53 protein-coding genes and 1 tRNA gene (2 of these 54 running past the window's edge) are annotated in these 57671 nt (G+C 52.6%); 18 read left to right on the top strand and 36 right to left on the bottom strand.

Going from position 1 to position 57671, the window contains the following annotated elements; genetic code table 11:
* From BR04_RS03705 to BR04_RS03690, 4 genes are all read left to right on the top strand, one after another.
* A protein-coding gene (locus tag BR04_RS03705) for a CheR family methyltransferase (protein ID WP_496354644.1) crosses the window boundary here: on the top strand, positions 1-1247 show its 3' portion. Its footprint begins 247 nt before the window's first position; 1247 of the gene's 1494 nt are visible here — the last part of the coding sequence; its start codon lies off the left edge, out of view; the stop codon is at positions 1245-1247.
* A gap of 6 nt (positions 1248-1253) precedes the next feature.
* Positions 1254-3449, top strand: coding sequence for a hybrid sensor histidine kinase/response regulator (locus BR04_RS03700; protein ID WP_496354643.1), 2196 nt, complete (start codon positions 1254-1256; stop codon positions 3447-3449).
* Positions 3450-3537: 88 nt separating this feature from the next.
* On the top strand, positions 3538-3930 hold the full coding sequence (locus tag BR04_RS03695) for a response regulator transcription factor (RefSeq protein WP_496354642.1): 393 nt from the start codon (positions 3538-3540) through the stop codon (positions 3928-3930).
* Positions 3927-5573, top strand: coding sequence for a diguanylate cyclase (locus BR04_RS03690; RefSeq protein ID WP_496354641.1), 1647 nt, complete (start codon positions 3927-3929; stop codon positions 5571-5573). The genes BR04_RS03695 and BR04_RS03690 overlap by 4 nt, the downstream gene beginning before the upstream one ends.
* An 18-nt stretch (positions 5574-5591) precedes the next feature.
* Here BR04_RS03690 and BR04_RS03685 read toward each other — a convergent pair whose 3' ends face one another.
* The 6 genes from BR04_RS03685 to BR04_RS03660 all read right to left on the bottom strand — a co-directional run bounded on the left by BR04_RS03685 (position 5592) and on the right by BR04_RS03660 (position 12395).
* Positions 5592-6980, bottom strand: coding sequence for a sigma-54-dependent transcriptional regulator (locus tag BR04_RS03685; RefSeq protein ID WP_496354640.1), 1389 nt, complete (start codon positions 6978-6980; stop codon positions 5592-5594).
* A 20-nt stretch (positions 6981-7000) separates the two neighbouring features.
* Positions 7001-8938 carry a c-type heme family protein gene (locus BR04_RS03680; RefSeq protein WP_496354639.1) on the bottom strand — a complete coding sequence of 646 codons (1938 nt, stop codon included), beginning with the start codon at positions 8936-8938 and terminating at the stop codon, positions 7001-7003.
* Complete coding sequence (gene dapB / locus BR04_RS03675; RefSeq protein ID WP_496354638.1) at positions 8920-9768, bottom strand: dihydrodipicolinate reductase; 849 nt, start codon at positions 9766-9768, stop codon at positions 8920-8922. Before dapB ends, BR04_RS03680 begins: the two co-directional genes overlap by 19 nt.
* A 128-nt stretch (positions 9769-9896) precedes the next feature.
* Positions 9897-11555, bottom strand: a complete 1659-nt coding sequence (locus tag BR04_RS03670) for a chemotaxis protein CheA (RefSeq protein WP_496354637.1) — start codon at positions 11553-11555, stop codon at positions 9897-9899.
* A gap of 297 nt (positions 11556-11852) precedes the next feature.
* The gene (locus BR04_RS03665; RefSeq protein WP_496354636.1) at positions 11853-12110 is read right to left on the bottom strand and encodes a hypothetical protein; all 258 of its coding nucleotides are present in this window, start codon (positions 12108-12110) and stop codon (positions 11853-11855) included.
* 21 nt (positions 12111-12131) lie between these two features.
* Positions 12132-12395, bottom strand: a complete 264-nt coding sequence (locus BR04_RS03660) for a hypothetical protein (RefSeq protein WP_496354635.1) — start codon at positions 12393-12395, stop codon at positions 12132-12134.
* A 238-nt stretch (positions 12396-12633) separates the two neighbouring features.
* On the opposite strand from BR04_RS03660, the gene BR04_RS03655 reads away from it, so the two are divergent.
* Positions 12634-13098, top strand: a complete 465-nt coding sequence (locus tag BR04_RS03655; protein WP_496354634.1) for a polyhydroxyalkanoate synthesis regulator DNA-binding domain-containing protein — start codon at positions 12634-12636, stop codon at positions 13096-13098.
* A 63-nt stretch (positions 13099-13161) separates the two neighbouring features.
* Here BR04_RS03655 and BR04_RS03650 read toward each other — a convergent pair whose 3' ends face one another.
* Positions 13162-14349: a multidrug effflux MFS transporter gene (locus BR04_RS03650; RefSeq protein WP_496354633.1), complete on the bottom strand. Its 1188-nt coding sequence runs from the start codon at positions 14347-14349 to the stop codon at positions 13162-13164.
* Between the two features lie 383 nt (positions 14350-14732).
* On the opposite strand from BR04_RS03650, the gene BR04_RS03645 reads away from it, so the two are divergent.
* Positions 14733-15671 carry an ABC transporter substrate-binding protein gene (locus BR04_RS03645; protein WP_496354632.1) on the top strand — a complete coding sequence of 313 codons (939 nt, stop codon included), beginning with the start codon at positions 14733-14735 and terminating at the stop codon, positions 15669-15671.
* A gap of 149 nt (positions 15672-15820) precedes the next feature.
* Here BR04_RS03645 and rbr read toward each other — a convergent pair whose 3' ends face one another.
* The 6 genes from rbr to BR04_RS03615 form a co-directional block, all read right to left on the bottom strand.
* Positions 15821-16396, bottom strand: a complete 576-nt coding sequence (rbr, locus tag BR04_RS03640; RefSeq protein WP_496354631.1) for a rubrerythrin — start codon at positions 16394-16396, stop codon at positions 15821-15823.
* A gap of 20 nt (positions 16397-16416) precedes the next feature.
* A complete protein-coding gene (locus tag BR04_RS03635; protein ID WP_496354630.1) occupies positions 16417-16842 on the bottom strand; it encodes a Fur family transcriptional regulator in 426 nt (141 codons plus the stop codon).
* 90 nt (positions 16843-16932) lie between these two features.
* Positions 16933-17562 carry a PqiC family protein gene (locus BR04_RS03630; protein WP_496354629.1) on the bottom strand — a complete coding sequence of 210 codons (630 nt, stop codon included), beginning with the start codon at positions 17560-17562 and terminating at the stop codon, positions 16933-16935.
* Positions 17563-17570: 8 nt separating this feature from the next.
* Positions 17571-19139, bottom strand: coding sequence for a PqiB family protein (locus tag BR04_RS03625; protein WP_496354628.1), 1569 nt, complete (start codon positions 19137-19139; stop codon positions 17571-17573).
* Positions 19120-20385, bottom strand: a complete 1266-nt coding sequence (locus tag BR04_RS03620) for a paraquat-inducible protein A (protein ID WP_496354627.1) — start codon at positions 20383-20385, stop codon at positions 19120-19122. The genes BR04_RS03625 and BR04_RS03620 overlap by 20 nt, the downstream gene beginning before the upstream one ends.
* Positions 20382-21476 carry a M20 family metallopeptidase gene (locus BR04_RS03615; RefSeq protein WP_496354626.1) on the bottom strand — a complete coding sequence of 365 codons (1095 nt, stop codon included), beginning with the start codon at positions 21474-21476 and terminating at the stop codon, positions 20382-20384. The genes BR04_RS03620 and BR04_RS03615 overlap by 4 nt, the downstream gene beginning before the upstream one ends.
* A gap of 282 nt (positions 21477-21758) precedes the next feature.
* On the opposite strand from BR04_RS03615, the gene BR04_RS03610 reads away from it, so the two are divergent.
* Positions 21759-23057, top strand: a complete 1299-nt coding sequence (locus tag BR04_RS03610; protein ID WP_496354625.1) for an NAD(P)/FAD-dependent oxidoreductase — start codon at positions 21759-21761, stop codon at positions 23055-23057.
* Positions 23058-23080: 23 nt separating this feature from the next.
* Here BR04_RS03610 and BR04_RS03605 read toward each other — a convergent pair whose 3' ends face one another.
* Positions 23081-23281, bottom strand: a complete 201-nt coding sequence (locus BR04_RS03605) for a hypothetical protein (protein ID WP_496354624.1) — start codon at positions 23279-23281, stop codon at positions 23081-23083.
* A 278-nt stretch (positions 23282-23559) separates the two neighbouring features.
* Between BR04_RS03605 and BR04_RS03600 the strand changes: the two genes are divergently transcribed.
* The 5 genes from BR04_RS03600 to BR04_RS03580 all read left to right on the top strand — a co-directional run bounded on the left by BR04_RS03600 (position 23560) and on the right by BR04_RS03580 (position 29530).
* On the top strand, positions 23560-24261 hold the full coding sequence (locus BR04_RS03600; protein ID WP_496354623.1) for a DUF2760 domain-containing protein: 702 nt from the start codon (positions 23560-23562) through the stop codon (positions 24259-24261).
* Between the two features lie 2 nt (positions 24262-24263).
* Positions 24264-26501 carry a sensor histidine kinase gene (locus BR04_RS03595; RefSeq protein WP_496354622.1) on the top strand — a complete coding sequence of 746 codons (2238 nt, stop codon included), beginning with the start codon at positions 24264-24266 and terminating at the stop codon, positions 26499-26501.
* A 151-nt stretch (positions 26502-26652) separates the two neighbouring features.
* The gene (locus BR04_RS03590; protein ID WP_496354621.1) at positions 26653-27090 is read left to right on the top strand and encodes a bacteriohemerythrin; all 438 of its coding nucleotides are present in this window, start codon (positions 26653-26655) and stop codon (positions 27088-27090) included.
* Positions 27091-27206: 116 nt separating this feature from the next.
* A complete protein-coding gene (locus BR04_RS03585) occupies positions 27207-28511 on the top strand; it encodes a YjgN family protein (protein WP_496354620.1) in 1305 nt (434 codons plus the stop codon).
* Positions 28511-29530, top strand: a complete 1020-nt coding sequence (locus BR04_RS03580) for a M48 family metallopeptidase (protein WP_496354619.1) — start codon at positions 28511-28513, stop codon at positions 29528-29530. The genes BR04_RS03585 and BR04_RS03580 overlap by 1 nt, the downstream gene beginning before the upstream one ends.
* Positions 29531-29533: 3 nt before the next feature.
* On the opposite strand, the gene BR04_RS03575 is transcribed toward BR04_RS03580, so the two are convergent.
* From BR04_RS03575 to BR04_RS03555, 5 genes are all read right to left on the bottom strand, one after another.
* Positions 29534-31753: a LemA family protein gene (locus BR04_RS03575; RefSeq protein WP_496354618.1), complete on the bottom strand. Its 2220-nt coding sequence runs from the start codon at positions 31751-31753 to the stop codon at positions 29534-29536.
* Positions 31754-31803: 50 nt separating this feature from the next.
* Positions 31804-32022, bottom strand: coding sequence for a hypothetical protein (locus BR04_RS03570; protein WP_496354617.1), 219 nt, complete (start codon positions 32020-32022; stop codon positions 31804-31806).
* Between the two features lie 22 nt (positions 32023-32044).
* On the bottom strand, positions 32045-33202 hold the full coding sequence (locus tag BR04_RS03565) for a radical SAM/SPASM domain-containing protein (RefSeq protein ID WP_496354616.1): 1158 nt from the start codon (positions 33200-33202) through the stop codon (positions 32045-32047).
* A 164-nt stretch (positions 33203-33366) separates the two neighbouring features.
* Positions 33367-34503, bottom strand: a complete 1137-nt coding sequence (locus BR04_RS03560; RefSeq protein ID WP_496354615.1) for a 4Fe-4S binding protein — start codon at positions 34501-34503, stop codon at positions 33367-33369.
* 3 nt (positions 34504-34506) lie between these two features.
* Positions 34507-34662 (bottom strand): hypothetical protein, encoded by a 156-nt coding sequence (locus BR04_RS03555; RefSeq protein WP_496354614.1) that lies wholly within the window; start codon positions 34660-34662, stop codon positions 34507-34509.
* A 161-nt stretch (positions 34663-34823) separates the two neighbouring features.
* On the opposite strand from BR04_RS03555, the gene BR04_RS03550 reads away from it, so the two are divergent.
* A complete protein-coding gene (locus BR04_RS03550) occupies positions 34824-35780 on the top strand; it encodes a sensor histidine kinase (protein WP_496354613.1) in 957 nt (318 codons plus the stop codon).
* On the top strand, positions 35777-36502 hold the full coding sequence (locus BR04_RS03545; protein ID WP_496354612.1) for a response regulator transcription factor: 726 nt from the start codon (positions 35777-35779) through the stop codon (positions 36500-36502). The genes BR04_RS03550 and BR04_RS03545 overlap by 4 nt, the downstream gene beginning before the upstream one ends.
* Before the next feature lie 9 nt (positions 36503-36511).
* On the opposite strand, the gene queF is transcribed toward BR04_RS03545, so the two are convergent.
* The 5 genes from queF to BR04_RS03520 all read right to left on the bottom strand — a co-directional run bounded on the left by queF (position 36512) and on the right by BR04_RS03520 (position 39486).
* Entirely contained in the window at positions 36512-37333 is an 822-nt protein-coding gene (gene queF / locus BR04_RS03540; protein WP_496354611.1) for an NADPH-dependent 7-cyano-7-deazaguanine reductase QueF, read from the bottom strand.
* The gene (queC, locus tag BR04_RS03535; RefSeq protein ID WP_496354610.1) at positions 37330-38013 is read right to left on the bottom strand and encodes a 7-cyano-7-deazaguanine synthase QueC; all 684 of its coding nucleotides are present in this window, start codon (positions 38011-38013) and stop codon (positions 37330-37332) included. The genes queF and queC overlap by 4 nt, the downstream gene beginning before the upstream one ends.
* A gap of 11 nt (positions 38014-38024) precedes the next feature.
* Positions 38025-38642, bottom strand: coding sequence for a 7-carboxy-7-deazaguanine synthase QueE (locus BR04_RS03530; protein ID WP_496354609.1), 618 nt, complete (start codon positions 38640-38642; stop codon positions 38025-38027).
* Positions 38635-39045, bottom strand: coding sequence for a 6-pyruvoyl trahydropterin synthase family protein (locus BR04_RS03525; RefSeq protein WP_496354608.1), 411 nt, complete (start codon positions 39043-39045; stop codon positions 38635-38637). The genes BR04_RS03530 and BR04_RS03525 overlap by 8 nt, the downstream gene beginning before the upstream one ends.
* A 354-nt stretch (positions 39046-39399) precedes the next feature.
* A tRNA-Leu gene (locus BR04_RS03520) sits at positions 39400-39486 on the bottom strand.
* 244 nt (positions 39487-39730) lie between these two features.
* On the opposite strand from BR04_RS03520, the gene BR04_RS03515 reads away from it, so the two are divergent.
* Complete coding sequence (locus tag BR04_RS03515) at positions 39731-40045, top strand: DUF4389 domain-containing protein (protein ID WP_496354607.1); 315 nt, start codon at positions 39731-39733, stop codon at positions 40043-40045.
* Positions 40046-40186: 141 nt separating this feature from the next.
* Positions 40187-41455 carry a valine--pyruvate transaminase gene (locus BR04_RS03510; RefSeq protein ID WP_496354606.1) on the top strand — a complete coding sequence of 423 codons (1269 nt, stop codon included), beginning with the start codon at positions 40187-40189 and terminating at the stop codon, positions 41453-41455.
* A 17-nt stretch (positions 41456-41472) separates the two neighbouring features.
* Here the strand turns inward: BR04_RS03510 and BR04_RS03505 are convergent, their stop codons facing one another.
* From BR04_RS03505 to xseA, 9 genes are all read right to left on the bottom strand, one after another.
* Complete coding sequence (locus BR04_RS03505) at positions 41473-41943, bottom strand: regulatory protein RecX (protein ID WP_496354605.1); 471 nt, start codon at positions 41941-41943, stop codon at positions 41473-41475.
* A complete protein-coding gene (locus BR04_RS03500) occupies positions 41936-42214 on the bottom strand; it encodes a hypothetical protein (RefSeq protein ID WP_496354604.1) in 279 nt (92 codons plus the stop codon). Before BR04_RS03500 ends, BR04_RS03505 begins: the two co-directional genes overlap by 8 nt.
* 75 nt (positions 42215-42289) lie before the next feature.
* Complete coding sequence (locus BR04_RS03495; RefSeq protein ID WP_496354603.1) at positions 42290-43591, bottom strand: pyridoxal phosphate-dependent aminotransferase; 1302 nt, start codon at positions 43589-43591, stop codon at positions 42290-42292.
* Positions 43592-43758: 167 nt separating this feature from the next.
* On the bottom strand, positions 43759-45825 hold the full coding sequence (gene fusA, locus BR04_RS03490; protein WP_496354602.1) for an elongation factor G: 2067 nt from the start codon (positions 45823-45825) through the stop codon (positions 43759-43761).
* Between the two features lie 33 nt (positions 45826-45858).
* Positions 45859-46725 carry a TlyA family RNA methyltransferase gene (locus BR04_RS03485; protein WP_496354601.1) on the bottom strand — a complete coding sequence of 289 codons (867 nt, stop codon included), beginning with the start codon at positions 46723-46725 and terminating at the stop codon, positions 45859-45861.
* On the bottom strand, positions 46703-48604 hold the full coding sequence (gene dxs / locus BR04_RS03480) for a 1-deoxy-D-xylulose-5-phosphate synthase (RefSeq protein ID WP_496354600.1): 1902 nt from the start codon (positions 48602-48604) through the stop codon (positions 46703-46705). The genes BR04_RS03485 and dxs overlap by 23 nt, the downstream gene beginning before the upstream one ends.
* 38 nt (positions 48605-48642) lie before the next feature.
* Positions 48643-49542, bottom strand: coding sequence for a polyprenyl synthetase family protein (locus BR04_RS03475; RefSeq protein WP_496354599.1), 900 nt, complete (start codon positions 49540-49542; stop codon positions 48643-48645).
* Entirely contained in the window at positions 49539-49778 is a 240-nt protein-coding gene (gene xseB / locus BR04_RS03470) for an exodeoxyribonuclease VII small subunit (RefSeq protein WP_496354598.1), read from the bottom strand. The genes BR04_RS03475 and xseB overlap by 4 nt, the downstream gene beginning before the upstream one ends.
* Entirely contained in the window at positions 49759-51126 is a 1368-nt protein-coding gene (gene xseA, locus BR04_RS03465) for an exodeoxyribonuclease VII large subunit (protein WP_496354597.1), read from the bottom strand. Before xseA ends, xseB begins: the two co-directional genes overlap by 20 nt.
* Positions 51127-51657: 531 nt before the next feature.
* Between xseA and BR04_RS03460 the strand changes: the two genes are divergently transcribed.
* Entirely contained in the window at positions 51658-52341 is a 684-nt protein-coding gene (locus tag BR04_RS03460) for a Bax inhibitor-1/YccA family protein (protein ID WP_496354596.1), read from the top strand.
* 96 nt (positions 52342-52437) lie between these two features.
* Here BR04_RS03460 and BR04_RS03455 read toward each other — a convergent pair whose 3' ends face one another.
* From BR04_RS03455 to BR04_RS03445, 3 genes are read right to left on the bottom strand one after another with little or no spacing between them, the layout of a single operon-like run.
* Positions 52438-53871 (bottom strand): mannose-1-phosphate guanylyltransferase/mannose-6-phosphate isomerase, encoded by a 1434-nt coding sequence (locus tag BR04_RS03455; protein ID WP_496354595.1) that lies wholly within the window; start codon positions 53869-53871, stop codon positions 52438-52440.
* 58 nt (positions 53872-53929) lie between these two features.
* Entirely contained in the window at positions 53930-55291 is a 1362-nt protein-coding gene (gene glmM / locus BR04_RS03450) for a phosphoglucosamine mutase (RefSeq protein ID WP_496354594.1), read from the bottom strand.
* A 4-nt stretch (positions 55292-55295) separates the two neighbouring features.
* Entirely contained in the window at positions 55296-56465 is a 1170-nt protein-coding gene (locus BR04_RS03445) for a protein GlmU (protein ID WP_496354593.1), read from the bottom strand.
* A gap of 134 nt (positions 56466-56599) precedes the next feature.
* Between BR04_RS03445 and BR04_RS03440 the strand changes: the two genes are divergently transcribed.
* Positions 56600-57671 carry the 5' portion of a phosphoglucose isomerase-related protein gene (locus BR04_RS03440; RefSeq protein WP_496354592.1) on the top strand. The gene runs 515 nt beyond the window's last position, so 1072 of the gene's 1587 nt are visible here — the first part of the coding sequence; the start codon lies at positions 56600-56602; its stop codon lies off the right edge, out of view.

Here is a 57671-nt window from a genome sequence, read left to right as displayed (position 1 = left end):
AATCCAGCTACCTCCATCTCATGCGGAATCTTCTGATTCCAGAGTTTATGACCCGCCAGCCCCAAAACCGGATCCGGATTCTCAGTGCGGGCTGTTCCACGGGTGAGGAACCCTACTCCATCGCCATGGTGCTGCATGAGCGTTACGGGCAGGAGGCGGCCCGGCTTTTTGAAATCACAGGTGTGGATCTGGATACCGCCGCCATCCGGAAAGCCATGGGCGGCGTATACGGCAGGCACTCTTTTCGCGGCATGGATCAGGAAAGGCTGGATCGCTATTTTGAGCCTGCACTTCAGGGGCAGTACAGAATACGCAAAGAGATCAGGAACATGGTCTCCTTTGAGACAGCCAACCTCCGCAGCAGCACTTATCCCGGTTCCATGCATGGAACAGACCTCATCTTTTACCGGAATGTCTCCATCTATTTTGCCGCTTCCGTACAGGCCGAAGTCTTCACACGGCTGGCGGAATGCCTGAATACGCGAGGCGTTCTCATCGTGAGTGCTACGGAAACCCTGCATCACAATCTCGGCGTCCTTTCCCTTGTGGAACGGGAGGGGCTTTTCATGTATCAGAAACTGCCGGAAAAGCTTCTCCCGGAACGAAAACCGATGCGACCGATTCGGAACCTTGTCAGATCGGTTTTGAAAAGGAAACCTCCTGTTTCCCTTTCCCCAGAAATCCGGGAACCTGTCCCGATCCCGGCTCCAGCCGTGGAAGGGGATGTCCGCAGTCTTTTTGATGAGGCTCTGGCCAGAGTGACGGTCCATTGTCCGGATCAGGCCCTTATCCTCCTGAAGAGACTTCTGGTCAGAGATCCCGCTTTTATTCATGGGCATACCCTCATGGCCAGCCTGTTTCTTAACAGCGGAAATCTTGAAGAGGCAAAAACCGCGGCTGACAGAGCGTTGCATATCGATTCCCTCTGTCTTCCCGCCAGCCTTATGCTGGGCCTGATTGCCTGCCAGAAGGATGAACAGGCCGAGGCCCTGAAGTGCTTCAGGGAGATTCTCTACCGGGATGCCCGATGCTGGCCGGCCCATTTCTACCTTGCCGAGCTTGCCAGCCGGATGGGAGAAAAGAGGCGGGCCCTGGCCGCCTATGGGGCAGCCCTGGAGATCCTGGGGAGCGGCAGGGTGGAAGATCTGGGAACCCTGTATTTTCCCCTGCGTTTCCATGCGGAACAGTTTCAGGCACTGTGCAGGCATAAGCTGGATCTTTTGAAGGAAGGTGAACAAGGAAGGTAAATACGGATGGCCATCGACAGATCCAAATTTTTGATCCGGTTTTCGGAAGAGGCGAAGGAGCACTGCGCAGCCCTCACCGAGGGTCTTCTTCGCCTTGAAAGCGCCCCCGAAGATACCACCGCACTGCATGGCCTTTTCCGTTCTGCCCACACCATCAAAGGCTCTGCCAGAATGATGAAACTTTCTGGAATCAGCGAACTGGCCCATGAGATGGAAGATCTTCTGGATGGGGCAAGGGCTGGCAGTCTCCTTTTGAACCGCACCTCCTTTGGTCTGCTTTTAAAAGGGGTGGATGCCCTCACGTCCATGGTTGCAGGTGTGGAAACGGGGGGAGACTGTCCTGCGGCCCCGGAAGATCTCTGTGAAGCCTTGAAAAAGGAAAGGGCTGTCCTTTCCGGAGAAAGTCCTGAAAAAGCGGAAAGCCCAGGTTCTCTGGTCACAGCGGAGTCCCCGTCAGTCCCTCCTTTCCTTCCGGAAAAAACCGATGCTTCTCCCGCAGGTGCCGGGGGCACAAATTTTTTACGGGTGCATACGAGCAAGCTGGACGATCTGGTACGCCTCATGGGCGGAGTACTTGCAGAACAGGGGCGTCTCTGCCTTCATGCGGCCTCCCTTCAGGAAAAACTGAGAACCCTTTCCGGAGCTGCGGAGGGGGTTTCGGCTTTTTACGGAAAAAGGGGGGTCGAGACCGCGTCCGCCAGACGGGTTCTGTACGATCTGGATGCGGCCCTGGCAGCTTTGGGAAGTTCGGTTCAGGTTCTGACAGACAGTCTGAAGATGCAAAGCCCTCAGATGACCTCCTTGCAGGAGGCCACACTGAAGCTGCGCATGGTTCCCCTTTCCACCGTCTTTGAACCCCTGAGGCGAACCTTTCGGGATCTGGCCGAAGATGCCGGAAAAGATGCGGATTTTGTGGTTACCGGCGGGGACACGGAGCTTGACAGAAAAATCGGGGAAAGAATCGGGGATTCCCTTCTGCACATGATCCGCAATTCCCTGGATCATGGTCTGGAAGATCCGGAAGAAAGACGGGCTGCGGGAAAACCTCCACGGGGTCTGATTTCCCTTACCGCCTTTTATGACAGAGGCGGTGTGACCCTGGTGCTGCGGGATGATGGCAGAGGGCTGGATACGGAAAAACTCCGGGCCAAAGCCCTTGCAAGAAAGCTTTTTGATGAAAAGAGTCTGGCCTCCATGTCCAGGGCGGAAATTCATAACCTCATTTTTCTGCCGGGATTCAGCACCAGCCCCATTATTACGGATCTTTCCGGAAGGGGGGTGGGCATGGACGTGGTGCGTCAGAATATCGTCCATGAACTGCGGGGCTCCATTAGCCTTGAAACGGAAAAGGGAAAGGGGCTGTCCATTTTTTTGCATCTTCCCCTCAATCTGGCGGTTTTTCCCTTGTTCAGGGTTGTGGCGGGCGGGGTATCCTTTGCCATTCCGGCTACGGTGATAGTGGAAATCCACAGGATCAGAGGGGAAGATCTCATCGAGATTGTGGGCAAAAAAGCCGTTCGTCTGAGAGAACAGATCGTGCCCGTGGAAAGCCTTGCCAGGCTGCTGAGGCTGGATGAAAAACACACCCTGCAAGGCTGTGATGTGCTGATCCTGGTTCGGGACGGAGAAAGCCAGCTGGGCCTTCTTGTGGAGGAGGTGGTGGATCAGGAAGAGCTGGTGGTCAAACCCCTGCCGGGTTTTCTGAATCGCCTGAGGATCATTACGGGAGGCACTGTTCTGGGAGACGGGGTGGTTCCTGTACTGCACATCCCGGAAATCATCCGCCTTGCCGGGGAAGTTTCCCTGGAATCCCATCCGGTTGCGGAAATGACCCAAAGCCTGATCCTTGTGGTGGATGATTCCATCAATACACGGGAGCTGGAAAAGAGTATCCTCGAGGCCTACGGCTATCGGGTGGAGACTGCGGAAGACGGGCAGGAAGCCCTTGAAAAAGCGAGGAACACTCTCTATGATCTTGTGATTACGGATATTGAAATGCCAAGGCTTGACGGCTTTTCCCTGACGGAAAAACTGAGGGCAGATCCCCGCTACATGACCGTCCCCATCATTGTGGTCACCTCCCTTGAAAAAGACAGTGACAGAAAACGCGGCATCCGCGCAGGAGCGGATGCCTATATCGTGAAGCAGGCCTTTGACCAGTCCAACCTTCTGGACACCATCCGCAGCCTCATCGGCGGCTGAGGATGGTCTGGACAGGTCACTCTGAAAAATGATCCGGAAGCCTTGCAGACATCCTTTGAGGCTTTACAGAAATACGGGGAAAAAACGTATGGCAGCTGACGACGTACGGGTACTGGTGGTGGACGATGACATGTTTTCCGCAGAGCTTGCGGCCATGGCCCTTGAAGAAGAGGGCTTTGACGTGGTGCTGGCCGAAGGGGGCATGGATGCCCTGGAAAAGGTGGCGGAAGATCCGGGGATTGCTGTGATCATTTCGGACATGCACATGCCCCTCATTACCGGTGCCGAGTTGTTTGACGAGCTGCGGGAGCAGGCTTTCATGCAGCCCTTTGTACTGCTCACAGCCGATGCGGTGGCAGCACTTCAGATGCGGTATCCCGCCATGGATGCCATTGTGGCCAAGGATGAAGCCTTTCAGGAAACCCTTCCTAAGGTGGTGGCCCTCCTGGTCTCCGCCCGTATGCAGGAGAAAAAGCCATGAAACCTTCCCCGTCCCAGCGGTTTCATAAACTGAAGGAAACCTTCATCCAGCAGCTTCCGGATCAGCTTCAGGCCATCCGCACGGCTTTCGGTGCTGTGGCCGAAAAGGAAGGGGGGAAACTGGAAGTTCTGCACCGGGAGCTGCATCGCCTCAAGGGAACGGCGGCCTCCTTTGGTCTGAACCGTCTGGCCCGTGCGGCCGATGCCGGAGAAACCCTTGCCAAAATCCTTCTGCATGAAAGCCCTGATTTTTCACGGGACTGGGAGCAGAGGATGGCGGAAAGGCTGGACGCCATGGAAAGGGAAATCCGGGAGATTCCGGAAGTGGCTCCGGAATGTTATCTGCCCATGGACATGGAAATGGCGGAGATGGAATCTTCTCCGGAGAGCCGGAAAACCGTCTACCTCTGCGAGGATGACCCCATTCAGTGTTCCGGTATGGCCGCCCAGATTGCCTGTTTTGGTTTCCGGGTGATGGCCTTTGAGGATCTGGAGGCTTTCCGTCAGGCCGTTTTTGAACACCCTCCGGATGCCATCATCATGGACATGATGCACCATGACAGGGATACGGGAGGGGCGGAGGTCATCCGCCAGATCCGGGAAAGCCGGTATGCCCCTATTCCCGTAATCTTCATTTCCATTCAGGGCGACCTCAAGGCCCGGCTGGCTGCGGTGCGTACAGGGGGCAGCGCCTACCTGGTGAAACCCGTCAATCCCCTGACCCTGTGTTCCCTCTTGCAGGATCTGACCTCCGACAGGGAACCTGAGCCTTACAGGATCATGATTGTGGAGGACGACCCCCATCTTGCGGAGCTGTACAGCACCATTCTCCGGGAGGCGGGCATGGAAACCCGCGTGCTGACCGATCCCATGCAGGCCCTTTCCCTGCTTTCCGAATTCACTCCGGATCTGATCCTTATGGACATGTACATGCCGGGATGTAGCGGTATGGAGCTGGCCGGTGCCATCCGTCAGATGGATGCCTACCTCAGCGTTCCCATCATTTTTCTTTCCACGGAAAAGGACACGCGCCTGCACTGTGATGCCCGGAAAATGGGAGGGGATGAATTTCTCACCAAGCCCATCACACCGGAATATCTGGTATCTGCCGTGTCCGTACGTGCGGAAAGGATGAAGCTCATCCGGTCTTTCATGGTGAAGGACGGCATGACCGGGCTTTATAATCACAGCGCCATCCGGGAACATCTCCTTATTCAGATGGAACATACCCGCCGCAAGGGGGAAAATCTCTGCTTTGCCATGATCGACATCGATCATTTCAAGAAGGTGAATGACAGCTACGGGCATCCCGTTGGGGATCAGGTGCTGGTGGCCCTTGCAAGGCTTCTCAAGCAGAGGCTGAGAAAAAGTGACGTGATTGGCCGTTATGGGGGAGAAGAGTTCGCCGTCATCCTCCAGGACTGTTCCCTGGAGAAGGCCATCCGGCTTCTCGAAAAGCTCCGGGAGAGTTTTGCCGCCATCTGCTTTCATGTGGGAGAAACCGCTTTTTCTTCCACCTTCAGTTGTGGGGTGGCCAGTCTTTCCTGTCACGAAGAGCTGGAAAGCCTTGTCATGGCTGCGGATGAGGCCCTTTACACGGCCAAGAAGTGCGGCAGAAACCGTCTCAGTGCCGCCCCTCGCTGAAGGGTGGGGCAAGGCCCCTCATCTGCGGTAGTGTTCTCCATCCATGTGGTATCGCCGCATGATTTTTTGAAGGGACTGACGCTGAATACCTGAAATTCTTGCAGCCTGGGAAACATTGCCGGAGGTACTGCGGAGCAGGTGATCCAGATATCTGCGGGTGAAGCGGGAGAGAACCCGTTCCTTCAGTTCCTGATAGGGGAAGGAAAGATCGGGAAGAGGCTCCTGTTCCAGGGGATTTTCCGGTTCGTCTAAGGTTCTGCACGGGTTTTGGGCCGGAATTTCCCTGCCTTCCGTGAGCACATACAGGCCCTGAAGGGTATTTTCCAGTTCCCGGACATTGCCCGGCCAGGGGGCTTCCATGAATTCCCGGAGCAGGGCGGAGGAAACCTGCTTTTTATCCATGCGGAACTGACAGGCACACTTTTCCAGAAAATGTTCTAAAAGAAGGGGAATGTCTTCCCGGATGTCCCTCAGGGCGGGCATATGCAGGTTTGCCACATTGAGGCGATAGAAGAGGTCGGGCCGAAAGGTTCCGGTCTCTATTTTTTTTGCAAGATCCTGATGTGTGGCGGCAAGGATGCGGACATTGAGATGTTTTTTCCGGTCACTTCCTAAGGGTTGAATTTCCTTTTCCTGAAGAACCCGCAGCAGTTTCGTCTGTAAGCCCATGGGCAGGTCTCCGATCTCATCAAGAAAGAGGGTACCGCCTTCGGCGGCGGCAAAATACCCCGGTCTGTCCCTGTGGGCACCGGTGAAGGCTCCCTTGGCATAGCCAAAAAGCTCGCTTTCCAGCATGGATTCCGGAATGGCAGGACAGTTGACCGTGATCAGGGGGCCGCCCCTCCGGGGGCTTTTCTCGTGCAGGGCCCGGGCTGCCAGTTCTTTTCCCGTCCCCGTTTCTCCGGAGATCAGCACCGTGATGTCCGTACGCGCCAGCATCCGTATTTTTTCATAAACCCTGCGCATGGAAGGAGAATGCCCCACAAGACCGCCGGAAGGCAGGCAGACCATGCGGCTGAGACGGATATTTTCCCTCACCAGACGATTGTGCTCCAGGCCCTTTCTGAGGGTATGGAGAAGGGTATCCGGTTTAAAGGGTTTGGTGACAAAATCATAGGCCCCTTCCCGGATGGCGGCAACGGCACCCTCAATGCTGCCATAGCCTGTCATGAGAATGACCGGCACATGGGGATCCTTTCTGTGAATTTCCCGGAGCAGGGAGAGGCCATCCATGCCGGACATACGGATATCACTCACTACCAGATCAATGGGTTCCTGGCTCAGGATGTCGAGAGCCCTTTCCGCACTGCTGGCCCTGTGGATTTCACAGGCCATTTCATTTTGGATGGTGCGGCTGAGGCCCGTCAGAAGATCCCTTTCGTCGTCCACAAGGAGAAGGCTGTCCATGTTTTTTTTCTCCATGCTTTTTATGCCCGTTGTTTCAGAGGAAGGGTCAGACTGAAGGTACTTCCCTGTCCGGGGCTGCTTTCCACGGTGATGCTGCCTCCATGTTGGGAAACAATGCCATAGACAACGGCAAGCCCCAGTCCCGTTCCTTTCTGTTCTGCGCGGGTGGTGAAAAAGGGTTCAAAGATGCGCTTGAGATTGCGTTCCGAGATGCCGTGCCCCGTATCCTGTATTCGGAAAAGGGCCTTTTGCCCATCCCGGTTCAGGGCGGAAGAAAGGCTGATGTGTCCCTTGGGTGGGGTGGCCTGAATGGCATTGAGGAGAAGATTCATCCAGACCTGCTTCATCTGCTGGGGATCCACCATGACAGAGGGGAGGGTGGGATCAAGATCCAGAAAAAGCCGGATATCCCGGTTCTGAATCTCCCTGGCAAGCACCCGGAGCATTTCTTCAATGATGTCATGCATATGGATGTCTTGTCGCAGGTTGGAACCCTTTCTGGAGAAATCCAGAAGGGAGGTGACCACATTTTTGCAGATATCCGTATGTTTCTGGATGATGCGGATATCCTCCAGGGTTTCCGTATTTTCCGTGCAGGCTTTTTCAATGAGTCCTGCATAGAGCTGGATAACGCCCAGAGGATTGTTGATTTCATGGGCAAGCCCTGCGGCCAGCTGGCCGATGGAAGCCAGCTTGTCCGTCTGGGCCAGATGGAGATCCATGCGTTTTTTTTCCGTGATATCCCGCACCGTCGCCTCAAAATCCGGAATATCCGCAGAAGAATTCCCAGTGGTCAGGGCAGAAAGAAGGGCGTCCCGCCGTTCTCCCTTACGATTGACGAGATGGATTTCAAAATCCTGAACAGACCCTTTACGCCTCAGAATTTCCCAGAGACGGGTGGCTTCCTGACCATCCCAGAAGAGCTGGTACACGGATTCAATGCCCAAAGCTTCCTCCATACCTTCAAAGGCAAAGAGTTGCAGGCCTGTCCGGTTGATGTCCGTGAGTTTTCCAGTTTTGCTCAGTAAAATGGCCTCCGGTGAGCTTTCAAAAATACTTTTGTAACGGGTTTCACTTTTTTTCAGATCACTGTGGGCCTGACGCAGTTCCTGGGCAAGGGCGTGGAGATGGTTCTGAATCTGTTCCGCTTCATCGCCCTCTTCCGGAACCGGTAGATCTGAAAGCTGGGATTCCGAATGAATATCTTTGAAATGGTTCAGAATTTCTCTCAGGTTGCGCACAACGGTTCTGTGGAAGAGCAGGTAGAAAAACAGAAGAAGGGAGGCGAGGGAGAGGACGGTGATGAAAAAAATGGCCCAGGTTTTTTCCTGAATACGGATCAGGGTCGGGTTCATGGGAAGATACAGGGTCTCAGCAGCGACAACCTCACCAAGATCATAGAAAAAACTGGCCTTGTCCCCGTAGTTTGCAAGGATGGCCTTGGGAGCCTGTTCCGGAGTACCATGGCAGGCAAGGCAATCTTTTTCCACACGCACGGGGGTCATATGGACAAAATAGGCATGACCCGATGAACGGAGTACTCCCCGCCATTCCTGCATTCCCGGATTTTCGGAAAAAAGACGGATCTGCTCCGTCTCAAAGGTGTCGGCAAGGTTGACGGGGTTTCTCGGATCTAAGGCAGCCCGTTTGTAGCTGAATTCGGGAAAATGGTTGTGCAGCCGGTTCATGATTTCCCGCGACACAAAGGAAGTGCTCATGGCTTCCAGAATCAGGTCGTCATCGGGAAGTCTTTCCTGCATTCTGGGACGGAGCACCTCCTTTACATAGTCCCGGCTGGACTGGGCCATGGCCATGAAGAGGCTGGTCTTCTGGTATAAAAGGGTAAAATATTCATGGCGGAGATAAAAGTATTCCATGAGGGCGGCTGCAAGGCAGAAGACAAAAACGATGGCAGCCGCGCCGAAATGGAATTGTTTTTTTAAGCGGATGCTGGACATGCGGGATCTTTGAGAACATCCATCATGGAAAAAATTCTGCCTTTCTCGCTCTTTTTCATGTGAGAAACGAGAAAGCGAACGGCATCCAGGGTGCCCTGGGCATAGATGTCCCGGCCATTGATGTTGTGGACAAAACGGAACATGGCATTTTTATCCGGGGAGACCAGGGTATAGGTATGCCAGGCATGGCCCTTCAGATGGGCTTCCGGGATTCCCCATATTTTTTGCTGCTGTTCCGGATTTCTTTCCATTTCGATTTCTTCCACGGAAAAGGGGATGCCCAGGGCATTGAAGGATTCCACCATGGCTCTGGCCGTTCCCGAGGTATCCGCCTTGCCTGCCTGATGGCTTTCTTCGATACGCAGGCTGTAGCCTTCAAAAAGACCGGGAAAGTTTTGGGCGGCATAGGCCATCATGGCCTGGAACCCGACAATCTGTTTGGCCATATTGGGTGCAATTACCGCTGAGGTGGAAGACTGGCGTACTGTCTGGAAAAGGGCCTCCCTGTCCCCGCCCGTTGTTCCCATGACAAAGGGGATGGCGTGGCGGGCATAAAAATCGGCATTGGCATTCACTGCACTGGGATGGGTGTAGTCAATGGCCACAAGTCCGGGATGGGCCTCCAGTACAGGACGGATCAGACTGTCCCGGCTTTCGGGGCGCATGAGATCAAAGGAGACTCCATGGCAGGAAACCCTTGTCTCCTTTGTATCCGGCCCGGTCAGGGAGACGGGCAGCAGGGTAAAATGGTTATTTTTAAGGATGTGGGGAATGAGTGTTGCGGCAACATTGCCGGGAAGACCGTTAACCATGACGGGAATGGGAGACATGAGAACTCCTTGGAAAGGTTGGGCAGGATGTGCTGGTATGGGTTCGTAAACCGGCGCAAGGGAACACGCGGGCGTTTACCTGCGGGGCCTTTTTTTAGACTCTGGGACAAGGCCAGAACATTTCTGCCTTATCCCCTCAGAGGGAAGCTGTCCAGTGCTTTTTCGCTTTCGCTTTCCCGAAAGGCCATCCGGATCAGGGCCTGGGGATCGAGAATCAGCCCCACCTCCCCGTCGGGCATGATGGTGGCTCCGGAAATTCCCCGTATTCCACTGAAAACCTCGCCCAGAGGTTTGATCACAATCTGCTGTTTTCCCAGAATCTCTTCCACGAGAATCCCTGCACGACTGCCGTCTCCCTCAATGACAAGCATGAGCTTTCCTTTTCGGGAGAGGGGTTTTCCCTGCAAAAGGGCTTCAAGAGGGGCGACGGGCAGAAGATGACCGTGAAAAGGGGTCATGCACATCCCGGATGGCAGGGTACAGAGCTGTTCCGGAAAGACTTCAAGGCTTCCCAGCACAGAGAGGGTGGGCAGGACATAGCGTTTTTTATCACAACGGCAGACAATGCCATCAATGATGGCAACGGTCATGGGGATGCGCAGATGAAAGGCTGATCCTGTGTGGCTTTCGCTTTCCAGGCGGATATCTCCGGAAAGATTCTGGATTTTTTCCCTTACCACGTCGAGTCCCACGCCCCTGCCGGAAATTTCTGTGAGGGTGACAGCCGTGGAAAAGCCTGGCTGAAAGATAATCTCCTGAATCTCTTTTGTACTCAGGGGATTATCATGGGAAATGAGGCCCTGTTCCCTTGCCTTGCGGGCAATGGAAAGATGGTCAAATCCCTGACCGTCATCGCGTATGCTGATATGAATGTCTCCTCCCCGGTGTCGCGCTTCCATAAGAATGAGACCCTTTTCCGGTTTTCCCTTTTTTTTACGGACGTCGGGACTTTCAATGCCATGATCCATGGCGTTACGGATCAGGTGGAGCAGGGGATCCCTGAGGTGTTCCACCAGGGATCTGTCCAGCTCCGTTTCGGAACCCAGAGTTTGAAAGGCAACAGATTTATTCAGTGTGACACCCAGCTCCCGCACCATACGCTCCATTTTCATGAAAAGGGGCCGGATGGGTACCATACGAAGTGTGAGACCAAGATTCTGAAGCTCCCTTGTGAGTTTACGGAGCTGGGTCAGATGGGTATGAAGGGTACCGCTTTTTATGTGCATCAGTTCCGGAGACTGGTGTACCATGGTTTCCACAATCACAAGTTCCCCGATGGTATCCATGAGACGATCCAGACGCGTGGCTTCCACCAGCACATTTTCATGGACAAGCCGACTGTTTTCCTGTTGCTGATCGCCAAGTATCCGGTTTGCAACCGAAGGCGTTTCCTCAAGATTCCGAAGTCTCTGAAGAAGCTTTTCAGGATTTTCGGGGGGAGAGACGGGTTTGCCAGCATACCAGTCAAAGGATCTGCGCAACCAGGACTGGATGTCCAGAAAAAGATCAATGGCATTTTCGGTAAAAGCATCCTTGTCCAGCACGTCTTCAGCGCTATGGCAGAGGCTTTCCACCGCATCCAGCCGGAAAAATCCGGATTCCCCTTTGAGCGTATGAAAAGCACGTCGAAGTTCCGTAAGTGCCTGTTTTTCAGTGGACGCCCGAAGGATGTATTCTTCCATGGACGTTAACACCGACGTCTGCATGGAAAGAAAGTCAATGTACAGTTCAAGATCCAGATGGGAGGGAAGTTTTCCAGGGTGACGTGCCATCCCGTTTGCGCTCATGATCCCTCCGGAACAGGTGAGATGAGAAATTTTCCCATGGGGGAAAAAACAGGGTCAGGTTCGATAGCCATATTTTAATTCCCACACAGGGAATGGGGTCAGATTGTTCAGTGTTGTACGTACGGTAGCTTTTTCTGGGGAGCTTGTAAATGCAGGAAAAGGGGGAAAGGATCAGAAAAAATAAGCCCGCATCGTCTTTTCCCCGATCTTCCATGAACGGGGGGGTCTTGGAAGAAAAGGGACGATGCGGGCCGGGTACCAGAATTTTATCAGAGAACGTTTTTAAAGACCTTCCTGTCAGGACAGGGAGCTGATTCGGGATGCCATTTTATCCAGGAGAGTCTCGCTGCTTTCCTTGAAATTATCGCTGCTTTTTTGAAAGATCTGCATCCATTTCAGGGTATGGGTTCGGGCCTGATCCCCGAGCGGGAAAGCTTCGCTGTTCATCCATGCCAGTACCAGATGCCTGTTTTGGCGCTGCGTGAATTCCAGTGCAGACCACATCCAGTCCAGATGCTGTTTTTGTAAGGTGATCGCCAGCTCTCGGGCATCCATAGGGTCTCCCTTCTTATGATTTCAGGGGGTTTCCATGATGTAGCGTTCCAGTCTTGCAAAGCTTTCATCATGGAGTTTTCTTGCCTTTTCCTGCCCTTGCTTTACATTGGCGATCCATTGATTTACAAGGCTCTTGGTCTGCTCCGGGACATGGGGCAGGGGATCCAGAAGCAGGTGGGTAATTTTTTCTCCATGATCCTGCACGAGTGTAGTGCTTGCATATACGTTGTTCGTGAGGGCCTTCTGGAAGTCAAGGATTTGTTTTGCAATGACTTTTGGTTCCATGATATGCTCTCCTATTGGTGATTGTTTGTGTTTTTTTATGTTGCACTGCAACTTCATGGTCAAATTTTAAGTATTTTGTGCAGTGTGTCAAGGGGAAAATAAATTAAAGACAGAATTCTTTTTTAGTGAGGCTTTTCGGTATTTTTATTTTTTCTTCATAAGGGCTGAAAGTCCTTGGACATTCAGATTTTCTGAGAAGAGCCTTTTTTATTGCATCGCAATATGTATGAGGGGGGTTATGGGAGAAGGTATTTTAATCAAAAAATATGCCAACCGTCGTTTGTATGATACGGAAAAAAGTAAATACGTTACCTTGGCGGAGGTTCGACTTCTGATTCGGGAGGGCAGAAATGTCCATGTTGTAGATGTCAATACGGAAGAGGATGTCACAGCCTTTATCCTGACCCAGATTGTACTGGAAGAGGCGCGTCAGAAGAATGCCCTTTTACCTGTCCCACTGCTGCACCTCATCATCCGCTACGGCGACAATGTACTCAGTGAGTTTTTTGAAAAATACCTCCAGCAGATACTGGGAAACTATCTCCAGCAGAAGTCTGCTTTCGATGAGCAGTTCCGCCGTATGCTGGATCTCGGTATGGATCTTTCAGGGATGGCGCAGAAGACGATTACAGGAATCTCTCCTTTCCGGCCTTTCATGGATTTTTTTACACCCGATAAAAACGGGGAGAAAAAAGAAGAGTAGCGTTTTTTAATTCTCACACACTTCTGGGGTACTTCTCCTTTGCGCAATGCCTTCCTGCGGTGTTCATTTTTTTGTCGTTATGGCAGGCATGCGCAGGTGGGGTTTTAAAATGTGCCATGAAATCATGCAGAAGACTCCACTGCATGCGGCCATGAGACCAATGATCTGAATCTTATCTGTCCAGTTCAGGGAAATGAAGCTCATCGACAGGGCGCCCATCACAAAATAGATGAAAATAAGAATGGAAGAGGCACTGCCCGCATCCACATCAACCTGTTCCAGGGCAATGTTGTTGGATGGTGGACGGCTAAGTCCCAGACAGAAGGTGATGAGTGCCATCGGCAGTGCCATTTTCAAAGGCCCGGTCAAGGGAAGAAGAACCAGTCCGAGTCCCCCCAGAAAGATACCGCTAAAACCAAAGCTCATGAGCCGCATTCCCCCAAAATGTGGGGCCAGTCTGGAGCAGCAGACGGAACCCAGCATGAAACACAGGGCGTTGCCACCAAAAAGAATACCGAAGGTGGTTTCTGAAAGACCCATGCCTGTGATGTAAATATCCGAGGACCCCCCAATAAAGGCAAAAAGGGGAAGGCCAACGAGTGAAACCACCAGCACAATACTGATAAAACGTCTGTTTTTAAGAACTCCCAGATAACGTCGCAGAAAGGTAGCGGGAACCACGCCCTCCTTTTTCAGAGATTCCTGCATCATGACGACGCCCCCCAGTGAAATTCCCCCCAGCAATGCCTGAGAAATAAAAATCCAGGGCCATGAAAAACGGGTCATGATGAGACCACCGATGACAGGAGCGATCATGGGGGCCAGGGCTGTGATTACAGCCACATGGGCCATGGTCTGTTCCCTTTTTTGTCCGGGGATGCGGTCTTTGATGATGGCCATGGCAATAGCGGATGCCGAAGCCGCACCTGCCGCCTGAAGGATACGGTAGACAATGAGCTGGTGGATGGAGGAGGCTGCGGCACAGAGCAGGCTTGCACTGATATAGATACAGATCCCAAAAATCAGCGGGGGTTTACGGCCAAAACGATCGGACAGGGGGCCGTATACCAGCAGGAAAAAGCAATAGGTGACAAAAAACCCGACCAGGGTAAGATTCACCATGCTGAGGGGTTGACCCCACTGGGTTTGCAGAGTGGGCAGTGCGGGCAGATACATGTCCGTTGCTAAGGGAGGGAAAGCGGACAGAAGAGCGATAAGGGCAACAAGCCGACCAGTTGGATGAGAGTTCATAATTATTATCCGAACATACATTTAGAGGGTGAACAGACAAAAGGCTGTATACCGGGAAGGGCTTGCAGGACAAGGCCCTCGGATTGCAGCATACGAAAATGAACAGGGGAGGCTTGCCAGTATGGTTTAACGATACCGCCATGCTTTCTGGAGGGTGGGGTACCCGGATCCTCTCCCCGGAAAGAAGTGTTTTCTTGACTTTTACGGGGTGCTGTGGGATTTTGGGGCATACGGATTGGAAAGATTTCTGCATTTTTCATGGTTTCCGTACTTCCCCTCCCTCTTTTGATTGCCACAGGCATCTGCTGCTGCCCTGAGTGCCTTGTTCTGCGTATCCATCTTCCCGATGTTTTTGTAAACCCCATAGAACCGGAGAGATAAAAATGGCAGAAAAACCCATCATCAAAATTGGTCATATCAAGATTACCGATCATCTCATTCTCGGTGTTTCCAAAAGCAGAGTGCTGAACAATGAGGAAACCTTGAATCATTGCACCCTGGAAACCGTCGCCAAGATGGGATGGAATGAAATTGCCGATGCCCTGGCCGAAGGCAGTATTGATGGTGCCTTTGTGCTGGCACCTACGGCCATGGATTTGTTCAAATCCGGTGTGGATATAAAACTTCTTCTGTTTACCCACAAGTCTGGAAGTATCCTTGTAAAAAATAAGGCTGCAAATATTCAGAAAATTGAGGATTTCAGTGGTAAGATTGTTCTGATTCCTTATCAGCTGTCCATCCATAACATGCTTTTCCACAAAATTTTGTCAGAAAAGGGTTTAAGCCCCGGCAGAAGCGGTGAGGCAGGGGTGGATGTATTTCTGGAGGTGATGGCGCCTGCCATGATGAATGATGCCATCAAATATGATGATGAAGGGGAAATTGCCGGTTTTATTGTGGCTGAACCCATTGGATCCCAGGCCATTGCCGGTGGATACGGTGAAGAATTTTTCCTTTCAAAGGAACTGTGGCCGGATCATCCCTGCTGTGTGTTTGTGGCCAGGAAGGATGTGCTGGCGAAATATCCGGATGCCATACAGGAAATTACCAACTCACTGGTCAGGTCAGGTACTTTTATTCATGAGAATCCTGAGGCTGCTTCTGTAATAGGCAGTAGCTTTCTGAGTCAGGATCAGGAGGTGATTGCAAAGGTCTTGAAAGATCCAAGGCAACGGATTACCACCCACGAATTGCGGCCTGTGGTCAGCGACCTTGAAGCCATTCAGCAGTATATGATTTCAAAAATGCATATCATGCGGGACAAAATCGACATGGAAAAATTTGTGGATTTCCGCTTTGCTGATGCGGCGGGAGCCCGATAGAATTTCTGCTGTACAACAGGTGCAGATGAAAGGGCCTTGTTTTTCCGTATATGGAAGAACAAGGCCCTTTTTATGTGAACTCTCCAGTCCTGCCGGATCATTCCGGGACAAAGCCCTGGGATGCGGATACCTGTGGTATCCGCGAAAGGTCAATAGTTGGTGGGCTTCAGCTCAAAGTGGGCCTGGGGGTGGGCGCAGGCGGGGCACATTTCAGGAGCATTTTCACCGGTATGCACATAACCGCAGTTACGGCAGGCCCAGGTGGTTCCGGCTTCACGCTTAAACACCTTACCTGCTTCAATGTTGGCTGCAAGGGCTCTGTAACGGTTTTCATGGTGTTCTTCAGCGATGCAGATTTTTTCGAATACAATGGCAATGGCCTCGAACCCCTCTTCACGGGCCACCTTGGCATAGCCGGGATACATGGACGTAAATTCTTCGTGCTCTCCATGGGCAGCGGCTTTGAGATTTTCAAGGGTTGTTCCGATGACGCCAGCAGGAAAATTCCAGCGGACTTCCACTTCTCCACCTTCCAGGAATTTAAAGAATCGTTTTGCATGTTCCTTTTCCTGATTGGCCGTCTCTTCAAAGATGGCGGAAATCTGTACATAGCCTTCTTTTTTAGCCTGGGCAGCGAAGTAGGTATAACGGTTTCTTGCCTGGGATTCTCCGGCAAAAGCGGTGAGAAGGTTTTTTTCGGTCTGAGTACCTTTAATGGATGCCATGCATTGCTCCTTATGCGTTGTTAAGGTGTTAACGGGCCATCATTGCTGGCGCATCCGGGGCAGATTCCCCGGACTTCCACAATGATGTCATGAATTTCATATGGGGTTTGGATGTCTTCCTTCAGCACTTTTTCCAGTGCAGTGAACTCAGGAAGATCTTCCAGGCTGTCACATCGTATGCAGCGTATATGGGCATGGGAGTGGGGGGTGCCGTCATAGCGTCTGGGGCCTTTTCCCGTATCAATCCTTAAAATATAGCCCGCCTCACTGAGGCTTTCGAGATTTCTGTAAACCGTTCCAAGGCTGATACGGGGCAGTGCCTCCTGTACATTTTTATATACCATGTCGGCTGTGGGATGGCTTTTGCTAAAGAGAACCTCATTGAGGATAATCTGCCTCTGTCTGCTGAGACGTATGGCCCCGAATTTTTCATTCTCCTGCTGCATAAGCTTGCCTCCATATTTTTGATACTGATTACTATTAGCATCAAAAAAGGTCAAGCTTAAATTAAAGCTTCAGGGCAATCCCTGCTATTTTTACCGTATAAAGGGTGTGAGTTCCGCAAGCATCATTTCCGAAAGACCATCCAGGGCAAGGCTCTGGGAGGCAACCAGAGCTTCAGGGCTGAGGGATGGGGTGACAACCCGGATATCAAAGGGGATTTCATCCATATTTTGCCGAGGGCTTTTTATGAAGAAAATACCGCTCAGGCGGATTTCTCCATGGCTGTCAGCAGAAAAATCAAGAAGCTGAATACCGATACGCAGGAGCGGTGCAGAGTACGCGGATGCGAGTTCAGAAGGAATGATCCGGAAATCATGGGAGCGTGCATCCATGCGGGCGGCAAGGCTTTCCCGGATAAGCCTGTCGATTGGGGCGGCCCAGCGGTGATGTTCATGGACAATCAGTTCGGAGGCTCCCGCGCGTGTTACCATCTGGGGTCTGTCCAGATGGCGTGGAAGGCTGGGCGATTCCAGAAGAACCACAGGAATCCTGCCGGTTTTTTGGCCTATGGGAGGATCCATAATACCCAGATGATAGATCCGGGGATGGGGCTTGGCCGTACAGCTCACAAAAAGGACAAGGATGAAGATGCAAAGAGCTGCGGGCATGAGGGGGAGGACAAGGAAACGGGAAGTCCACCCGTATTTTTTCATAATCCACATAAGGTCTCCTATTTTCCATAGAGAAGGGTGTCCGGTCTTGCTTCCAGGCTTTCCGCCAGGATACGGATGGCACGGGCAGATTCGGCCAGTTCCTGGGTAGCCCGGCTGAGTTCCATATAAAGGGGACTTCCCTGTTGCAGGTTTGCCAGTCCGGAGTTGAGCTGATCCAGCGTTGTCTGGATACCGGCAAGCACTTCCCGACTGTCCTGGAACACGGGGCGGAGATCTGTGGGGATGGTTTCCATCTGCCGCATGAGTTTTCTGGCACTTGCCATGGTATCGAGGGTATTTTCCGCAATGTCTTCCAGGGGAAGTTCCCGGATACGGTTGAGAATACGCAGGGCATTTTCCGTAAGCCGGGTAATGGGGTGGGGAAGGGCGGGGATAACGGGAAGGCCTTCCGGACTCAAAGCCAGTTCCGGCGTGGGATCATCCGAGTCCATTTCCATGGAGACAAAAAGCTGTCCTGTGAGGAGGCTTCCCAGATCCAGCCTGGCTTTCATTCCCTGATGAAGCATTTTCATGAACAGGGCATCGGGATCCGGATGTTTGGGGCCTGCAAGACGACGGGTAAGGATGGCAATTTTAACGGGAATACGCAAGGCTTCCATTTCGTTATCATAATAGAGATTTGTATCCAGCACCTCGCCAATCTGCACCCCGCGGAACTCCACCGGTGCGCCTGGGCTTAAGCCCCGGATGGAGCCGTCAAAATAGATGACAAAGGGCAAGCCCATCTGCATGGAGCGGGACTGAATTTCCCGGAAAGTGGGAAAAAGGGGGAAGTGGGTACCGTTTTTAACGCCCGGGCTTTCTGCATCCGGATTGTCAAAGGCAATACCGCCGGAAAGGAGGCTTTCCAGGGATTCCGTACGCAGCCGGATGCCTTCGGCACTTAAGGAAAAATCAACACCCGTTTCCCGCCAGAAACGGGATGCGCTGGTGATATGGCTGTCATAGGGTGAGCGGATAAAGATATCCAGAAAAATACGCTGCTGATCCGAAGAAACGGTGAGGGCTTCTACGGTTCCCACCTGGATTTTCCGGTAATAGATGGGCGTTCCCACGTCCAGACCTCCGGAATCCGTTTCAAGAACAAGACGCAGTCCCGGTGTTTCCGAAGGGGTCAGGGGCGGATTTTCCAGGCCCATAAAGGCGGTTGCAGGTTTTCCTGTCCCGGGTTCCATGGCGATATAGGCTCCGGAGAGCAGGGTATTCAGTCCGGAAATGCCCTGCTTGTCAATGCGGGGCCGCACCACCCAGAAGCGGCTGTCTTCGGTGATATGGGACTGCATGGTACGCTGAACCCGAATCAGGGCACGGATATGGGAAAGATTCGGAGCCAGGGTGATATTTTCAAGTGTTCCGATGGAAAGATCCTTGAAACGAAGCTGGGTTTTTCCTGGGACAAGTCCCTCAGCAGTCTCAAAGCGTACGGTTATCAGAATGCCCCGTTCCACATAGTGCTGCCACAAAAGCCATCCTCCTGCCAGCAGGGCGGTGAGGGGAATGAGCCAGATCCAGAAACGGGCCTTGGCTGTGGTGATTTCCGGGAGTTCAGAGGCAGACAGGTTCATGGGGGGTATTTTCCTGAGAACGGGAATCCCAGAGCAGTCTGGGGTCAAAGGTTTCTGCGGCAAAAAGTGTCACGACCACCATGGCGGCAAAGGCGGTTGCTGCAATACCCGGTGAAATGGTGGCAACACTCCCCATCTGTACCATGGCAGCAAGGGTGGCGACCACAAAGACGTCCACCATGGACCATTTTCCAATGAGTTCGGTAAGCCTGTAAACTCCGGTCTGTTCCCTGGGGCAGGCAATGCTGCGAAAACGGACACAGATCATCAGATAAAAAAGGGCAAGAAGCTTGGCCATGGGGATAAAAACACTGGCTAAAAAAACGACGGATGCGATGAGAAAGGCCTTGTCCTGCCAGAGCAGAATCACCCCACCGAGGATAGTGCTGGGAATGCTGTTGCCCATATTTTCCACAATCATGATGGGGTACAGATTGGCTGGAATATAAAGCATCAGGGCGGTGAGGGTCAGGGCCAGGGTACGGTTCAGGCTCTGGGGTTTACGGGAGTGCAGAAGGCTTCGGCAGCGTGTACAGGAAACAAGTCCCTTTTTGTGGATACGCCCACAGGTGTGACAGGAAACAAACCCTGCATACAGGGCCTCCTTTCCCGGCAGGGGCCTTGGAGGCAGGTTGATCCGGGTGAAGTTTTCCCAGATATCCCGTACAGGCATGGCGGAAAAGGCAACGCGCAGAAAAAAAACCTGGAGGCCGAAGGCCCAGAAACCGTAACAGAGCCGGATATCCGCCATATGTACTGCCTTGATCAGTACCACAAAAATACTGACAAGGTAGACATCGGTCATATCCCAGAAACGGGTCTGAGAGAAGCCTTTCAGGAGAAAACGGTAGCCGGGAGGTTTCAGGCCCAGTCTGAGAAAAAGCAGCAGATAGCTCAATAAAAGGATGGAAAAAACAGGGGCAAGTATAAGCAAAAGGCCGACAAAAAGGGCCAGCAGCACCATGTTGTGCTGGAAAAGAATGAACACCGCAGAGGGCAGGGAAATGCTCAGACTCTGCCCGCTCAGGCTGATCGCCATGAAGGGAAGAGAGATGGCAATAATCCAGGCGATAAAGGCGGAAATACAGAGAGCCAGGGGAAGATCCGGCCCATAAAAACACGAACCCCTGAGGCGTGTCCCACAACGACGGCAAAGTGCCACCTCTCCCCGTTGCAACGGCATCTGAAGGTACATGCGGTCACAGCAGGGACAGGCGATCCAGTCCGGAAAAAAAGGGTCTTTCATGGAAGAAACCCCTTTCGTTCATGGCAGAGGTCGAGGAAAACCTGCATGTGATGGAGCAGGGCAGCAAGGGAATCCAGACGAAGCCGCTCCTCATCGGAGTGCTGGCTCATTTCCCCGTCCGCCCCCCAGACAATACCGGGGATACCGTTTTTTGAAAGATAATGGGCATCACTGGCTCCATGTTCCTGTCCCAGGCGGATATCGGGAAGGGCCTGGGTGAGCAGATCCAGGTAGGGGGAGGCACCCGCGGTAAAAACCGGATCAAGACTTTCCTGCACCAGAGCGCCATGGCGGAGTACCCTTTTCATTTCTTCAAAAATTTCTGCGGGATTTTCCTTTTCCGTAAAACGGATATCGAGAAGGGCAAAGGCCTGATCCGGTACCTGGTTCACGGATCTTCCGCCTTCCATGCGGCCAATGTTCAGGGTTTTTTCCCAGTGATCCGAATTCTTTCCGTCAAAGAGAGGCCGGATACGCATCAGATCCTCCATCAGTCCTTCCAGGGCATTTTTTCCCAGCCAGGGTCGTGCACCGTGGGCACTTTTTCCCTTTACTTCCAGTCTTAAGCGCAGAATCCCCTTTTGTCGGACAACGATTTCTTCGGGTCTGCCCCCATCCAGCACAATGGCAAAATCACAGGAAAGCCGGGGTAAAATGGCCGCAGTTCCCCGTTCTCCACCGCTTTCTTCATCCGAGGTGATGAGCAGGCCAAAGGGGAGATTCTGGGGATCCAGCCCCGCCTTTCTCAGGCTCTCCCGCTTTTTGAAAAGGAGAAAAAGGGAAAGGGCAATGGCGTATTTATCATCCACAGCCCCCCGTCCCCAGAGATAACCACCTTCAATGCGGGGAACAAACAGTCTGTCAGATCCTGCGACCACGTCCATGTGGCTGATGAGAAGGATGGGGCATTTTTCAGGAACAGGTGTTACCAGAATGGAAGGGGAATCCTCAATGTGCAGCACTTCATGAGGGACATCGTTTTTTTTCAGGAGGTTCCGTATGAAATTCGTGCAGCGTTTGATTTCATCAGGCCTTTCCGCAAGGGTGGGAAAAGAAATCAGTTGCTGGATGAGAGAAAGGAGGTGTTGCATGCCGTGTTCCGCCTTGCAGAGATGGGTCGGAAAAAGTATTCTGCCAGGAATCATATCCGCAGTGTCCGGATATCAGATGTCCCCGTAAAGAAACATTCTGCAGGATCCCCTGGGGTCGCATATGGATTCACAGACCCAAGAATACACAAATTTTATGGTTTTGCAAAAACGGAGTGCTGCATGTTCTGATAAAAAAGGATACGATTTTTCCGGTGCTTCATGCGACAGATATCTTGGGTGAAAAGTCCTGTTTTTCAGGACGGAAAGGATAAAAATAACTTTATGAAACAAGTGCTCATTGTTGGCGGAGGCTTTGTGGGCCTGAATGCTGCCAAGGTTCTGGGCAGGTCTGGCAAGGTGGAAGTAACTCTCATTGATAAGAGAAATTACCACCTCTTTCAGCCCCTTCTGTACCAGGTAGCCATGGCTGGTTTAAGTCCTGCGGAAATTGCAGCACCGCTGAGGGGTCTTCTGTCCGGTTATCCGCATGTCCAGGTCTTGCAGGCCGAGGCTTTTTCCGTGGACATTGGGGCCAGAAAACTGGAGACCAGTATTGGATCCCTCGCCTATGATTATCTGATTCTCGGATGCGGGGCACAGCACAGCTATTTTGGAAAGGAAGAGTGGGAACCTCTGGCACCGGGTCTGAAGACTGTGGAGCAGGCAACAGAAATCAGGCGGAGGATTCTGTACGCTTTTGAACGTGCGGAATGCACCCGAAACCTTGAAGAAAAAATGAAACAGCTCACCTTTGTGGTGGTTGGGGGCGGAACCACAGGTGTGGAACTTGCCGGTGCCATTGGTGAAATGAGCCGTTATACCTTTTCAAAGGATTTTAAAAATATCGACCCAAAACTGACACGGGTAATTCTTGTGGAAGCCGGAGAGCGCATTCTTCCGGCCTATCACCCACAGCTCTCGGCCAGGGCCACACGGGATCTGGAAAGCCTCGGGGTGCAGGTCTGGACCTCCAAAAAGGTTTCCGGCATTGACAGGGATGGGGTGGATATTGGCAGGGAGCGTGTACAGGCGGCGACGGTGATCTGGGCAGCAGGCATTGTGGCTGCGGAGATCAACAAGAGCCTCGGTACACCTCTGGACTGGCTGGGCAGGGTTCCTGTGAAGGGAGACCTCAGCCTGGACGGACACGCCGAAATTTTTGTGGGAGGAGATCAGGCGGCCTTCATGCCCGAAGGAGCCGATGAAGCCCTGCCGGGAGTGGCTCCTGTGGCCATGCATCAGGGACGTCACATCGCTGCCAGTATCCTCCAGGATATTGCAGGAAAACCCCGTAAGGAGTTCACGTATTTTGACAAGGGACAAATGGCGACCATCGGCCGCAGCCGGGCCGTTGTGGAGGCGGGAAAGATCCGGTTTTCAGGATTTTTGGCCTGGCTGACCTGGCTGTTTATTCATATCTACTTTCTGGCAGGCTTTAAAAACAGGCTTTTTGTGGTGCTGCAATGGGCCAGTGCCTATTTTACCTTCAACCGGGGGGCAAGGCTGATAGTCAATAAAGAGTGGCGTTTTTACGGTCGGAAAGCAGAAAGTCCGGAACCTTCTTCAGATGACAAGACCTGAAAGTCCGTATCCCCTGTCCGGTATCAGTTTTCTTCGCTGCGGCTCAGGCTGATCCCTGCGGCGAGCATGGACTGGATTGTATGCAGATCCGGACAGGCCTTCATGCATGCGGGAAGTCTGTCTTTTTCTGTGCAATGGAGACAGGGGCTTTGCTTCAGATGTCCGATTTCAAAATCAAAGGTATCCCTTTTGATATAGGATCTGTTCTGATCCATGATTTTCATGATATGTGTACTTCCTTGTTTCACGCTGTTTTTTCGGGTATGAAAACAGGCTGTTTTTGTCCGGGAGATGGGATTGGGATTTCAAAATTCAGGCAGCAGCTATATCACGGCTTGGTGCTTTTGGCAAAAGGCTGCTGTTTGAAAGTCTCCAGCTTGAAAAAGACCTGTAAAGCGGACAAAAAATATGTATTCTCCGAAAGGGGAATACCCAATGGATCCTCTGAGCCTGTCATGACCTGTTTGTTCTAAAAAATATCCGATATTTTCAAGGAGAAATTGTGAACCCATCCGCTGTGCTTTCAAGACGTATCTTCTGGCTTGCCCTTGTTTTTTTCATTCCCCTTTTTACGCTTTCCGGCTGGTTTGTTTCGCTGATGTCACCGGATTTCGGGCTTCTGGACAAAAATCTGGAACCCTTTGTTCCTCTTTTTCCCCATATGGGAGCCATGACAGGTCTTCTGGCAGCCCTTCTTTTTCGGGCTGTGACGTCCTTATTCCTGAAAAAGCTGCTTCCAGAAAAGCCATTCAAGGTTCAGGAGAAGGTGATAAAGCCCGCTGTTTCCAGAGGAGAGGAAGATTCTGAGGCGAGAAAGGCACGGGATCAGCGAACTTTTTTGTATCTGCTGTCTGCATTTCAGACGGAAGCCCGGCTTCTGGATTTTTTTGCAGAGGATCTGGATCTGTATGAAGACGATCAGATTGGGGCTGCGGTGCGGCCTGTACATGAAAATGGCCGAAAAGTGCTGGCACGGTATCTTGATATGGCTCCCGTCATGGAAGAGGAGGAGGGGACACGGGTCACGATTCCCAAGGGATTTGAGCCTTCCCGCACAAAACTTGTGGGAAGGGTTGCCGGAGAACCGCCCTTTCAGGGGGTTTTGCGGCACAGGGGCTGGCGGGCCAAGGGAATCCGTATGCCCGTATTCAGTGACGCAAAGGGTGCAGATATCCTGACGCCCTCGGAAGTGGAAATTCTTTAGCCATGGTTTTTCTGCCTGATTCCATGGCAGCACTCTGGCATTTTTTGAAGAAGCCTTCATGCAGAAGGATTCTGACGGATTTTTTTTATGCTTTTTCCGGAATCATCCTGTGCAGTCTTTTTTTTTATTTCTGGAAGTTTCCGGATGTTCTCCACAGCTGGGGATTAAGGCCGGAGCATACGGGGACGAAGGCTTTTTTTGCCCTGTCTGCCTTCTTTTTTTTCCTCTATGGGCTGCGCAGGGCATGGGATCAGGTTTGTCTCGCCCGGAAGTATCAGAATACCCTTGAAGACCTGGTGTCCTATCGGGAAAAATACTATAAAATATTTGAAAATATAAGGGATATTTATTGTGAGGTTCGGTTTGACGGAACCGTTGTGGAGGTCAGCCCCGCAGTATTTGCTTTTACCGGATACAGCCGTGAAGAGTTTATCGGTCAGAAAATTCATCAGTTTTATGCGGATCCAACCCAAAAAGATGTGATTGTGCACTGTCTTCTGACCTATGGAGAGATGCGGGATTTCGAAGTGGATTTTCGTACCCGTTGCGGCAGTATCTATACGGGATCCTTGAATTGTGTTCTGGAACGGGATGCTGAGAACAGGCCTGTCCGGATTTATGGTACCCTCAGGGACGTGACGGAGTGGCGGAAAGCCACCCGGCTTCTTGAAGAAAGTGAACAGAAATACCGTGGGATTTTTTATAATATTCAGGATATTTATTATGAAAGTGACATGGACGGCAAGGTGCTGGAAGTCAGTCCGGCCATCGAAAAGCTGTACCATTATCCCAGAGAAGATTTCATTGGCAGAAATTTTTTTGACTATTGTGTTAATGCGGACAAGGCAAGGAACCTGTTGTTTCCCGCAATAAAAGAGGAAGGAAGGGTTCAGGATTTTGAGTTACAGTTCAGGGACAGGGAGGGCAGGATACGGGATTTTTCCCTCAATGCGGAACTGATCCGGGATGAAACCTCAACCCCCCTGCGGATTATTGGTTCCATGCGGGATATCAGTGATCGCAAGCGCATTGAAAGTGCTCTGAGACGATCCCGTGATGAACTGGAGCAGCGTGTTCTGGATCGTACGGAAGAGCTTTCCCGCACCAATGAAAAACTGCTTCGGGAAATTGAAGACCGTCGCCGCGTGGAAAGAAATCTGGTGCAGAGGGAAGAAACCTTCCGAGCGCTTACGGAAAATTCCACGGATATTATTATGCGGTTTTCCAGAGACCTTTCTCTGGTCTTTGTGAATACCTCCGTTGCCCGGATTTCCGGTCTCAATCCTTTAACAATAAAGAATACCGGTATCTGGGATGCGGGTTTTGAAGAAAATTTCTGTAACATTATGATACAGCAGCTCCCCCTTGTTTTTGAAGAGGGGCTGGCCCGTGATTTTACCTGTGCCTGTTCTGACGATGAAGACGGAAAAGTCTATGACTGGCGGCTTGTCCCCGAATGGTCGGGGGAAGGTCAGGTAATCAGTGTGCTGTGCACGGGAAGGGATATCACCCGTCTGAAAGCAGCGGAGCAGCGCATACAGATCCTTACCCAGGATCTGATCCGTGCCCAGGAAACCGAGAGACAGAAAATCTCCAGGGATCTGCATGACCACATAGCCCAGGATCTGGCCACCCTGAAAATCATGGCACAGAATCTTTTCGGTGCCTGGGAGGATGTTCCCCAGAGCCTGCGCCAGAAGGCTGAGGTGCTGAACCGCACCCTTGGAAACAGCATTCAGGCCGTTCGGGATCTGGCCTATGATCTGCGTCCTCCCACCCTGGATGCCCTGGGACTTGTCCGAACCCTTTTTGTCTACTGTGAAGATGTTCGCAACAAGCATGGTCTTCAGGTGGATTTTTCTTCGGCAGGACTGGATGCCCTGGATCTGGATTTTGATACGGAAATCAATCTGTACAGACTGTTACAGGAAGCCTTGAGCAATGTACGCAAACATGCTGCCGCCAAACGGGTGACGGTGCGGCTTGTGGCCTCCCATCCCCATATTATTTTGCGCATTGAGGATGACGGACAGGGTTTTCAGCCAGAGCTGCGTATGGTAGAAGCCCTTCGGGAAAAACGTATGGGGCTGCGCAGCATGGAAGAGCGTGTGGCACTTTTATCAGGAAAAATGAAAATGCAGTCTTTCCCTGGAGCGGGAACCCGTATTCACATACAGGTACCCATGCGTATGCGGAAAACAGGGGAAATGTCCTTTATTGTTCCCCCATCTTGCCCGTGATAAGGATGCAGCCCTCCTGATAGGCCTTTCAGTCAGGGGTGTATTGCAGGGAGATGACAGGGTATCAAACAGAACATGCCGGCCGACCGCCGTGCATAAATTGTAAAGAAACATCGGTTCTTGCGCCGGTGTTTTCGAATCGGGAGGTGCCATGGAACGGATGGTCTGGGAAGAGGATTTGAATATCCACGTGCAGCAGATTGATGAGCAGAAACAGAAAATTGCGGAGCACATCAATAAAATTTACCAGAAATATGAAGAGAAGGCAGAACCCAGGGTTCTTTTTGACCTGCTTAATGAGCTGGGGGAAGGCCTGCGTATTCATTTTGGCATTGAAGAAAAAATCATGCAGCAGCTGGGGTATCCGGAGCTTGCGGAACACCGCAAACTGCATAAGGTCTTTATACGGAAAACCCTGAACCTGCGGCGTATGGTTTCCGATGACCCAGAGGATCTCAAGGATGAATCCCTTGCCTATCTTGCAAAATGGCTGGTGGAACATATCCGGACAGAAGATCAGCGTTTCGGGCCTTATGGACGTACCAAACTTTTCATCGAGCAGCATAAACGCAACAAGCGTATGCGCTGATTCTGTGCATCAGTCCCCACCCTGTATTTGCAGACGGACGCTTCCGCCACAGGAATGTCCGTCTGCATCCTGCCAGACCTTACCTTCCCCATTCTCCGACGAAAGGAATGCTCCCCATGACAGAGATCCGTTTTGACGTGGTTTTTCATGGAAAACTTTTACCGGGTTTTGATGCAGAAACTGTTGTGGACAGGTTTTCCCGGATGTTTGGTCTTGAAAGATCTGTGGCGGAAAGTGTTTTATCCACCACGAGAACCGTGCTCAAAAAAGATCTGACACCGGAAGCTGCGGAAACCTATGCTGCCGCTTTGCGTCAGGCGGGTCTGGATGTTTCTCTGGAGGCCAGAATGGATGATGCGCAGGCAATGATGGGTGGGGCCGCGGATGGGGGAGGTGGAGGCCAGGGAACGGGGGAAAACATGGAAGGTTCCGGTCATGCCACGGGATCTGAGCGTCTGCGTTTTTCTTTTCAGGGCAAGGGCGGGGAATATTTTCGTATCTGGATTGTCAACCTGCTGCTTTCCATTGTCACTCTGGGGATTTATTCTGCCTGGGCCAAGGTGAGGCGAAAACGCTATTTTTATCTCAACACCCATCTCAATGGCAGAAATTTTGATTATCTGGCAGACCCCGTAAAAATTCTTTTCGGACGTATTCTGGTTGTTGGCTTTCTGGGATTTTCCTTTTTGCTGGAACAGCTTTATCCCATGGCATCTTTTGTTTTTTCCATTTTATTTCTGCTGCTTTTTCCATGGATTATTGTCCGTTCCCTTGTTTTTAACGCAAGGAATTCCAGCTACCGCAATATCCGCTTTGCCTTTCACGGTACGGTATGGGGAGCTGCCAAGGCGTATATCCTCTGGCCCCTTGCCGGAATGCTGACCCTTGGCCTTCTGTGGCCCCATGCGGTTTTCAAACAGCACCAGTACCTCGTGACTGCCAGTGCCTACGGAAAAACCGCCTTTGATTTCAACAACACTCCCAAAGCCTATTACAGGATGTTCCTCAGCCTGCTTCCTCCTTTTCTCATTGCCCTTGTAGTTATGGCCGGTACGGCCTATCTCATGCCCCTGCTGCTTTTTTTACCCATGGCGGTTCTCTATCTCTTTGTCCTGGCCTGGTATGCCGTGAACAGCACCAATATTCTGTTCAATGCGGTCCGTCTTTCATCCCACAGCTTTGAAGCCCGGCTTATGGTGTTTGAGTATATGCTGATTCTTGGGGTCAATTCTCTTCTTACCGTCCTGACGCTGGGCTTTTTTCATCCCTGGGCCAAAGTGAGAATTGCCTCTTACAGGGCAGAGAAAATGGCCCTTCTTGCAACAGGCTCTCTTGATGCCTTTGTTGCAGGAGAAGAAAAGAAGGTGGCTTCCCTCGGGGAAGAAGCAGCGGACTTCCTTGATTTTGATCTGGGGTTCTGATGGGAATTTCTGGTGTTTTTTATGATGGCAAGTCCTCCATGGAACGACCGGCTGAGCTTCTGTTTCTGACCGAAGTCGGATTGTTGCGTGTGGAGGGAGAAAAGGGGCTGCTTTTTGCCGAAGCCCTTTTGCACGTTGTCGTTATTTCGCCTCCTCTGGGACAGACCGCCCGAACCTTTCGTTTCCCCTGCGGCGGTGTTTTTGAAACACGGGATCATGAAGCTGTCCATGCCCTGCAAACCCATCAGGGAAGGGGCGTTTTCTGGCATTTCCTGCATACTCTGGAATCCCGGTGGTTTCTGGCCCTCGTCACTTTTTTTCTGGTGCTGGCAGCCCTTGTTCTGGTTTTTTACCATGGTGCGCCCATTCTTGCGAGGGAGGTCGCTTTTCGCCTGCCTGCCAGTATTCTGGATCATGCGGGTGAAAGCACACTGAAAAGTCTGGATCAGATGTTTTTTGCACCGTCCGGCCTTTCCCCTGAGGCCCAGGAGGATTTTCACAGAACCTTTGCCGCGCTCTGGGAGGCCCATCCGGAAATGCGCCTTCTGTTCCGCAAAGGGGGGCGTATCGGTGCCAATGCCCTGGCGCTTCCCGGCAATATCATTGTGGTGACGGATGAACTGCTTGCGCTGGGGGAGGGCAATCCCGATGGCCTTGAGGGGGTTCTGGCCCATGAGGCCGGACATGGACGGTATCGCCATGCGGCAAGACGGGTGATTCAGGACAGCCTTCTCACCGTTGTCATCATGGGAGTGACGGGGGATGGCAGTGGCATCGCCGAGCTTTTCATGGGGCTGCCTGTCCTGATGTCGGAGCTGGCCTATTCCAGAGCGTTTGAGAGGGAGGCGGATGCCTATGCCATGGCCTGGCTGGATGCCAGAGGAAAAAGCAGTGAGGGTTTTGCAAGGCTGCTCATCAATCTGCATGAAAAAGAGGGATTGATAAAAAACAGCTCTTCCTGGCAGCAGTATCTGTCTACCCATCCCCTGCTGGAAGAGCGCCTGGAGGCCCTTCGCTGAGGGCTATGGCTTCAGGGAGGTAAAGGGCTTTTTTGCTGTAAAGCCGAAGAGTCGGGCCAGAATCAGATCCGGAAAGGACTGGATACGGGTGTTGTAGATTGCCACACTGTCCGAATATCCCTGACGCAGAAGGGCAAGGTAGTTTTCGGTTTTCCGGATTTCTTCACTGAACTGCTGCACCAGGCTCTGGTTTTTGAGTTCCGGAAAGGTCTCCAGCCGTGCAAAAAAGGCCTGAGAAACCGCTTTTTCTTCGTTTAACATCCGGTCCGCGTTTTCCGCATCGCCTTCGTCCAGGGTCGGGCGGGAGCGCAGGGCAGCAATGGCCGTCAGGAGTTCCCTTTCATGCTGAAGGGCAGCTTGCACGATGTTTTGAAGCTGGGGCCAGAGATCTGCCCGTTTCTGGAGGATGGTATCAATATCGCTCCAGGTTTTGAGCACCCGGTTTTTAAGAAAAATCAAATCATTGTAGTGCAGGATAAGGGTATAGGTGAGAAGGGTGAGGGGTACGGCGAGGGAGAGTTTAAAGAGGGCTCCCGGAGTCAGCCAGCCGAGACCGGACCAGAGTGTGGTGCAGGCGAAGAGCACGGCACCAAGACCCAGCGAGGAGAGAAAAAAGCTTCGGGAAGACATGGAAATCAGAAGATCTTCTTCCTTTCTGTGGCTGATGAAAAAAAAATCCCCTCCGTTTTTTCCTTGCTGCAGGGTGAGCTGGTCACTGCAAAGCCCGTCCAGACCGGCAAACCCGATGCAGTAAATGGGAATGTTTACCGGCATCCAGTATTCTGTATAACGGCGGACTCCCCTGGTTTGCACGTATTTCCCTGGAAATTCCATTTCCGCGTTTTCAGGGATGATTTTTACCCTGCCTTCCGCATCTTCCAGCCAGAAATCGGTCCGTTTTCCACCACTGGCAACGGTTACCCATTTGTTTTTATTGTCCCCGCTGTCCTTCTGTTCTTCAATCTTGTAGGTGTAGGCAACGCAGTCCTTTCCCTTGAGCTGGCTCTGGATGTGGGGAAGCTCATGATCGACGCGGATGTATCCCTTCAACTCTGCAAGACCATAACTGAGTCCCTGACTTTTTGCCGTTGGAATATGTTCAATGAGGCGTTTTCTCTTGATGGATTGAAAACTTCTGAAAAAGAAAAGCCCTCCCAGAAACACCCCCAGAAGACTGAAAACAGAAACCATCCATGAAGAATCCAGATAACTGCTGCGCATGGTGGCGACCAGGGCTGCGGCCCTTTCTTTTTCTGCGGGAAGCAGCCCTTCGGGCAAGGGGAACATTTTATCCGCAAGGGCAAGGAAGAGGGGGCGATCCGGCCACTGAAGGCTGTTTTTCTCTATGAGCAGACGCATGGCATAGAGATCCGTACGGCGGGCAGAAGAAGGAGCGGCCTGAATGCTTCGGTAACGCTGCTGATAGGATGCAGCAGCCGTTTTCCAGTCTTCCTTCAGGTGAACCATCCCTATGGCAGTAAGGCCACCGACCATCCCCAGTGACATGAAAAGCACATATACCCAGAAACGGTGAACCCGTACAGCCGTGAGAAAAAGGCCAATGGCAAGGGCCACAAGCACTGAGGCCAAAGAAATATGGATGGATACGCTGAAAAGATACAGCCCCCCTTCAGACTGAAGGGATGTTGTGGTGAGCAGGGGAGGGATACCGGATTTTTCGGTGAAAAACGTAAAAATCTTCTTGTCGGCATCGTATTCGCCCAGAAGGTTCAGGAGATCACCCTCATGGATGGCCCATTCCATGTAGGTAAGATCCCCTTTTTTTCTTTTGTAGCTCATTGGAATGGAAACAGTCATGTTCCCGGGATGCTCCGTCGAAAGAGAAACCCGGCCACTGGAATCTTCCAGCAGAAACCGTCCCTGTTTTTCACCGCTTTCCAGAACCCTGACCCGGCTTGTGTCATCGGAATCCTTGTAGGTTTCTTCAAGCCGGTAGCGGATATAGAGTACATCCGTTCCGGAATAGGGCGCCTGATAGATGCGTGTTTCAGAAAGGGCTTTGCCCCGAATGGCATAGGCTCCCTCTGACAGGGCTTCAATGGGAGTCAGGGGAAAACGGTCGATCTGCCGGGCTTCCCGCATCTCGTTAAAGCCCCATCTGAAAAGGAAAAAAGCGGCCATGAGGCAGAGGACGGCAGCAAGGAGCCGGATGAGGGAACTGAAGATGGTGCGTCCTAAGGATGGTGCGCCGATTTTTTCCATGGTGTCCTGTTCTGTAAGGGAATCCGGGGCTTTGGGGTCATGGGGCCTTTTTATTCCAGGCCGGGCGGCGGACTCTGCATACATACGGAAATGTTGGCGGGAAGGGTATGTCCCGGTGGGGTGACATAGGCCTCGCACCCGCCGCCGATGAAGAACTTGTCTTCTGTTCCCGTCACAAGGATTTGCAGGCCGCCCTCCGGCGGCAGCGCGGTTCCCAGAGCCTTCAGTACCTCATCCATGGAGCAGGTGATGTTCAGATCTACTTTCATGGTGTCCTCCTTTTGGGGTGAGTTACAGACCCAGGTCACAGATGTCGCATTCCCTGAGTTTGTTTTCAAGGGTTTTGCGGATGTGCAGAACAGGTTCCGAGCTGTGCCACAGCTGATCGAAGGCATCTTCTTTCAGATTGCCCAGGGGGTTGCGGTAAAAACGTTTCATCTTGAGGCAGGGATAGAGGGAGCCGTCCTCACAAATGGCGAAAAAGGAAAATCCCGCCTTGCAGAGTTTCTGCCTTTCCCCCTTCTTTTTTTCCCGCTTTTCCATAAATTTTGCAAGATCCTGGGTTTCAATGCGCTCTGCAAGATTTTCCGTGCCGCCATCATCTTTCGGAAAAATTTCCGCGTCAAAATGAACGGGAACGCCCATGGGGTCTCCGATTTTTGTGGCGATGTCCGTGTAGCTGTCCACATTGGATTTCATGACGGAACAGTTGATACGCAGATCAAGGCCCGCTTCCCGGAGGAGATGCAGGGCGCGGAGGGTTTTGCGGAAACTTCCCGGGGATCGGGTGATGGCGTCGTGTACCCCTTCTTCTGCGCCGTAAAGGCTGACGTGGATGCGGTGGATGTTGGAAAAACCCGCAAGGGTCTGCACGGTTTTTTCATCCACAAGGGTGCCGTTGGTGTTGATGCGGATGACAAAGCGCTCCCTGTCCAGCCAGGCCAGAATATCAAGGATGTCCTTTCGCATGAAAATTTCACCACCCGTAAGCACCAGACCGAAGACCCCGCTTTTTTTCAGGCTTTCCAGAATGGCAAAGACCTCAAGGGTATTCAGGCTGTCTTTTTCATTGCGAAAGAGGCAGTAGCAGTGCCGGCAGCGCAGGTTGCAGCGTCCGGTGAGTTCAAAGTGGCCGCTGATGGGGATGCGGTTTTTGAAGGCGAAAAGGGTGAGGGCGGCCATGTCCACTTCCATGGTCTCCGGGGAGGACTGGCACCTTGGATCACTGACAGCGGGGAAAGAGGCGGGCCTTTCCACAAGGCCGAGTTCCAGAAGGGCCGGAAAAAAGGGGCTGCGAAGGTCTTTTTCGTCAGGGACGGCCTTTCCGTGCAGGCTTTCCCAGAAACCAAGGGCCTCCTTCTGCAAAAAAAAGATCCGTTTCTGCTGGAGATTCATGATGACGGCGAGGCTTTCCCCATAGATCCGGTAGAGAAGGGTTTTTGGAATCATACGGACGGTTCCTTTCCATCAAGGCTGAGGGGGTCCTCCTGTCAGAGAACCGGTACGGAGGAGACCCCTTTTGTGACGGATTGCCGGAGATCTTCCTGGGGTGTCGGGGGGGGGCAGCCCCTGAAACCGTAAGTATTCCATTTTCTGTTTTTCAGGGGGGTGGCTTAAAAAGGGAATTTGTTTTTTCCGAGAATATCCGCCTTCAGGTTTTTCATGGACAGCATACGCAGGGGCCGGTTTTTTTCTGTCTGCATCCGGTCATACATTTCCTGAGGATCTTCCGGAACATCGGGCTGAAACCTTTCCTCCCGCTGGACAAGGGAGATGGCTCCGGAGGGACAGGCACTTTTGCAGAGGCCACATCCCATGCATTTTCCCTTGCTGACATGCATCTTCCCGTCCTCTCCCGGAGAAAGGGCATTGAAAATGCACCGCTCCATGCAGGCCGCACAGGCGGTGCAGGTCTCGGGATCAATCCGGCACTGCCAGGAGGCCCGGACGATCTGGCTGTGCAGATTAAAGCGTGCCACCGTGGAAAAGATCCCGCAGGAACAGACGCAGCAGTTGCAGATATAGCAGACCTCGTCTTTGGCATTCTGGGTATGGGCCACCAGACCTTCCTTCTCACAGTCCTCCATGAGTTTCAGGGCGGCTTCCTTGGAAATGATTTCCGTGGGCATTCCCGCCTCAAGGTAAAATTCCGCAAACTCGTTGAGGCTGAGACAGGCCCTTAAGGTATGCGCACAGCCCCGGCCTTCGGCCCGGGCTTTTTTGCGGCAGAGACAGTCACTCACGGCAATGAGGCGGGCCTCTTCAATATAACGCCGTATTTTTTCATGGGGCATGATGGTCTGGGTGTCTTCAAGGGCGGCTTCCACGGGCAGGATACGGAACTGGGAGGTCTTGCCACCAAAGACCTCCATGCCCATGGCATCCATCATGTAGCGGTTGTGGGCCTTGTTGTAATCCGGAGAAAGCCGGTTGAGCTGAAACTCAAAGGTTCCCACCACATAGGGCATGAGCACATAGTGATAGACCCCATCCACACAGATGCGGAAGAGCAGTCCCCGGGTGGCCATGGCGTCCAGCATGGCCCGGACAGTCTCTCCATCCCCGCCATACTGGCGGGCAATGGTCTCGGCGGTCTGCCCTTCGGGAGTGAGCTTCAGGCAGAGGGCCGCTTCTTCGGGGGTATACATGGTTTTTAAGAGGGCAATGTCCGTGCCCTTCGGGCCTTCGGGAAAACCACAGGGAAGCTGGTGCAGGTATTGTTGAAGCTCTCGGTAGATGTCCTCGCTCATGGTTCAGCTCCTTGTCCGTCGGGATATGGAAAATTTTTGAAGCCCCTTGACCATGACCATCCCCAGCATCAGACAGAACAGGGTATCCACAAGACCTGTTGCCGGTATGGAGGTGACAGGGCAGATGGCTCCGGTGATCATGGCCTCTGGAATATGCATGGAAGTCCTCTTGGATGAAAGATTTAAGGGATGGGGCTTACGTTTTTCAGTGCGTATATCTTCGGAATATGCCAGAAACACAGAGGGCTGTCGATTAAATTATGTGTACAAAATATTTTCCTGAAGCCTTCCGCCCTTAAGGGTGGAACCTGGAGGGCTGTGTGAGGCTGCGTAGAAGTCTTCGGAATACCATGCTGGTCATGCTCGTGTCCGTAACGGCCCTGGCCATTTCCCTTTATCTCTATATTCGATGGTTTATGGCGGTACGCTCCGGTCTGATGGATCTTACCCGCAACCTGAATATGGAGGGGTATACGGTAATGGCTCCGGAAACGGTGAGTGTGGTACTCACCCTTTCCATTCTTGTGGGGCTGATCCTCGTGGGCCTGATGGTCATCTACTTTTACTATCGCAAGGCCATGTCCCTCTACCGGATGCAGCGTCGCTTTATCCGCAGTTTCACCCATGAGCTGAAAACACCGGTAGCCTCCATCCGGCTTTATCTGGATACTTTTTTAAATCATGAACTGCCCCGCGAGGAGAGTATCCGTTATCTTACATATATGAAGCTGGATACGGAACGTCTTTCCGAGCAGATTGAAAGGATTCTCAGTCTCGCCCGCATCGAAGGCGGGATGGCCCCCCTGGGACTGGAAAAACTGGATCTTCTGAAAAAAATTGCTGTCATACACCGGGAACATCCCCGTTTTGAAGGCTTGACCCTTCGCCTGGAGGCTCCGGTGGATGGATTTTTTTATCCCGTGGATCCGGGACTTTTTTCCATGATGATTGCCAATCTCATGGAAAATGCCCTGCGGTACAACACAGCAGCGGAACCCACCATGCACGTGCGGCTGGAAAAAAATAAAAAGGCTGTACTGCTGCACTTTTCCGATAACGGCATCGGACTTGAAAAAAAAGATCTGAAACGGGTATTCCGAAGATTTTACAGGGTGAAGCCCCAGGGGAAAATTCCTGGAACAGGCCTTGGACTGCACCTTGCCGACCATGTGGTACGCATGCACAAAGGGCGTATCACCGTTGCAAGTGAAGGCCCCGGAAAGGGCTGCACCTTCACCATAAAACTGCCGCTTGCGGATGAGGGTGACAAAGGATGAGCCAGACAATTCTGCTGATAGAAGATGAACTGCATCTGCGGGAAGGGATTCGCCTGAATCTTTACCTGGGGGGCTATGGGGTGCTGTGCGCGGCATCGGGTGAGGAGGGGCTGGCCCTTCTGGAAAGGGAGACCGTGGATCTGGTCATTCTGGACCGGATGCTGCCGGATATGGATGGACTCCGCATACTGGAGCAGATCCGCAGAAAAGACACCTTCCTTCCCATCCTCATCCTTTCGGCCAAAGGAGAGGTGGAGGATCGCAAGGCCGGACTCAGACGGGGCTGTGACGATTACATGGCCAAGCCCTTTGATGTGCAGGAGCTGGAGCTGCGCGTGGCAAGACTCCTTCAGCGAAAAGGAGAAATGACAACGCAGGGGGACAGTCTGGATTTTTTCTTTGGGGCCAACCGCATCGACTGGGAACGGAGGGTGGCGGAAGTGGACGGAGAAGAGGTGGCCCTTACGGATCAGGAGATTCGTATTTTACGCTACTTTTCTGAAAATCCGGGCAAGCCCGTGAGCCGGGAAGCCATCCTGACCCGTGCCTTAGGCTATGCCAGTCCCGTTGCCACCCGGACGGTGGATAATTTTCTGGTGCGTTTCCGGCGTTATTTCGAAGAGAATCCGAGAAAACCCCGGTTCTTTAAAAGCATCCGTTCCGTTGGTTACCTCTTTGATCCCACAGGACAGTGTCCGAAAGGGGAGGACAGGGAAACATAGGCAGGGGACTTACTGGCGGAAATCCCGGAAATTGGGCATTTCTTCCCTATGGGTACTCCGCCATGGATTGATATCAATGCCTCCTCTTCGGGTAAACCGGGCGGAGACCAGAAGCTTTTCGGGATGGCAGCTTTTCAGGATCCGGGAAAAAAGGGTTTCGACACAGGATTCATGAAAACCGGAATGCTCCCTCAGGCCGACAATATAGCGCAGAAGGCTTTCGGGGCAGATGGCTCTTCCCGTATAGCGGATCTGCACCGTGGCCCAGTCCGGCTGATCCGTTACCGGACAGCGGCTCCGCAGGAGGCGGGAGAAAAGGGCTTCAGATCTCCTTTCGTCCCCTTGCAGAAGGCAGGGTGCAGGAGGCATATTCCTGTCAAAGGGCAGGGTGTCCAGACAGCTTCCCAGGGGAGCCGCAGGTGCCAGAACCCCAAAGTTCTCCGGCATCCACAGACACACCTGAACCTGTGTGCCACAGACAGCAGAAACATCCTTTGCAATGCAGTCCCGCAGCGCTTCCGCAGAATCCATGGGGGTCATGTTGAAGCTGTTGAGGTAAAGCTTCAGGGATTTGGATTCCACAAGAAAGGGACTGTCTGCGGCAACACGCAGCTCTGCCACCGCAATGTGGGGTTTGCCGCTTTGATCCAGCCAGGACAGTTCCCAGCAGTTCCAGATATCTTCTCCGAAAAAGGGCAGGGCCTGGGCATTGAAACCCAGCCCCTCTCTTCCAAGACTGCGGGGAACGGGGCAAAGCTGGCCGGGATCATACTGAGGACTGAAACTCTGGATACGCCCCAGGGGAAGGTGACTCAGGTCGTGATCGTTCATGGCATTTTTTCCATGTCTTCATAAAGGGTGGGATCCAGCCCTTCTTCCCTGCGCAGGGCATGGGCCCGCTCCAGACAGGCACTGCACTGGCCGCAGTGCAAGGCTCTTCCCTTGTAACAGGTCCAGGTTCGGCCAAAGTCTACTCCCAGAGAACGTCCCAGATCGGCAATCTGGCGTTTGCTCAGGTTGGCATAGGGAAAGCAAACCCCGACCTTGCCATCCGTTCCCAGACGGACGGCCTCGGCAAAGGCAATGTTGAAGGCCTGACGGCAATCCGGGTACAGGGCATGGTCTCCGCTGTGGGAAGCCAGCAGAACCTCGGATGCACCGATGGATTCGGCATAGCCCACGGCAATGCTCATGAGAATGGGATTGCGGAAGGGGACAACGGTCTGGGCCAGACCTTCCGATGCGTAAGGCCCATCGGGAATGGGGGGGCCTGTGCACAGAAGGGCTGAGGAAAACAGCTCCGGCATGAAGGCAAGGGAAACAATCCGATGGGAAACCCCCAGTCTGCGACAGCCTGCCGCAGCCATGGGAAGTTCTCTGTGGTTGTGGCGGGAACCGTAGTCAAAACTTAAGGCAGCCACCTTTTTTCCCCTGGCCAGGAGATCATGGAGGAGAACCGTGGAATCCAGTCCTCCGGAAAAAACCAGTACACAGTCCGGTGCATTCGGCATCAGAAACCTCCCTATATGCCCTTTTTACGATCATGGACAAGAATATGCAGGCGCGGGCAGAAATGATAGCCCTTTTCCGTGCAGATTTCCCAAAGCTTCGGCATACGTTGAAGCTGCTCTTCCCGGCTGGCTCCCAGGGCCATCAGCCAGACCCTTTCCGCTGGAAAGCCGGAGGCTTCAATCTGCCTCAGGGTCGTTTCCCCATCTTCTTCCCAGAGGGGCTTCAGGGCAAAGGCCCGCTGTATCAGATCGTTTGAGGGCCACTGTCCCGCTTTGGGGGAAAGTACCACCTTTCCCCGAACCTCAGAGGGAATCCCCGCCCGTCCGCTGCTTTCATACTGCACCTCGATTCCCGCATCCAGCATACGGGATTCCAGTTCCCGTAGGCCCTGATCCCACTGTAAAAACGGCTCACCCCCGGTAATGACCAGGAGGGAAGCCCCATGGGAAAAAATAGTTTTCTCAAGGGCTTCCAGGGATTTTTTTTCTCCGGGAAGCAGGGCCTCAGGCGTATCGCAGAAGCTGCAGTAGGGCTTCAGGCAGCCGGAAAGCCTTAAAAAGACGGCGGGTCTTCCGGAAAAAGGCCCTTCCCCCTGTATGGAAGAAAAGATCTCATGCACCTCAAGCATGGGCTGTTTCCTCCCATGTGGCCCAGGCGTCCTCCGTCTCATAAATGCAGATCCGAAGCAGGCGGAAATTGGGGCCTTCAAGGTGGGGTTTCAGCCGGAAAAAGAGGGTCTGGGCCATGGTTTCCGCAGTGGGAAGTGCCGAGGCATAATCGGGCAGTTCATTGAGGCAGGCATGATCATATTCCGCCAGCACTTCTCGGAAAACAATTTTTTTTAAATCGGAAAAATTGAGAATCCAGCCATGGGCATCGGGGCTGCCGGAAAGGGTGACACGGAGTCTGTAGCTGTGTCCGTGCATGTGGGAGCAGGGGCCAAAAATCCGGTGATTTTCTTCCGGACTCAGGTGGGGAAGGGCAAGGCGATGGGCCGCCTCAAAACGAAACTCTCGGGTAATGGAAAGCACAGGTCACCTCATTGGAAGGGAGGGAGAATTTTTATAGCGGGTTGCCGCTCGTCCGCTGCTCGTTCAGAAAACTCTGAAGATCTGCCATGCACAGCACCTGCCGAAGGGACAGGACAGAAACACTGTCGTGCCCATTTCAAGGAGGCAAGACATAAACCTTTTGATATCATCCGTCAAGCTGTTCAGGATTATTGAAAAAACGGGGCACCATTTTACGCCTGTTCCTGTCTCTCAGGGAAATGGTCTTTGGATTAGGGCAAGAGCTCAGCCTGCAAGGCTGGGGCAGGAAAGGGATCAGATTGAAAAAAAGGCTCCACATCCGTTCAGGAAGGGAGCCTTTTGCACAGTTTATTCTGGTGCCTGGAGCGGGAATCGAACCCGCACAGCCTTTCGACCGAGGGATTTTAAGTCCCTTGCGTCTACCATTTCCGCCATCCAGGCATTACCAAGGCTATGGTGCAGGTTTTATAGGCTTTCGCTTTTTTTTTGTCAATCTTGGAAAAAAAGGTTTTTTTTATTTCCCCTTTCTGTGTTTTCAGCTTGTGCCTTTTCCTAAAAGATTTTAAAAGGATTTTGCCTTGTATCCGGGCATATCGAACAATCAAGGTCGCAAGACTGTATGGAAAAGTCCATTTTTGAAGATTTCCCACCCCGTTTTTATGTTTAAAAAAGGAGAACAGCCATTATGGATCAGGTAAAAACTTTTTTTGTTTCCCGTAAGGACATTGTTATCCGCCTCCTTTACACGATCTTTTTTTTCATTGTGCTGGAGTTTTTAAAAACCCTTCAGATTTTTCTTTCATGCGTACAGTATGTCTGGGTTCTGATTACCCTCAAACACCTTGAACCTCTCCGCAATTTTGCGGATCGTCTGGCTGTGATGACCTACCGGGTGCTGCGGTATATATCCCTGAATGAAAATCAGCGCCCCTTTCCCTTTTCCAGCTTTTCAGAACCTCTGGATACGGCGGATACGATCCGTTTTAATGAAAAAGAATAAAAAACGGTCTGGCCATCATTTTTTTACCCTTTCCTTGCAGAAATTCTGAAAGAAGAGCAGGAAAGTTACCCAGAAAAGAGAACGCCGGAATTTGTTTTTCCGGCGTTTTTTGTTTCATCAGAAAAATAAGGAACAAAGATCATGCGGCTTTCGGCATTTGGGGAAAAATTCAGCGCAAAAAGTGGCATTCTGCAACTCATGGAAGATCTTGGAAACGCTCTGGCGGGTTCCGGAGATATGATCATGATGGGCGGTGGCAATCCGGCCCATATTCCGGAGGTGGAAGCAGCCATGCAGAAACGTCTGCGGTGCATTGCCGATACCCCTTCCGACACCCGGCGTATGATCGGAATTTATGATCCCCCCCAGGGAGAAAAGGCCTTCATTGAGGGGCTTGCAGATTTGCTGAAGGATCGTTTCGGCTGGAAGCTGGGTCCGGAAAATATCGCCCTGACCAACGGTTCCCAGTCCGCGTTTTTTCTCCTTTTCAATATGTTCGCAGGCCCGGACAAAAACGGAAAGCAGAAAAAAATCCTTCTGCCCCTGGCACCTGAATATATCGGATATGCGGATGTTGGTATCACCCCGGATTTCTTCACAGCCATCAAACCCAGAATTGATTTTCTGGAGAGACCTTTCTTCAAATACGGAGTGGATTTCAGCAGACTCCGGGTGACAGAAGAGATTGCCGCCATCTGTGTTTCCCGGCCTACCAACCCTACGGGCAATGTCCTCACCGACGAAGAAGTCCGTACCCTGGATATCATGGCAAAGGAAGCAGGGGTTCCTCTCATTCTGGACAGCGCCTATGGCACCCCTTTCCCGGATATCATTTTTACCGAAGCCACCCCCTTCTGGAATGACAATATCATTTTGTGCATGAGTCTTTCCAAACTCGGCCTCCCCGCAGCGCGGACGGGAATTGTGATCGCCCGGGAGGAGGTTGTGCATACCCTTTCCCGCATGAATGCTGTCATGAATCTTGCCACAGGCAGTTTTGGTGCCATGATGGCCCTGGATCTTGTCAAAAGCGGAGAAATCATTTCCTTAAGCCGGGATGTGGTGAAGCCCTATTACCGTAAACGGGCGGATCAGGCCGTGGCATGGTTTCAGCAAGCCCTTGAAGGTACAGATTATTTTATTCACAAGCCTGAAGGGGCGATTTTTCTGTGGCTGTGGTTCCGCAATCTGCCCATCAGCAGTCAGGAACTGTATGAAAGACTGAAGGCCAGGGGGGTACTGGTGGTGCCGGGACATTATTTCTTCCCCGGTCTTGAGGATCAGGAATGGCCCCATCGCCAGGAATGTATCCGCGTTACCTACGGGCAGGCTCCGGAACATGTGGCAAAGGGTATCCGCATTATTGGAGAAGAGGTCAGGCGGGCCTGGAAAGAGGCCGATTTCCGATAAACTGTCTCGGTAGTAAGTCAGAGATCGCGGGGGAGGGAATACAGAAAATCCGTAATTTGCGAGGAAGAAAAACCTCTGGAAAGCAGAAAGCGGTACAGGGCAGCCCGTCGTTTTGCAGGATCCGCTTCCCGCATTCGGGCAAGTTTGCCCTCGGCTGCGGCAGCAAGCTGGCCGGAACCTTCTGCGTCCATGGCGGTATCCAGAAGAGTCTGAGCCATATCCAGGGGGATGCCGCAGCGCTGAAGATCCCGCTGGATGCGGAGAGGGCCATGACCGGAACGCAGCCCTTTCCGGATAATCTGGGAAGCCCTTTCTTTGTCATCCACATAGCCCCGCTCCATGCAGATGCCGAGAACCGCTTCCAGCAGTTCTTCCGCTGCCCCTTTTTTCAGAAGACGGTATCGCAGTTCTTCTCTGGAAAGATTCTGACGGCTCAGCAGAATCATGGCCATGTGCAGGGTCTTTTGCAAAACCTCTTCTTCATCCATCCCGATCCTCTCCGAACATTCGGATGCAGTGATCGAACTGGGCGTTGATCAGTTTTTTATAAGCGCTGCGAAAGGCATTCATGCGCAGTCCCATATCCTGCATCATGTCCCGTACTTCAACGGGAATGGCGCTGAAGTCCGCATACATCAGCGCGATTTCCTTTTCCAGTTCCGCCTGGAACATGACCAGGGAATCTATGCAGCGACCATAGGCTTTTTTCTGTTGGATCATGGAGGTACGTATACATTCGCGAAGAATGGGGGGATACATGCTGCCCTCCTTTGGAAAGACGGAACCAGGGTTCCGGGGAAAAATCCGGAACCCTGGAAAACATGGCTTTTCTGATCAGGCGGATGCCAGATAGTTTTCAATGCTGGAAGCAATGGTTTTCCAGATCCAGAGACGTTTTTCATCGTTGGTTTCAAGAAGGGTAAAACGGAAGCCCTGTTTTTTACAGCAGAACCCTGTCAGCGGCACCACGCAGATCCCCGTGGCCCCGAGAAGGTAATAAACAAAACGCTTGTCAACTTCTACGTTCTGAACCTTGGCCTCCACATAGGCCCGTACTTCAGGATTGTCTATGGCAAGGCTCTGTTTCCCGTTGAGAACGCCTTCGTCAAAGAGCACGGTCATGTAAAAGGCACCCCGTGCAGGCGTTACCGAAATTCCCTTGAGGGATCCCAGAGCCGCAGCCGCTTCATTGGCCCGCATCTCAAAGGTTTTTGCACGGGCCTCAAGATGGGCGGGATACCGGGGATCGCCCATGACCCTGGGAATGGAAAACTGGGGCAGACTGGTGGAGCAGACTTCCAGCATCTTTGCGTCCCGGATGGTCTTGATATAGGTGGCAAACATGGGGAAGCGATCCTGATTGAAGACCTCGATCCAGCCGCAGCGGCTTCCCGGCCAGGGGTATTCCTTGGAAATCCCCCGCAGTGCCATCCCCGGAACATCTCCGATAACCTCACTCAGATGGCAGGTCTCGGCACCATTGTAGACGATGTGGGAATAAATCTCATCGCAGATGACAAAAAGGTCATAGCGCCGTGCAATGGCCACAATGGCTTCCAGCATTTCCCTGGGATAGACCGCACCCGTAGGGTTGTCCGGGTTGATGAGGAGAATCCCGGCGATGGAATCGTTGTATTTGACCTTGTTTTCCAGATCCGCAAGATCGGGCATCCAGCCGTTTGCGGGATCCAGCTCATAGGTGAGGTGCTCATATCCGGAATGGGCAGCCTCCGCAGAAGAATGGGTGGAATAGGCGGGGGAAGGGCCGATGACCCGTGCCTCTCTTTTCAGGAAACCAAAAATTTTGGCTACCGCATCCCCAAGGCCATTGAAAAAGAGAATGTCGTTGGCACAGATCTTATATCCGCCACGGGCATTGACCTGTTCCGCAAGGAATTCCCGCGTTTCCTGGATACCCGGAGTCGCCACATAGCCATAAGTGACATCTTCGGTGACCAGGTCGTGGACAATATCCTTGATCCACTGGGGAACCTTTTCTCCCTTTTGAATGGGGTCACCAATATTCTCCCAGGTGATTTCCACTCCAAGTTTTTGCAATTCATGGGCAACAGCGACAATTTCCCGGATTTCATAGGTGAGTTTTCCTGAACCCACATGAACAATATCTCTGCGCATACGTCCTTCCTTGAAGAATCCCGACTTGATATGATTGAAAAAAGTGAATCGACTTTTGTTGGCTCAGGTTCGTAGCAGAGCCACAGGGTCTTGTAAAGAAAAAGGCTTGTATTGTATTTTTTTTCAGGATTTCCTTAAAAAAAAATACATACAAGCCTGATACAGGGTTATTCCGCTTCCCTTTGTGCCGCGTCAATGATTTTCTGGGCAATTTCAGAAGGGACTTCTTCATAGTGGGAAAAATCGGAGGTGAAAGTCCCCCGGCCTCCTGTCATGGACGTCAGGTCCGGAGCATACTTCTGGATTTCCGCAAGGGGAACCTGGGCATTGATGGTTCCTGTTTTTCCTTCCGTATCCATCCCCATGACCCGGCCTCGCCTTGAATTGAGATCTCCCATGATGTCCCCCATGTAGTCGCTGGGAGCATGGACATACACATTGTAGATGGGTTCCAGCAACACGGGTCTGGCTTCTTCCATCCCTTTTTTATAGGCCAGGGAGGCGGCAATTTTGAAGGCCATTTCCGAAGAGTCCACGGCATGAAAAGACCCGTCATCTGCAACCGCCATGAAATCCACACAGGGAAATCCGGCCAGAACCCCTTTGACAGAAGCCTCTATCAGCCCCTTTTCCACTGCCGGGATGTATTGTCTCGGAATGGCTCCGCCCACAATTTCATCCACAAACTGGAAGCCTTCTCCACGGCCCAGAGGTTCAAAGCGAACCCAGCAGTCTCCAAACTGGCCATGGCCTCCGGTCTGTTTTTTATGACGCCCCTGTACGCGAACCTTGCGGGTGATGGTTTCCTTGTAGGGAATTTTGGGGGTGCGGAGGGCCACATCCACCTTGAATTTACGCCGGAGTTTTTCCACAATGGTTTCGATATGTACCTGTCCCACACCATAAACAAGAATTTCACTGGTTGTGGCATTTCTTTCCAGACGGATGGCCTTGTCTTCCTCGGCAAGACGGGCAAGGGAGGCATAAATCTTATCCTCATCCCCTTTTTTGGCGGCATAGGCGGCAAACCCCATGCAGGGAGCCAGAGGATTTGCCTGAGGAAAAAATACGGGGCGGGATTCGTCACAGAGGGAGTCAAAGGTGGCGGTATTTTTCAGCTTGGCAAAGGCCACGATGTCACCGGGGCCTGCTTCGGTGATGGGCTTCTGCTGCTTGCCCGCAATCTGGTAGAGCTGGGTGTACCGTTCTTTCTCCTCCTTGGACACATTGAGAAAAGAACCGTCCTTGCCCAGAGTTCCGGAAACCACCTTGCAGATACTCAGAAGACCGGCAAAGGGATCCACCACACTTTTAAAGACAAAGCCCGCAAAGGGAGCCGCATCATCATAGGCAATGGCCAGTTCTTCTTCCCCTTTACGGGCCATCCGGGGCGGGTTGTCCATGGGAGAAGGCGTGGACTGGACAATAAAATCAAGAAAATAATCCATGGCCGCTCCGCTGAGGGCAGATCCCATGAGGACAGGCACAAAAAGCCGTTCCGTTATCGCTTTTTTCAGACCGGAGGCCAGTTCTTCGGTACTGAGTTCCTCCCCTTCAAGATAACGTTCCAGCAGGCTGTCTTCGGCTTCGGCAATGGCTTCCACCAGTGCCATCCGTTCGTTTTCCACATCACTTTCGAGATCAGAGGGGATGCTGATTTTTTTGGATTTGCCATCCTCGCCGAAGGTGTAGGCCTGAAGGGTCATAAGATCCACGAATCCTTTGCAGAATTCGCCTTCCAGGATGGGAATCTGTACCTTGACGGGGCGGATGTTCAGGATGGATTCCGCATCCATGCAAATCTGGTCAAAGATATTGCGTTCCTTATCCATTTTGTTCACGAAAATGACAACAGGCTTTTTCTGTTCTGCAGCACTGACCATGGCTTCTTCGGTCTTGACACGAATACCATCATTGGCATCAATGACAAGAATCACGGTTTCCGCCGCCTGCATGCAGAGGAGGGTATCGGAAAAGAAATTCGCATTGCCCGGAGTATCGAGCAGCATGATGTCATGCTTTTTCCAGGAGAGGGCATGGAGACCTGTGGAAACGCTGCCCCTGCGGGCAATTTCCTCAGGCTCAAAATCCATGACGGTATTGCCATCTTCGACACGGCCCATACGGGAAAGAAGCCCGTTGTCAAAGAGGAGACGTTCCGCCAGGATGGTCTTGCCTGACCCGCTATGACCGACCAATGCGATATTCCGCTTGAATTTGGCTTTTTCGCTCATCCAATCCTCCTAAAATAAAAAAGCTGTTTTCGTTTATACGTCTCCCTCGTGCGAACCGGAAGGCAGAGAAGGCGCGTCTTGGAATCCCGCAGGATCTGGACGGGACGCCGGTTCTACAAATTCCGGATGTTCCTCTGATTTTTGTCGTTCGGCAGAGGTCCAGAGGGGAAGAATAAATTCCTGATTCCCCTTGGGCCCCTGAATGGGTGAGGCAATGGCTCTGCCTGCAAAAAAACCTTCCTGAATAAAAAAAGTCTGTAAATCCGCTATCACTTTGGCTTGAAGTGCGGTATCCCGCACCACACCGCCTTTTCCCACCTCGCCCTTCCCCACTTCAAACTGGGGCTTGATCAGGGCAAGAATCCGGGCATCTTCCTTTAAAAATTTCCGGCATGCAGGTACCACCAGCCTCAGGGAAATAAAACTGGTGTCAATGGTGACAAGATCCACATCGCTATCCACAGCTTCCCGTGGCATATGGCGGATATTGGTTCTTTCAATCACGACTACCCTTGGATCCTGACGCAGGCTCCAGGCCAGTTGCCCGTATCCCACATCCACGGCAAAAACCCTGGCAGCTCCCCGCTGTAGCAGGAGATCCGTAAAGCCTCCCGTAGAAGCCCCCACATCCATACAGGTCATGCCCCTGACATCCAGAAAAAGCGCATTCAGTGCGGCTTCCAGTTTCAGAGCCCCCCGGCTGACATAGGGAAAATCCGGGACATCGGTGATAATTCCGGCCTGCTCCGACACCAGGGCTCCCGCCTTGTCCACCCGCAGACCGTCCACCTGGATTTTTCCTGCCAGAATCAGCGCCCTGGCCCTTTCCCGGCTCTGTACCAGCCCCCGTTCCACAAGCAGGGCATCCAGTCGTTTTTTAGCCGAGTTTTTTAACCGCATTCTGTGCAGACCTTTCCAGAAGTTCCAGGGCAGCGGCACGGATACCCGCCGCATCCAGACCACATGAAGCCCTCAGGGCATCGGGATTGCCCTGGGGCATGAACTGATCTGCTACCCCGAGACGTCGTACAGGACAGAAAAATCCCCTGTCTCCCAGGAATTCTACGACCCCGGATCCCAGGCCTCCGGCCAGAACCCCCTCTTCAATGGTGATCAGGGGTTTTCCTGCAAGACCGATACTTTCCAGATAGTTTTCATCCAGGGGCTTCAGGAAACGGGCATCCGTTACCTCCGCCTCAATCCCCTCATGGGCAAGCAGGGCTGCTGCATCCAGAGCCGCTCCTACCGTGCGTCCCATGGCCAGAAGGCAGATGTCCTTTCCCTGACGCAGGACTTCTGCCTTGCCCAGGGGCAGGGCAGGGCAATCCCAGTCAACGGGCGTGCCCACACCGGCTCCCCGGGGATAGCGGACGGCAGAGGGGCCATCCAGGGAAAGTCCGGTTTTCAACATGGCCACAAGCTGGGCTTCATCTCTGGGTGCCATGACCACCATACCAGGCAGGGAACGGAGATAGGCAAGATCCAGCAGACCATGGTGGGTCGGGCCATCGTCTCCCACAAAGCCTGCCCTGTCGATGGCAAAAAGCACGGGATGACCGTCCAGGCAGACATCATGGACAAGCTGGTCATAGGCACGTTGCAGAAAGGAGGAATACACAGCCACCACAGGCCGGCTGCCCTCTGTGCTCATCCCTGCCGCAAAGGTAACGGCATGGCCCTCTGCAATCCCCACATCAAAAAAACGGTCTTTAAATTTTCGGGCAAAGGTGGAAAGCCCTGTTCCTTCGGGCATGGCTGCCGTAATGCCCGTAATTCTGGAGTCCTTTTGGGCCATGCGACAGAGGGCCTCACCAAAAATTTCCGTGTAGGAGGGAGGGGTGGGGGGGGTGGGGTGTTTTTCTCCGGTCTTGATGTCAAAGGGGGCAACCCCATGAAAAAAGGTAGGATTTTTTTCCGCAGGCGGATACCCCATCCCCTTTCGTGTGGTGACATGCAGCAGAACTGGTTCCCTGATAGCTTTCACATTTTCAAGAATATCAATAAGATGATCCAGCCTGTGGCCATTGATGGGGCCAAAATAGTCGAAATTGAAGGCCTCGAACAGCATCCCCGGCGTCACAAAGGCCTTGAAGGATTCCTCCGAGCGTTTGGCCAGTTGATAAACGTCATCTCCAATCCGTGGCAGAGACTTCAAAAACTTACCGAATTCCGCCCGCAGATCCTGAAGATATTTTGCCGAAAAGGTGCGGCTGAGAAAGGAGGAAAGAGCCCCCACATTGGGGGAGATGGACATGTCATTGTCATTGAGAATGACCAGCAGGTTGCCCCTGGAATCTCCTGCATGGTTCAGGCCCTCATAGGCCAGCCCTGCGGTCATGGAACCATCACCAATGACAGCGATGACCTTGCTGGCATCCTCCTTCAGTCTCTTGGCATGGGCCATCCCCAGACCCGCAGAAATGGAGGTACTGGAATGGCCCGTACTGAAAGCATCGTGGATACTTTCGCTTCTTCTGGGAAACCCTGAGATGCCACCGGGTCTGCGCAGGGTTTCAAAGGCCTGTGCCCGGCCCGTGAGCAGCTTATGGGCATAGGCCTGATGGCCCACATCCCAGATAATTTTGTCCATGGGGGAGTCAAAAACATAATGAATGGCAAGGGTGAGATCCACAACACCGAGGCTGGAAGCCAGATGGCCACCGTTCCGGGAAGTCACATCAATAATTTTTGACCGAATCTCACTGGCCAGTCTTGCCAGCTCGGGCCGTGTCAGTTGTTTCAGATCCGCAGGGGAGTGAATCGTATCCAGTAAGGCCAAGGTACATACTCCTTCATCAAAACAAAAGGGCATAAGACTCATTGCTTACGTTCCAGTACATAGGCCGCGATGGCCCGGAGGGCATCCGCTCCGGCGTTAAATCCTGCCAGGGCTGTGATGGATTTTTGAATCAGCTGGTCTGCCATGAGGGCTGCCGCCTCAAGCCCCAGAAGGGAAGGGTAGGTGGCCTTTCCGTTCTGGATATCGGATCCTGCTGCCTTTCCCATGACCTGGGGATCTCCCATAATATCAAGAAGGTCATCGGTTACCTGAAACGCCAGTCCAAGACAGCGACCATAGGCAGAAAGGGCAAGAACCTGTTCGGATGTCGCAGATGCAAGGTGGGCACCGCTTGTAACAGCGACCTCGATGAGAGCACCTGTTTTCAGGCTGTGAAGGGTTTCTAAAGCCTGAAGGGTCAGGGTCTGTCCTTCTGCGGCAAGATCCAGCATCTGCCCTGCCACCATACCGGAAGGGCCTGAGGCCCGCGCAATATCCGCCATGATGGAGAGTCCGATTTCCGGATGGCGGCTTTGACTGCCCGAAGTGGCGAGGATGTTAAAGGCAAGGCATTGAAGGGCATCTCCTGCGAGAATGGCCGTTGCCTCATCAAAGGCCCTGTGACAGGTTGGCCGTCCCCTGCGAAGATCATCATTATCCATGGCAGGAAGATCATCATGGATCAGGGAATAGGTATGAATCATTTCCAGAGCACAGGCCGTATCCAGGCAGAGATCCAGAGCGGCAGCCTGATCTCCCAGAATGGCCTCCGCAGCAGCGATACATAAAACGGGCCTCAGACGTTTACCGCCCCCCAGAAGGGAATGGCTCATGGCTGCATGGAGTCTGGGGGAGGGGCTTTCTCCTAAAAGATCCGAAAGTCTCGTATCCACAGCTTGCCGGCAGGTTTGCAGATAATCCGCGAGTTGAAGACTCATGGGGTTGCATCCTCTTTGGAGAGGGGCATCAGGGTGAAGGGCTTTTCTTCCCCGGATTCCGTCAGCAGGGTCAGCCTGGATTCTGCTTCATCAAGGCATTCACTGCAATATTTTGAAAGTTTCATGCCGTCCTCGAATTTCCGTATGGCCTTTTCCAGGGGAAGATCTCCATTTTCCAGTTCTTCCACAATGCCCTGGAGTTGCGCAAGGGCTTCTTCAAAACTTTTCTTTGCCATGATCCATTTCCTCTATCCGGCAGCGCAGGATGCCTGCGGCAAGCTGAATTTCTATGGAGTCGCCTGTGACAAGGCCGTCGGTGCTGTTCAGAATGCGTTTTTCCGGCAGTTTTCTTGCCACGGCATAGCCCCTTTCCAGAATGGCGAAGGGGGAAAGATTTTGCAGGCGGTGATGCAGCCCTTCAAGCGTCATTTTTTTTTTCTGTAAAAGGGAAACGCCGTTCACGGAAAGTGCCCGTCGGAACGTGGCCTGAAGCATTCGTCCCCGGTGCAGGCGCTGTACAAGCGGGGCAGGGGACAGGGAGCGTCTGCTCCAGGAGAGCTGCTTCTCTTTCCAGGTGCAAAGACGCTGAAAACGGCGCAGCAGGGAAGCTTCCGTATCATCAAGGCGTATACGGCATAGCGTGAGGTAACGTTTGGGATGCAGCAATTTTTCCCTGAGCATGCGGTTTTTCTGATGCAGGTTCCGAAGGTGGGTCTGAAAAACGGTTCCAAGCCGTGCCGTTATGGTGAGGACAGCGGTCTGAAGTACTGCCATGTCCGGAACAGCGGTTTCAGCGGCGGCAGTCGGTGTGGAAGCCCGTACATCTGCCACAAAATCCGCAATGGTAAAATCCGTTTCATGCCCGATACCCGTGACAACGGGAAGAGGGGAGGCAAAGATGGCCCGTGCAAGAGTTTCACTGTTAAAGGCAGAAAGGTCTTCGAGAGATCCGCCCCCGCGGGCCAGAACAACCAGATCACTTTTTCCACAGGCCTGGATACGGTGCAGGGCCTCTACCATTTCTTCTGCGGCTCCTTCTCCCTGTACCCTGACGGGTACGATTTCCACATGGAGGGTCGGATATCTGCGGTGCAATACCTTGAGCATATCGTGAATAACGGCACCTGAAGGAGAGGTGACGAGGGATATCCGGGTAGGGAGAAGGGGGAGAGGTTTTTTACAGGCTTTGTCAAAAAGGCCTTCGCTATGCAGGCGGAGCTTGAGCTGTTCAAAGGCAAGTTGCAGGGATCCCGTCCCCATGGGTTCCGCATATTCGAGAATGATCTGATAGCTGCCTCGGGGAGGATAGACGGAGATACGGCCAAAGCCGATGATGCGCAGCCCGGATTGCAGCTGAAACCGGAGCTGTCGGGCCTGGGCCTTGAACATGAGAGCTGCAATCTGAGCGTCGGGATCTTTGAGGGAAAAATAAATGTGGCCTGAAGATGGCTTTGAAAGATTCGTTACTTCACCGGTGAGCCAGATGAAAGGATAGGCGGATTCCAGGCGGGAACGTATGTCCGATGTCAGTTCGGAAACGGTGAAGATTTTGCGGGTTTCCTTTTCCAGAGGCACTGTCCCCATGGCGTTTGCTGTCGCCTTTCTTTTTCTGGACTTCCATACTGCCCAAAACCAGATCGTTCCGAAATCAGATCGTTATTAAGATAAATTCTTTCAGGATCTGATCTAAGAGAGCTGCAAGCAAGATCTGCAAGGTGAACTGGAAAATATTTTTCTGACCAGGCGAACCATGGGATATGTACCGTGACAGCATGAGTATAAGTAAAACATGCAGGGAATTTCCCGTCACACATGATCCCTGTACAGACAACCGGATAATTGACTGAAGACAGGGATGCCTACAGAAATGGAGCAAATCCTATGCTTTTTTCGAAGCTTTGACAAGCGCAGGGATGGGGGGTGGGGGGAAAACATCAAAACTTTTAAACCGATAATGCGAATTATGTAAACCTATAATCAGGTTTCCCAATAAAAAATAAAATCCCGATCCGACTTTCCTTGATTCAGAACCCCAGCTCACTTATATTGCATGGCTGGAAGCAGTACGGACATACACGCAGCAGACTTCAGCATTCTACAGGAGGAAATAACGGCATGGAAAAAATCCTTGCTCCCAGAGAAGCCGCACAGGCTCACGTCAACGGCTTTATCCAGAGCGTTTACAACTGGATGGCCATCGGTCTTGCCATCACAGGTGGTCTTGCCTATTTTGTAGCGGAACACTTCATGGTACCCCCGGGACTGTTTCTCATCCTGGTCATCGCCCAGCTCGGTATGGTTTTTGTTCTTGCGGGTAAAATCCAGACCCTTTCCGCAGCCACAGCCACCGGACTCTTTGTGGCTTATGCTGCACTGAACGGCATTACACTGTCATGGATCTTCCTTGCCTACACCAAGGCATCCATTGTCTCCACCTTCTTTATCTGTGCCCTGACCTTTGCCGGGGCCAGCGTCTACGGCATGGTCACGAAAAAGGATCTCACAAGTTTTGGCGGTTTTCTCATGATGGGTCTCATCGGCATCATTGTGGCCTCCCTTGTGAATCTTTTCTTTAAAAGCTCCGCTGTAAGCATGATTGTCAGCTATGTCGGTGTCCTGGTTTTTGTGGGACTTACCGCATGGGATACCCAGAAAATCAAAGAAATGGCCCTTTCCCAGCCTGCGGATCTGGACAATGCCACCCTGCGCAAGGGAGCGATTTTCGGAGCCCTTTCCCTCTATCTTGACTTCATCAACCTCTTTATCATGATGCTGCGGATTTTCGGTGACAGGGATTAAAGCTCCAGCCAAAACAGCTGACAGATAAAAAATGGCGGGGCCTCTCCATGATGGAAAGCCCCGCCATTGTTGTTTCAGGATGTCAGCCACCATATTTCAGGAAAGATTCGGAACCCTGCCATAGACATCGTCAAAACGTACAATATCATCTTCTCCCAGATAACTTCCGGACTGTACCTCAATGAGATCCAAAGGGATTTTTCCAGGATTTTCAAGCCTGTGGGTCATTCCTAAGGGAATATAGATGGACTCATCCTCCCTGAGAAGAATTTCCTCCTCTCCTCTGCATACAATGGCCGTTCCCCGCACCACCACCCAGTGTTCCGCCCGGTGATAATGCTTTTGTACAGAAAGCTTGGCCCCTGGCTTGACGGTGATTCGCTTGACCTGAAAACGGTTATCCATGGCTACGGTTTCATAACTGCCCCAGGGGCGGTAGACCCGCCTGTGAGAAATGGCTTCTTCCCTGCCAGCCAGACGCATGGCATCCACCAGCTTGCGCACATCCTGCACCCTGTCCCTGGGTGAAACGAGGATGGCATCCTGGGTTTCCACCACAATATGGTTTTCAAGGCCGACAGCGGCGATCAGCCGACTTTCCGAGTGCAGAAAAGAATTTTTTACATCATGTACCAGCACATCCCCATAGGTGACATTGGCGGCATCATCCTTTGTTCCCACCTGCCAGAGGGCTTCCCAGGAGCCGAGATCATTCCATCCCGCATCCAGAGGTACCATGGCCCCCCGTCTGGTGATCTCCATCACCGCATAATCAATGGAGTTGGAAGGAGAAGCATGAAAACTGGGCGCATCCAGACGGATGAAATCCAGATCCACCACCGCTTTTTTCCGTGCAGCTTCACAAGCAGACAGAATTTCAGGAACCAGAATGCGGAATTCTTCCAGTATCACGGAAGCCTTGAATAAAAACATCCCGGAATTCCAGAGATAGTCTCCTGAATTGACGTACCCTTCTGCTGTGTGGCTGTCCGGTTTTTCGACAAAGGATCCGATGGCCCAGGTGCTGGGAGAAAGGGGGACACCTTTGCGGATATAGCCATAGCCGGTTTCCGGAGCATCGGGAACAATGCCAAAGGTGATGAGGCGTCCAGCCTCGGCCTCTGCCATGCCATGATGAACGGCCTCCACAAAGCGTGCGGGATCGGAGATAAAATGATCGGCTGGAAGAATGAGCAGCAGAGGATCTCCATAGCGCATTTTTGCCTCAATGCTGCACACGGCAATGGCCGGAGCCGTATTGCGGCCTTCGGGCTCGAGAAGGATGGCCCCGGGATGTCCCCCCACCTCACGCAGCTGTTCGGCAACCATGAAGCGGTGATCCTCATTGCAGATGACAATGGGATCTGCCGCTTCAGCGATTCCCTTCAGACGCAGTACGGTTTCCTGCAGCATGGTATGGGTGCTGTTCAGGGAAATAAGCTGCTTGGGATACATCTGGCGGGAAAGGGGCCAGAGTCTGGAGCCGGATCCTCCTGCCAGAATAACGGGAACAATAAGGGGTTTCTGCATCACACGACTCCTTGAAGCTGTTTCTGAATAACGTGAAATCCACCGGAGACGGGATCGTCTACCTCTTCCCGATACAGAGCACGATGGCTTCTTCCACAGGGCGGCAGACTGCCATGGCCTCTTCTTGTGTGGGAGCTTCCACCATGACCCTGCACAAAGGCTCCGTGCCCGAATAGCGGACAAGAATTCTTCCGAAACTGCCCAGTCTTTTTTCTGCCCAGACGATCTTTTCCTGTACGGATTCCAGACTATCAAGGGAAGGTTTTTCCCGCACCGGAATATTGATAAGCACCTGGGGATAAATCCGCATGCAGCGGGCCATCTCGTGAAGGGGAGTTTCCTGAATCAGACGTGCGAGGCGAACGGCTGCAAAAAGACCATCTCCCGTGCAGTGGGGATTCAGAAAAATAATATGACCGGAGTCTTCTCCCCCGATTTTTGCCCCTGTTTCCCGCATCCGGGCCAGCACCTGTCTGTCTCCCACGGCGGTCATTTCGTGGGCTATGCCTCCATTTCTGAGGCTTTCACTCAGGCCAAGGTTGCTCATCACCGTGGTGACCAGAAGGGAGGGGTGCAGGATTCCCTGTTTTTTTCCCGCATGAGCGAAGATGGCCAGCAGCACATCTCCCCGGATAGTCTCTCCCTCACTGTCAACGGCAATCAATCGGTCTCCGTCTCCATCAAAGGCAAGACCGGCATGGGCACCCACTTCCCTCACCTTTTCGCTGAGGGCTTCCGTATGCTGGGAACCCACACCCGCATTGATATTGCGCCCATCGGGCCTTGCTGCCAGAACATGCACCTCGGCTCCCAGACCTTCAAAAACCCTGGGGGCTGCCTCGTACATGGCACCGTGGGCTGTATCGAGAACAAGACGCAGGCCTGCAAGGCTGGCCCCCTCCCCTGCCCTTTTCAGAATAAAATCCATGTAACGGGAAAGCATGTCTTCCGCTTTAAGAAAACGGCCCGTTTTTTCAGACGGCCCCTTCTCCTGCCCGTTGAAGATCTCCATGACAGCCCCTTCTTCGGAGTCCGTCATTTTAAAGCCTTCCTGGGTAAAGAGCTTCACCCCATTGTCCCAGAAGGGGTTGTGGGAGGCGGATATCACGGCACCGCCTGAGGCCTTGCAGTGCAGCACCATGACGGCCACCGCAGGTGTGGGCAGAATCCCCCCATCCATAACATCAACGCCGGTCTGCATCAGTCCTGAAGCCAGGGCGGCAGCCAGCATGTCACAGGATTCCCGGGTATCTTTTCCGATAATCACAAAGGGAGAAGCTGCTGAAGAGCCGGATTCTTCTGAAACACGGGAACAGATCCACAGTCCCCAGGCCCGTCCGAGGGCCATCACCGTTTCACCATCCATGGGGAAATCCCCTGCCCTGCCCCGTACACCATCGGTACCAAAGAGTGATTTCATAGAATTATCCTTGTCTGTCTGAAGCGAGTAGCTGCCATGCACGGGCCGATTTTATCTGTACAAGCTCCTGGAGCCAGGCCCTCCCCAGATCCTTGACCATGGTATCCAGGCTATGCAGGGTCTCAAGATAGTTGGTTTTCCACTGTATTTCGTCAATGAACACCTGACGCAGATGGGCCGGTTTCTCATTTTCCACATCCGGATCATCCTGCAACAACTGTTCACAGACCCTAGCTGCGCCGTGTACCCAGGCCCTGTGCAGGGAATCCTGAGCGGTTTCGGCAAAACCCGGTGCTGCAGCAATTTTTTTAGCAAGCTGAAGGAGACGCTCTACCCTCTCCTCTATCCCCAGCCCCACCATGCGAAGCAGACCTTCCAGCAGAGGGGCTGGAAAGGCCGGGGAAATGAAACGGCTTCTCACATGGCGGTACCACTCCCTCAGGGCATGGAGGTTCGCGATATAGATGAAATTGTTGTCAAGGATACGCTGAAGTCCGGGATAGCTCCCCCGTCCCCTTTCCACGTTTCCTCCTTTTAAGAAGCTACCATAAATAAGCCTGTTTTCCCGGAGTTCATCCTTGCGCTGCAGGGTACCTGCGGCAAGTACGGTGCCAAAGGCAAGCCGGCAGGGCCCCACAAGCCCCCCCTGTCCTCCCAGAAAAATCGGTTCCTTCTCCAGCATGACACCGGATGGGACATCCCCTAAAAGTGAGGGGGTCGCTTTGTCCTGATCGGGCGTGAAATTAAAATGGATATAGCTGCTGCCCACCTCGCTGTGATGCTTGGGGCCTGTCCCGCCTGCCATAAGGATATCACAGAAATTGATGAGGCTTCCCAGGGTAACGTAGGGAAACAGGATGGTCTGCTTGATCCCCACCGTGTGGGCCATGGAAGCCTTTTCTTCCAGAATGCAGCCAGCCCGTACATGGCTTCCTGCACCTGCGGAAGCCCCTTCCAGAAACACCGCATCCTGGAAAAACCCGCTTTTAAGCCGAACGCCAGAACCTGTACGCACATTCTGAAGCACGGCAGGCCCTTCCTCACCCACAAGAGTTCCCGCCAAAAACAGGGTTTCTGGGCCGGAAACACGGCATCCCGGAAAGAGGACAACCCCCTTTTCAATACGATCCGAATTCACATCATCGCCAATATGAACCTGGCTGGGGTCTGGCATATGCACCCCTTTTTCCAAAAGTCTTGCCTGAATACTTTTCATCCTGATATGCTCCGCCATCTTAAAAGAGTTACCGATGCCTTCATAAAGCAGGGTTTACATTCTTTTTCAATAAAAAAGGAGCGCCTTTTTCCATGACCTTCCCATTGCAGACCACCCTTGAGAATCTGGCCAGACAACAGGAACGTCCTTCCTCCCATCTGAATGTCCTTCTTGAGGATACAGAACGCAGCCGAGCCCTTTTTTTTCAGGGTAGCGGACTTCACCTGGATCTTTCCCGCCAGAGACTGGATCTGGAAATCTTCGAAACCCTGCTGAACTTTGCACGGATAAACGGCGTACGGGAGCAGTTTCAGGCTATGGTGCAGGGGCATCCGGTCAATACAACGGAAAAACGGGCAGCCCTGCATACGGCAGCCAGGGGCGTTCTGTCTTCCTTGTACCCTGAAATCGCAGAAAAGCTTATGGATATCCATGAAAAGATTTTTCGCTTTACCCGATCCCTGCACAACGGAGAAATTCGGGGTTCCAGCGGTCTGGCTTTCACCCACGCCCTTGTTCTGGGAATCGGTGGTTCCCGATTGGGCACAGAGGCCCTTCATGAAGCCCTCGCAGCACGTCATCCCCAGCGGATGGCTCTGCGTTTTCTTTCCACAGTGGATCCCAATGCCTTCCTGCATGTCACGGGAGATCTTGACCCCGCACGTACCCTTGTCATCGTGATTTCAAAAAGCTTCACCACCCGGGAAGTACATGTCAATCTCAGCCAGGTGCGGCACTGGCTGAAAAAAGCAGGGCTTCATGTTCCATCGCATCAGATCGCCATTACGGCTAAAGGCAGCCCCGGAGACGATCAGGCCGGAGATTATCTGGCTGTTTTTCATATGTTTGATGTCATCGGCGGACGTTACAGTGCAAGCTCTGCCGTTGGCAGTCTGCCCTTAAGCCTTGTTTATGGGCCAGAGGTAGTGGAGACCTTTCTTGAAGGATGCCGGGAGATGGATCTTCACGCCATGGAAGCACCGGAAGAAAAGAATCTCCCCCTTTTGATCGCACTTTGCGATATCTGGAATGGGGATTATCTTGGCTATCCTGCCTTTACCATGATTCCCTATGCCCATCCCCTTCGAAAATTTCCGGATCATATGCAGCAGCTTTATATGGAAAGTCTGGGGAAAGCCTTGACAGCAACAGATGAACCGCTTG

It is taken from the genome of Desulfobotulus sapovorans DSM 2055 (genome assembly GCF_059569355.1).
The sequence above is the reverse complement of the archived record's forward strand: the minus strand, read 5'-3'. Positions and strand labels throughout refer to the sequence as shown.

Coding starts and splice junctions, on each gene's coding strand:
- BR04_RS03690 (WP_496354641.1), top strand. CDS start 3,927: ATGAAACCTTCCCCGTCCCAGCGGTTTCATAAACTGAAGGAAACCTTC.
- fusA (WP_496354602.1), bottom strand. CDS start 45,825: ATGAGCGAAAAAGCCAAATTCAAGCGGAATATCGCATTGGTCGGTCAT.
- BR04_RS03695 (WP_496354642.1), top strand. CDS start 3,538: ATGGCAGCTGACGACGTACGGGTACTGGTGGTGGACGATGACATGTTT.
- BR04_RS03475 (WP_496354599.1), bottom strand. CDS start 49,542: ATGAGTCTTCAACTCGCGGATTATCTGCAAACCTGCCGGCAAGCTGTG.
- queF (WP_496354611.1), bottom strand. CDS start 37,333: ATGAACGATCACGACCTGAGTCACCTTCCCCTGGGGCGTATCCAGAGT.
- BR04_RS03645 (WP_496354632.1), top strand. CDS start 14,733: ATGGCAGAAAAACCCATCATCAAAATTGGTCATATCAAGATTACCGAT.
- BR04_RS03630 (WP_496354629.1), bottom strand. CDS start 17,562: ATGTGGATTATGAAAAAATACGGGTGGACTTCCCGTTTCCTTGTCCTC.
- BR04_RS03625 (WP_496354628.1), bottom strand. CDS start 19,139: ATGAACCTGTCTGCCTCTGAACTCCCGGAAATCACCACAGCCAAGGCC.
- BR04_RS03500 (WP_496354604.1), bottom strand. CDS start 42,214: ATGTATCCCCCCATTCTTCGCGAATGTATACGTACCTCCATGATCCAA.
- BR04_RS03575 (WP_496354618.1), bottom strand. CDS start 31,753: ATGGAAAAAATCGGCGCACCATCCTTAGGACGCACCATCTTCAGTTCC.
- BR04_RS03595 (WP_496354622.1), top strand. CDS start 24,264: ATGGTTTTTCTGCCTGATTCCATGGCAGCACTCTGGCATTTTTTGAAG.
- xseA (WP_496354597.1), bottom strand. CDS start 51,126: ATGGGGACAGTGCCTCTGGAAAAGGAAACCCGCAAAATCTTCACCGTT.
- glmM (WP_496354594.1), bottom strand. CDS start 55,291: ATGAAATCACTCTTTGGTACCGATGGTGTACGGGGCAGGGCAGGGGAT.
- BR04_RS03555 (WP_496354614.1), bottom strand. CDS start 34,662: ATGCATATTCCAGAGGCCATGATCACCGGAGCCATCTGCCCTGTCACC.
- BR04_RS03665 (WP_496354636.1), bottom strand. CDS start 12,110: ATGGATGCCCGAGAGCTGGCGATCACCTTACAAAAACAGCATCTGGAC.
- BR04_RS03530 (WP_496354609.1), bottom strand. CDS start 38,642: ATGCTTGAGGTGCATGAGATCTTTTCTTCCATACAGGGGGAAGGGCCT.
- BR04_RS03615 (WP_496354626.1), bottom strand. CDS start 21,476: ATGCAACACCTCCTTTCTCTCATCCAGCAACTGATTTCTTTTCCCACC.
- rbr (WP_496354631.1), bottom strand. CDS start 16,396: ATGGCATCCATTAAAGGTACTCAGACCGAAAAAAACCTTCTCACCGCT.
- BR04_RS03670 (WP_496354637.1), bottom strand. CDS start 11,555: ATGAGCGCAAACGGGATGGCACGTCACCCTGGAAAACTTCCCTCCCAT.
- BR04_RS03515 (WP_496354607.1), top strand. CDS start 39,731: ATGGATCAGGTAAAAACTTTTTTTGTTTCCCGTAAGGACATTGTTATC.
- BR04_RS03700 (WP_496354643.1), top strand. CDS start 1,254: ATGGCCATCGACAGATCCAAATTTTTGATCCGGTTTTCGGAAGAGGCG.
- BR04_RS03660 (WP_496354635.1), bottom strand. CDS start 12,395: ATGGAACCAAAAGTCATTGCAAAACAAATCCTTGACTTCCAGAAGGCC.
- BR04_RS03445 (WP_496354593.1), bottom strand. CDS start 56,465: ATGCCAGACCCCAGCCAGGTTCATATTGGCGATGATGTGAATTCGGAT.
- BR04_RS03590 (WP_496354621.1), top strand. CDS start 26,653: ATGGAACGGATGGTCTGGGAAGAGGATTTGAATATCCACGTGCAGCAG.
- BR04_RS03655 (WP_496354634.1), top strand. CDS start 12,634: ATGGGAGAAGGTATTTTAATCAAAAAATATGCCAACCGTCGTTTGTAT.
- BR04_RS03560 (WP_496354615.1), bottom strand. CDS start 34,503: ATGAGCGAGGACATCTACCGAGAGCTTCAACAATACCTGCACCAGCTT.
- BR04_RS03455 (WP_496354595.1), bottom strand. CDS start 53,871: ATGCAGAAACCCCTTATTGTTCCCGTTATTCTGGCAGGAGGATCCGGC.
- BR04_RS03510 (WP_496354606.1), top strand. CDS start 40,187: ATGCGGCTTTCGGCATTTGGGGAAAAATTCAGCGCAAAAAGTGGCATT.
- BR04_RS03545 (WP_496354612.1), top strand. CDS start 35,777: ATGAGCCAGACAATTCTGCTGATAGAAGATGAACTGCATCTGCGGGAA.
- BR04_RS03460 (WP_496354596.1), top strand. CDS start 51,658: ATGGAAAAAATCCTTGCTCCCAGAGAAGCCGCACAGGCTCACGTCAAC.
- BR04_RS03685 (WP_496354640.1), bottom strand. CDS start 6,980: ATGGACAGCCTTCTCCTTGTGGACGACGAAAGGGATCTTCTGACGGGC.
- BR04_RS03565 (WP_496354616.1), bottom strand. CDS start 33,202: ATGATTCCAAAAACCCTTCTCTACCGGATCTATGGGGAAAGCCTCGCC.
- BR04_RS03570 (WP_496354617.1), bottom strand. CDS start 32,022: ATGAAAGTAGATCTGAACATCACCTGCTCCATGGATGAGGTACTGAAG.
- BR04_RS03610 (WP_496354625.1), top strand. CDS start 21,759: ATGAAACAAGTGCTCATTGTTGGCGGAGGCTTTGTGGGCCTGAATGCT.
- BR04_RS03635 (WP_496354630.1), bottom strand. CDS start 16,842: ATGCAGCAGGAGAATGAAAAATTCGGGGCCATACGTCTCAGCAGACAG.
- BR04_RS03680 (WP_496354639.1), bottom strand. CDS start 8,938: ATGTCCAGCATCCGCTTAAAAAAACAATTCCATTTCGGCGCGGCTGCC.
- BR04_RS03580 (WP_496354619.1), top strand. CDS start 28,511: ATGGGAATTTCTGGTGTTTTTTATGATGGCAAGTCCTCCATGGAACGA.
- dapB (WP_496354638.1), bottom strand. CDS start 9,768: ATGTCTCCCATTCCCGTCATGGTTAACGGTCTTCCCGGCAATGTTGCC.
- BR04_RS03620 (WP_496354627.1), bottom strand. CDS start 20,385: ATGAAAGACCCTTTTTTTCCGGACTGGATCGCCTGTCCCTGCTGTGAC.
- BR04_RS03650 (WP_496354633.1), bottom strand. CDS start 14,349: ATGAACTCTCATCCAACTGGTCGGCTTGTTGCCCTTATCGCTCTTCTG.
- BR04_RS03495 (WP_496354603.1), bottom strand. CDS start 43,591: ATGCGCAGAGATATTGTTCATGTGGGTTCAGGAAAACTCACCTATGAA.
- BR04_RS03505 (WP_496354605.1), bottom strand. CDS start 41,943: ATGGATGAAGAAGAGGTTTTGCAAAAGACCCTGCACATGGCCATGATT.
- BR04_RS03605 (WP_496354624.1), bottom strand. CDS start 23,281: ATGAAAATCATGGATCAGAACAGATCCTATATCAAAAGGGATACCTTT.
- queC (WP_496354610.1), bottom strand. CDS start 38,013: ATGCCGAATGCACCGGACTGTGTACTGGTTTTTTCCGGAGGACTGGAT.
- BR04_RS03485 (WP_496354601.1), bottom strand. CDS start 46,725: ATGCGGTTAAAAAACTCGGCTAAAAAACGACTGGATGCCCTGCTTGTG.
- xseB (WP_496354598.1), bottom strand. CDS start 49,778: ATGGCAAAGAAAAGTTTTGAAGAAGCCCTTGCGCAACTCCAGGGCATT.
- BR04_RS03585 (WP_496354620.1), top strand. CDS start 27,207: ATGACAGAGATCCGTTTTGACGTGGTTTTTCATGGAAAACTTTTACCG.